Origin of the sequence: Methylobacterium sp. Leaf102 (genome assembly GCF_001422425.1) — a bacterium.
GTDB lineage: Bacteria > Pseudomonadota > Alphaproteobacteria > Rhizobiales > Beijerinckiaceae > Methylobacterium.
The window spans coordinates 447,641-500,817 of record NZ_LMMX01000001.1; the positions used below are offsets into that span (position 1 = coordinate 447,641).

Below are 53,177 nucleotides of genomic sequence, written 5' to 3' on the forward strand. Positions count from 1 at the left end.
CGCCCATCGTTCGAGGAAACGGAACCGTGATGGATCGAGTGCGCTGCATGGTCAGGGAACAGGTCCGGAATGCGGTTCGGGCGGCCTGTCTCGGCACCGCCATCCTGGCCGGCTGGACGGGTTACGCGGTGGCACAGGAAGCCAAGAGCACGGACACCAAGCCCGCTTCGCTCAAGCTCGAACTGAACCGCCTGGAGCCCGCAGGCGAATCCTGCCGGACCTACCTTCTCGTCGACAACAGCCGGGGCGCGGCCCTGAAATCCCTGAAGGTCGATCTGTTCGCCTTCGACACGGACGGTGTCGCGCAGAAGCGCCTCGCCGTCGAGCTCGGCCCCGTGCAGGAGCGCAAGACCATGGTCCGCCTGTTCGACTTCCCGGCCCTGGCCTGCCCGAAGATCGGCCGGGTGCTCCTCAACGATGTCCTGGCCTGCGAGGGCGGCGACGCCAGCCGCGAGACCTGCCTCGAACGCATCGAAACCGACAGCAAGACTGCCGCGCCCTTCGTCCGCTGATCCGAAACCGAACCGAGAGACATCCCCATGGATCCGACCGCCGCGCCCGCAGGCGTCTCCCACGACATGTCGTTCCTCGGCCTGTTTCTCCAGGCCGACCCGATCGTCAAATCGGTGATGATCCTGCTCGTGGTCGCCTCCATCGCCTGCTGGACGGTGGTGTTCGAGAAGATCGTCCGCATCGCCGCGGCCAAGCGCCAGGCGAAGGCCTTCGACACCCTGGTGCGCTCGGGCGGCGCCCTGGAAGCATCCGGCAAGGGGATGGACGCGCAGATCACGGCGGCCGCCATCGAGGCGTGGCGCGATCAGGATAGCAGCGAGACGCGCGCCGAGCGCCGTGACCGCATCGAGCGCGCCATGCGCGCGACCCTCACCACCCGGTTGAAGGCGATGCAGACGGGCCTGCCGCTCCTCGCGACCTCCGGTTCCACCGCGCCCTTCATCGGGCTGTTCGGCACGGTGTGGGGCATCATGAACTCGTTCTCGTCCATCGCGAAGAGCCAGGATACGTCGCTCGCCGTGGTGGCGCCCGGCATCGCCGAGGCGCTGTTCGCCACCGCCATCGGCCTCGTCGTCGCGATCCCGGCGGTGATGGCCTACAACAAGCTCATCAACGACATCGGACGGGTCCAGGCGAGCTTCGTCTCCTCCATCGGCACCCTCGGCAACCGTCTGGCCCGCGACCGGACGGTTCACAGCCGCGCCGCCGCCGCCGAATAGCCGACCCGTATCACCGACCAATGTCCGCCTCGCGCGGGCGGGCCGGCCTTGAACCCCGGAAGACCGGCGGCCCCCGATCCATGGGGCCATCCCGGTTCCGGACGAATTTCGATTTCGCGGGAACGCGGCGCCGGGCTGCCGGCCGCCCGCCCGAAGCCCCGGAGGGCGACGCATGGCCATGGGATCGATCCGCTCCGGCGGCGGTGACGACGACGACGGCATCGACGGCGCGCCGATGTCCGAGATGAACGTCACGCCCCTCGTCGATGTGATGCTGGTGCTGCTGATCATCTTCATGGTCGCCGCCCCGCTCATGACCACGGGTGTGCCGGTACAGCTCCCCAAGACCACGGCGCAGAAGGTGGCTCAGGCCAAGAAGCCCCTGGAGATCTCCATCGACAAGGAGGGCAAGCCCTACCTCGCGAAGGAGGAGCTGACCCCCGAGGGCATCCTGCCCCGCCTGCGGGCCCTGGCCGCCGAGGACCCCTCCCAGGTGATGCTGGTGCGTGGCGATCGCGAGGTACCCTACGGCAAGATCATGGAAGTGATGGGCCTCGTCGGCCAGGCGGGCTTCACCAAGGTGTCGCTCATCGCCCAATCGCCCGGTGGCGCCCTGCCGTCTGCACCGGCCGCCGCAGTACCCGCGACCGGAACGGCCCGATAGCCCCATGAGCGTCCTCGCATCGACCGGAGATCCGGATCGGCGCGGCCCGTCAGGTCTCGCCGCAGCCTTCCTCGTCGCCCTCGGCCTGCACGCGGCCGGGCTGATCGCCCTCACCCTGTTCCAGCCGGAGCCCAAGGCGCCCCCGGGCGAGAATATCGTCACCATCGACCTCGCGCCGCAGATGACGGAGGCCGACACCCAAGCTCCGGCCGAGCAGGCCGCCTCCGTGTCGGCGCCGCCCGAAGCCAATCCGGTGCAGACGCCCGAGACGGTCCAGCAGGAGAAGCCGCTGGAGACCACGGAAGTGACACCGCCCGAGGCGACGGCACCGCCGCCGCCCGATACGGCGATGATCGCGCCCGAGGCGACGACCATGGCCGAGCCGCCGGAAGCGACTCCGACGCCGCCCGTCGAGGTGGCGAACGAGCCGCCGCCGGAGGATCAGGTGATCGCGTCCACGGCCGAGACCGCGCCAGCCCTGGCACCCCCTCCACCCACCGTGGCCCAGGAGCTGCCGAAGCCCGTCGAGGTGGTGAAACCGAAGCCGGATCAAGCCAAGATCCTCGAGGCGCGGCGTGAGGCCAAGCGCAAGGCCGACCGCGAGGCACGGCTCAAGGCCGAACAGGAGGCGCGCCGCGAAGCGCTGCAGGAGGCCCGGGCCGAGGCGAAGGCCAAGGCGGCCCGTGAGGCCGCACGCCGCGCCGCCGCCGCTGCGAGCGAGGGCAGCGCACGCCAGAACTCGGCCTCGGCCTCGCGTCAGAGCAGCGCGGGTGCGGCCGCCGGCGGCAACGATGCGAACGCGCTCCGCGCTTGGCAGGGCGCCCTCAGCTCGGCGATCCGCGGTCGCATGAACGCCAGTGCGGCGGCAGGCACCAGCGGCGGCGTTGCCGTGGTCCGGTTCACCGTGTCGCGTTCCGGGCAGGTGCTGAGTTCGGGACTGTCGAGCAGCAGTGGTGTCGGCGCCATCGACAGTGCGGCGCTCGCGACCGTACGCGGGTCCCTGCCGGCGGCCCCGGCAGGCGTCACGATCAGCAGCCTCGCGGTCACCGTGCCCCTGCGGTTCAGCCCCGGTCGCTGAGGCCGGGGTTGGACGGCGTGATCCCGCCTCGCTTCCGAAGACCGCCCTGCCTTTCTCGGAGCGACGTTCCGGCATGACCGTCTGGTTCACCAGCGACACGCACTTCTCCGATCCGCGCGTGCTGCGGATCGACCGGCGCCCCTACCCCGACCTTGCGGTCCACGACGCGGCGCTCATCGCCAATTGGAACGCCGTCGTCGCGCCCGGCGACACGGTCTGGCATCTCGGCGATGTCGCCCTGCGACCCGCGCCGGGCCGAATCTCCGAAATCCTCACCTCACTCAAGGGTACGAAGCACCTCATCGTCGGCAACAACGACGGGCCGGAAACGCTGCATGCGCCGGGCTGGGCCAGTGTCGGCCATTATGCCGAGATCGTCGTGGACGAACGGCCCCTGGTGCTGTGCCATTATGCGTTCCGAACCTGGAACGGCATGGGCCGGGGCGCCCTCGACCTCCACGGGCATTCGCACGCCAAGCTGACACCGATCCCGAAGCAGTACGACGTGGGCGTCGATGCGCAGGGCTTCACGCCGGTAGATCTTCCAACAATCCTCGCCTCGCGCCGCGCCCGGAAAGTGAGCAGCCGAAAAGCGGAACCTTCGCCGTAGATCGGGGGTTCTTGGGGCATGAACGCAGGATGACCGGCGGGCCGGATCCAAGACTTCGGATCAGCCTGAGCGTCACCTTGCACACGTCCTGTTCCTCGAGACGTCTGCCGCCGAGGTATCCCATGCGTCACGCTCTGTTTTCACCGCTTCTCGCCATCGGACTCACCATCGTGGCCGTCGTGCCGGCTCTGGCCGCGCCAGCCTGCTTCGAGGGCCAGCGAAAGGTCGAGGAAGCCAACGCCCTGCGGTTCCAGGCCCGGCAGGAAGCCCGCATCGGCAGCCACGACCGCGTCTGCGATACCCTCGACGAAATAGGCGATCGCTACGCCGATGCCCGGGATGCGTTCGAGGATTGCGGTGCGGCCGTCACCGCCATCGATCTGCGCACTGAGGCGCGGAACCTTCGCATCGCCAAGAAGGTCAATCGCTGCGACTGAGCGCGTGCGCCCACGCACACACGCCCGGAACCATTAGTTTCACAAGTCTGAACAAGCGGCGCGCGATTCGCTGCCCTGAAGGTCCACGCCCATGAACGTCTCGGCCACCCAGTCCAACGCCAATTCCGTCCTCGGCTCCAATGCCATGATCGATGCCACGGGCCCGTCCTTCGCGGCAGCCCTGTGCGGCTTCCTCAGCACCACCGTCGCGACCACCATGGTGATGTTTCTGCTAAGCAGCGTGTAAGAGAACGCTTCTCCAAGGCAGGCCTGTCCGGCGTCGGCCAGGATCAAGGCGCCACGAGCCAGAAGCGCTTGCGGTTGAACAGCATGTCGGCCTTGCCGACTTCGGCCGGCCCGTTGCGGCAGGCCGCTTCGTCCCTGGCGCGGGCATCCGGTGATGGTCCGGGTGGCCGGGCAGCCGGCAGCATCGGGGCCGTGGACACCGGAAACAGCCCGAGCCTGCTCTGAACGCCGGGCTGGCGCACGGCGACGACGGTGAGGATGCCGGCCAGCAGCGCCCCCGCCACCGTACCGAAAACAAAATTCATCATGGGTCGGAAATCCCGCGATCGCCGCGCGGACAGAGGCCGGCCCGCGATCACCGGCCCTTCCTGGTCAAGCTTCTCGGCATGATTGCGGCGAAGACCGGATTACAGTCTCTTAAGAATGAACCCCATACGGTCTCGTCGGTCGCGGACGGCTCGAATCGCGGCAGTCGGGGAGAACGCAGGATGTCGTACGGGGCCAGTGCCTACGCGAAGGTGTCACAGACGGCCCTATCGCCGCGCGAGGCGGAAGCCGCCGTCCTGATCAAGGCCGCATCGCGCCTCCAGGCCGTTCAAGCCGACTGGGAGAACCAGAAGGGCGGCCTCCCCGAAGCGCTCAACTTCAATCAAAAGGTCTGGACGATCATCGCGGGCGCGGCGACGGCACCCGAGAGCCCGCTGCCCGAGCCGATCAAGACCAGCATCGCGCAATTGTCGGTGTTCGTGTTCCGCCGCATGATCGACACGCTGATCGAGCCGAACGCCGAGAAGCTTTCCGCGCTCATCAGCATCAATCACAACATCGCCGCCGGCCTGCGGACCTGAACGGAGCCGTCCCCCGAAGAGGGGTATCGGCGAGGGGCGTGCCCGTTCGCGTCGGGCGAGCCTGACGGCCAGGACCCATGAGCCGTGCCCTGAATCGGGCACGGCCACGTTGGAGATGTTGCCGAAACCCTCAGGAGTCGAGACCCGCATCCTCGTCGATATCCACGAGGAAGACGATGTCGGCGTCGTCCTCACCGTCCTCGTCATCCTCTTCCGCGTCGTCGTTCGAAGCGGCCTCGGCGTGGCGGGCATCCGGCTCGAAGGGCTCGTCCTCTTCCGAGTCATCCTCGGCCAGGGCGTCCTCGAAGATCTCCGTCTCCTCCTCGGTGGCGGCGCGGATCTTGAGCGGAGAGGTGCCATTCCACAGCACCTTGCCGTCGCTCTTCATGGCCTGGATGTCGTCCTTGAAGCCGTCGCAGGTGAAGAGATCGCGGGCGACCTCCTCGGAACCGTTGATGACCGCGATGGCCACGCCATCGATCTCGAGTGTGAACATCGCGAATTCCTCTCGAACGTCGTTGCGCGGGGCGCGCCGGCCGCACGGCGTCGGAGGACGCCGCCCTGGGATCGATTCAGCCTTACGGGGCCGCCGACCGTGTAGGGGGCAACGGCCTGCGCGCCAAGCCCCACGCCGACCGCCATCCCGCGCCGAACGAGCCCCTGGGCTCAGCTGCCTCCGCCAGCACCTCGACTGATGGCACGCTTGACCACGCCCTGAACCTCCGGGTTCGACAGGAACAGGTCGTGGTTGATCAGGCCGCCGCCGTAATCGGAGGCGTCGGCGACGCGCACGCCGAGCGCCTCCAGGCGCTCGCGGTCGGCCGCGCCGGCGCGGACGATACCACCCGCGATGGCGCCGGAGAGCTCCAGCGCCCTGTCGTTGGTGGAGGAGATCACCGTGACCTTCTTCACGTCCGGTCCCATGCGCTGGATGGCGGAGGTGAACAGGTCGATGTCGATGTCGGGGGCAGCCAGCACCACGGCGCCGATGCGGGCCATGGCCGCCTCGCCGGCCTCGGCCCGCAGCATCCGCAGGGTCTCGAGGGTCAGGAGCGTGCCCATGGAATGGGCGACGATGTTGATTCGGCCGCCCGACGGCGAGTTCGCCAGGGCCTTGAGCAGATCCTCGAAGGCGTCGCGCGACCACAGGGCGCTCTCGCGATCGTAGCCGTAATCGAAGGTCGCGGCGGCGGAGGGCCAGGTGAACAGCGCGGAGGCGCCGCGGAAGCGGATACCGTCGGAGAGCTTGGCTGCGCTGAGGGCGGCGGACTGGAAGCTCTCGCGGTAGCCGTGGACGTAAATGAGCACGTCGCGCCCGAACGCGGCCTGGGCGAAGGCACCGGCCGCGCCCGGCCCGGTCTCGATCTGCGGCACCGCCGCGACCCCCCAATCCCCGGTGACCACGGAGGAGACCTTGCCGATGAGCGAGCGGTCGGGTGCGGACAGACGCACCTCGGCGAAGCTCAGGCCCCGGCCGCGCTCGGAGCTGAAATACGGGCTCTTCGGGGGACTGCCCACCGGCTTGCGGGTGGTGGCGACGAGGAGCACGGGGCTGACATCGATGTTCGACTGCCGCTCGGGGGCGGACGAGCTGGTGGCGAGGTCCTCGGTGACGCAGCCGGACAGGCCCGGCGCCAAGCTGGCGAGCCCCAGGAGGGTAGCGAGGCGGACGAGGCTGCGTCGGGTCGGCCGAATGGTTCGGTTCATGCGGTCTGACAACCCTGGGCGGTGGAGGGCCGGGAAACCCGGCCGTCGTGCGGTGCTAACCTGTCGCGGACGATCGTGACCATGGCGCGGCGCGAACGTGGCCGTGGGCCGTGTGGATTGCGGGCATAGGCGCGCCTGTGGCCCCAGTCCCACACCGAACATCGGCGCGGACAAAGGCGGGCGCGTCGCGCAATAGGCGGCACGCCCCCTCGACGAATGCCGGTCGGCCCGGCAAGAAGTGGGCATGGCCCTCTCCTCATCCCCGCCGCCCGCCCTCGACATCGACGCCCTGCGCAACCGGTTGCTGGCCGGCGACCGGGCTGCCCTCGCCCGCGCCATCACCCTGGCGGAATCGAAGCGCGCCGACCATCGCGCCGTGGCGCGGGACCTCATCGCTGCGGTGCTGCCCCAGACCGGCCGCGCGATCCGGGTCGGGATCACGGGAGTGCCGGGGGTGGGCAAGTCGACGACCATCGACGCGCTGGGCGCCAATCTCACGGCCGCCGGCCACAAGGTGGCGGTGCTGGCCGTCGATCCGTCCTCGACGCGCACGGGCGGCTCGATCCTCGGCGACAAGACCCGCATGGCGCGCCTGGCACTGGATCCCAACGCCTTCATCCGCCCCTCCCCCTCGTCGGGAACCCTCGGGGGCGTCGCGGCCAAGACCCGCGAGACCATGCTGCTCTGCGAGGCGGCGGGGTTCGACGTGATCCTGGTCGAGACCGTGGGCGTCGGCCAGTCGGAGACGGCGGTGGCCGATCTCACCGACTTCTTCCTCGTCCTCATGCTGCCGGGCGCCGGCGACGAGTTGCAGGGAATCAAGAAGGGCATCATCGAACTCGCCGACATGATCGCCGTCAACAAGGCCGACGACGGCGAGGGCGAGCGCCGGGCCAGTGCGGCCGCCTCGGAATATCGCGCCGCCCTCCACATCCTCAGCGCCCCGAGTTCAACCTGGACGCCCCCCGTGGTCACCGTCTCGGGCCTCAACAACAAGGGGCTCGACGGGATGTGGGACCGCGTCGTCGACCACCGCAACAAGCTCACGGCCACGGGCGAGATCGCCAAGAAGCGCCGCGCCCAGGACGTGAAGTGGATGTGGGCGCTGGTCCACGAGCGCCTGCATCAGCGCCTCGTCGGGTCCGCCGAAGTCCGCCGTCAGACGGCCGAGGCCGAGGCCGGGGTGTCGCGCGGCGAATCCTCCCCCGCCGCCGGGGCCGAGGCCATCGCCACCCTCATCGGCCTTTGAGCCGGGGCCACCTCCTCGTCACCGGGTTCGGGCCGTTCCCCGGCGTGCCCGTGAACCCGAGCGCCGTGGTGGCGCGCCGCCTCGTCGCCCTCGCCCGCCGCCACGGCCTCGCGGGCGGCGATGTCCGCCTCCTCGTCCTACCCACCACCTATGGGGCCATTCCGACCCATCTGGTTCCCGCCCTCACGGAGCCACCGGCCGCCGTGCTGATGCTGGGCGTGGCGCGCCGCGCCACGCGGGTCCGGGTCGAGTTTCGGGCGCGAAACCGGGCGAGCCGGCTATTCCCGGACGCATCGGGGGCCCTTGCGCGATGCCTCGCCCTGTCGGCGGACGGACCGTCAGAGCGCCGCGCGCACGTCGCCGCGCAGGCCCTCGTGGCCCTGCGCCGCAACGGCATCCGGGCGATCCCGTCCCATGATGCCGGCCGCTACCTCTGCAACGCCGCGTATTACCGGGCGCTGGCCGAGGACATCCCGGTGCTGTTCGTCCACGTTCCGCCCCTACCGCCGACCGGGCGTCTCGGGTTGCGGGGCGCACCGGCCGTCGAGACCCTGGCGGCCGCCCTGGTGACGGTGGCCCGCGGACTCCTCGCGGGACGGTCGGTTCACCCTGTCGGCGGGAAGCACCGAGAAAATCCGATCGATGCGGTGCCCAATCGGATCTCGGGCGTTCTGTGAACGTCGGATGCGGGCGTGCCACGCCCCGGCGGCATCGAACCCGCATCGAAGCTCAACGAGGAGACGCATCATGGTGGACACGGATCGCATCGTCGGAACCGCCAAGGATCTCGGCGGCCGCGTGCAGGGGGCCGTGGGCGACGCCCTCGGGTCACAGCGCGACTCCGTCGAGGGGCGCTACCGCGAGGCGCAGGGGCGCGCCCAGGACGCCTACGGCCAGGCCAAGGACACCGTGCGCGACGTCGCCGACAACGTCAGCGACTACGCCGGCGACGCCTACGAGCGCATTCAGGATCGTGGTGGCGCCTATTTCCGCGATGGCACCCGGGCCGTCGAGACGCGGGTGGAGGAGAATCCCTTCATCGCGCTCCTGCTCGCGGGCGCCGTCGGCTACGGCCTCGCCCTGCTGCTCCACCGCCGCTGAAGAGTTCAACGCGCCGCCCCACCGGGGCGGCGCGACCCGGAGCGTCCTACTGCGCCGTCCAGCCGCCATCCATGGCGAGGTTGGCGCCCGTCATCTGGCTCGCCGCGTCCGAGCACAGGAACACCGCGAGCGCCGCGACCTGATCGACGGTGACGAATTCCTTGGTCGGCTGGGCCTTGAGCAGCACGTCGTTGATGACCTGCTCCTCGGTCAGCCCGCGCGCCTTCATGGTGTCGGGGATCTGGCTCTCCACCAGGGGGGTCCAGACGTAGCCCGGCGAGATGCAGTTCACCGTGATGCCGTGGGTGGCGAGTTCCAGGCCCGCGCTCTTGGTGAGGCCGGCGATGCCGTGCTTGGCCGCCACGTAGGCCGACTTGAACGGCGAGGCCACGAGGGAATGGGCCGAGGCGGTGTTGATGATCCGCCCCCAGCCCCGCTTCTTCATGCCCGGAATGGCGGCCCGCATGGTGTAGAACGCCGAGGAGAGATTGAGCGCGATGATGAGCTCCCACTTTTCCGGCGGAAAGTCCTCGATGGGCGAGACGTACTGAACGCCGGCGTTGTTGACGAGGATGTCGACGGCCCCGAAGGTCTCCTCCGCGAGGGTGATCAGGCCGGCGATCTCGTCGGGCTTGGTCATGTCGGCGGCCGAGTGGATCGCCCGCACGCCGAACTCGGATTCGATCCCGGCCCGGGCCGTCTCGATGGCCTCCGGCGACCCGAACCCGTTCAGCACCACGTCGGCGCCTTCCCGGGCGAAGCCCCGCGCGATGGCGAGGCCGATGCCGCTCGTGGAGCCGGTCACGATTGCGGTCTTGCTCTTGAGGCTCATGGAGATCTCCCGGATCGCGCAGCGACGCGCGACATTCATCACTGGCAGAATCCTGCCCGATGGGGCGCGGCAAGTCGATGCGCTCGGCCCCGGGCGCGGCGTGCTATAGCGACGGGCGACGCCCCATCGTCACGGGCGACGCACAGGGACGTCATGATCCGGTTCCTCGCCTTGCTGGCGCTCAGCCTGTCCGGCCTCGCCGGCGCGTCCGCCCAGGGGCTCAAGCTCCCGTCCGACCTCGTCACCGCGAGCCTCGTGGCCGAACCCGCCGCGATCCGCCCCGGCGAGCCCTTCACCGTCGGCATCCGCATGGTGATGCGGCCGAACTGGCACGTCTACTGGCGCAACCCCGGGGATTCGGGCCTGCCGCCCGAGGTCGGCTGGTCATTGCCCGCGGGTTTCGCGGCCGGGGCCCTCGACTGGCCGGCACCCCACCGCATCCCCGTCGCCCACCTGATGAACTTCGGCTACGAGGGCGAGACCGTCCTGCTGGCGCAGGTGACGCCGCCCGAGGCCCTGGCGCCGGGCAAGCCCGTCACCCTCAAGGCCCACCTGAGCTACCTCGTCTGCGAACGGGAATGCGTGCCGGGCACGGCGGACCTGCGCCTCGCCCTTCCGGTGGCGCAGGCCGGAACCAGCACCGGCACCAATCCGCAGACCCGCGCGCTGTTCGCGCAGGCCCGCGCCGCCCTGCCAGTGCCGTCGCCCTGGCCGGTGCGGACCGCCGCCACGAAGGATCGCCTGACCCTGACGGTGGAGGCGCCGGGCCTCGCGCCCGATGCCGTTTCGGGGGTGGCGTTCTTTCCCTATGCGGAAACCGCCATCGAGAACGCCGCCGCGCAGGACGTGCAGATCGATTCCGCCGGCCTTCGGCTCTCGCTGGTTCGGGGCAACCCCGACGACGCGGCGCCGCCGGCGACGCTTCCCGGCGTGCTCACCTTCGACGAGGCGACGCCCGGAGGAACCGTCCGGCGCGCCTATGCCGTCGGCGAGGCCCCGGCTCTCGCCGCACCGGCCGCCGACACCATGGCCGCCCCCGTGATGCCGCCGGAGGAGGACGGCCTGACCCTGTGGAGCGCCGTCGGCCTCGCATTCCTGGGCGGACTCGTGCTCAACCTGATGCCGTGCGTGTTCCCAGTCCTGTCCATCAAGATCCTGAGCCTCGTGCGGCATTCGGGGGAATCCCCCGCCCGGGTCCGCCTCCACGGCGTCGCCTACACGGCCGGCGTGCTCGCGGCGTTTCTTGGTCTAGCCGGTCTGCTCATCGGCTTGAAGGGCGCGGGCGCCGGCCTCGGCTGGGGCTTCCAGCTACAATCGCCCGTGGTGGTGGCGGCCCTCGCCTATCTCCTGTTCGGCATGGGTCTGAGCCTGTCCGGGGTCGTTCATCTCGGCGGCGGCATCGCCGGGCTCGGCGACGGCCTGACCCGCCGCGCCGGGCTGCAGGGCTCGTTCTTCACCGGCGTACTGGCCACAGTGGTGGCGACCCCCTGCACGGCGCCCTTCATGGGGTCGGCCGTGGGGTTCGCCCTGACGCAGGCCCCGGCCGTGGGTCTGGCGGTGTTCGCGAGCCTCGGCTTCGGCCTCGCCTTGCCCTTCCTCGTCCTGACCGCATGGCCCGCCGCCCTGCGCGCCCTGCCGCGCCCCGGTGCCTGGATGGATGTTCTGAAGGGTGTCCTGGCTTTCCCGATCTACGCCACGGCGGCGTGGCTGATCTGGGTGCTGGCGCAGCAGGTCGGACCGTCCGGGCTGCTCGCCGCCCTGTTCGGCCTCGTCCTCGTGGGCTTCGCCGCGTGGGTTTGGGAGCGCGGGCACGGCGCCCGCCCGGCCTGGAGCTGGATCGCGCGGGGCACGGCGTTGGCCGCCCTCGCGGGCCTCGCTCTCCTCACCGTGAGCCTGTCGCACGACCGCGACGGTGCGGTGGCACGGGCGGACGGCACGGAGGCGTTCACCCAGGCGCGGCTCGACGCGCTGCTGGCGGAGGGCCGGCCCGTCTTCGTCAACATGACGGCGGCGTGGTGCATCTCGTGCCAGGTCAACGAGCGCACGGCCCTGGGGACGCAAGCGGTGCGCGACGCGCTGTCGACGCGCGGCGTGGTCTACCTCAAAGGCGACTGGACCAACCAGAACCCCGAGATCACCGCGTTCCTCGCCCGTCACGGCCGGAGCGGCGTGCCGCTCTACCTCCTCTATGCGGGCAAGTATGCGGGCAAGACCGCCCCCGTGGTGCTGCCGCAGATCCTGACGGCCGGGACGGTCCTCGACGCCCTCGCGACCCTGCCCGCCCTGCCCCGCAGCGCCGCCCTGGCCCCACAGGAGCGCTGATCGACCCGACGGCGACCCGACGGACCCGATGACCGAACCCTCCGCGCCGCGCTGGAGCGTCTTTCGCAACGGCGACTTCCGCTTCTACGGCACCGCCCGCTTCCTCACCGGCCTCGCCTTCCAGATGCAGGCCGTCGCGGTGGGCTGGTTTGTCTATGACCTGACCCATTCGGCCCTGGCGCTCGGCCTCGTGGGGCTGGCGAGCTTTCTGCCCGCCATGCTGTCGGCCCTGGTCACGGGGCATGTCGCCGACACCTACGACCGCCGCCTCGTGGCGTCCCTGGCCTACGCCACCCTCGCGGCGGCCGAGCTCGGCCTGCTCGTCTTCGCCCATTACGGCACGGGCGCGATCTGGCCGATCTACGCCCTCGTGGTGGTCATCGGCACCGGCCGCGCCTTCGCCAACCCGGCCCTCCAGGCCCTGCTGCCGACCCTGGTGCCGCGCCCCCTGTTCGGTTCGGCCATCGCCTGGAACGCCTCGCTGTGGCAGAGTGCGTCGATCCTCGGGCCGGCACTGGGTGGCCTCCTCTACGTCCTCGGCCCGGCCGTGGTGTTCGGCACGGCCGCGTTCAGCTTCGCCTTCGCGAGCGCTCTGATCGCGGTCATCCGCTTCCGCCCCGCGCCCGTCACCGAACGTCCGCCGGTGACCTGGGCGACCCTGTCGGCCGGCCTCACCTACATCCGCGACCACCCGGTGGTGCTCGGCGCCATCAGCCTCGATCTCGTGGCGGTGCTGCTCGGCGGCGCCACCGCCCTCCTGCCGATCTTCGCCGCCGAGGTGCTGCATGTCGGCCCCCTCGGCCTCGGGGCGCTCCGCAGCATGCCGGCGGCCGGGGCCGTGCTGGTGGCCGTCTATCTCGCCTACCGGCCGCTCCAGCGCCATGCCGGGCTCCGCATGCTCCAGGCCGTCGGGGTGTTCGGCCTCGCCACGATCGGCTTCGGTCTCTCGACTTCTCTTCCCCTGTCCATGGCCTGCCTGTTCGTGACGGGGGCCGCCGACATGATCAGCGTCTATGTCCGCCAGACCTTCGTCCAGGGCGAGACGCCCGACGCCATGCGCGGCCGAGTCTCGGCGGTGAACACCGTCTTCATCGGCGCCTCCAACGAACTCGGCGAGTTCGAATCGGGAACCCTGGCCGCCCTCATCGGTGCCGTCCCGGCGGTGGTGCTCGGCGGCCTCGCGACGCTGCTGGTGGCCGCCGCTTGGGGGCGGATCTTCCCGGCGCTCAAGGCGCGGGACCGGCTGCTGCCGGTGGGGTGAAGCGCCGATTATCCCTCCCGCGTACCATTCTCGTCGGAATATGGATAATCGCTGCAAAATCAGTCGCTTCTCGGCTTGGGTTGCGTCATTATCCCTCTGGCGGCAGTAAACGCCTGCTTTAGGGATAATCCGATGTCCCTCAGTGACTTGAATGGCGATCAGGCACGGCAGACCATCGATGTCGACCAAGTGTTCTCCAGCTTCGCGATGGCGCGGGGCGAGTGGGCGCGACGGTACAGGGGCTCGATGTCGTGGAAGACCGTGGGTGGGCGCGACTACCTTTACCGGAAGCGGTACGAGGCCTGGAAATCCCTCGGGCCGCGCACACCCGAGACGGAGGCGATGGCCACCGGGTTCCATGAGGGACGGGCGCAGCTACAGGAGCGGATTGCGGGCCTCACCGCACGTCTCGACGCCATGGCGCCGGTCAATCGCGCCCTGAACCTCGGGCGCCTGCCCGTGATCGCGGCGCGTATCCTTCGCGCCCTGAACCAAGCCGGGCTCATCGGGGCCGGTATCGAGGTCGTGGGGACGAATGCCCTGTTCGCCTAGGAACGGCTGGCGGGCGTGCAGATCGCCGGTGCGCACCTCGCGACGGCGGATGTCGATCTCCTGTTCGACGCGCGGCGTTCCCTCCGGCTCCTCGCGCCCGAGGTCTCGGCCACGGGTGTGGTGGGCCTCCTGCGAAAGGTCGATCGCTCGTTCGAGGTCCTGGGGCGGAGCGGGGTCCGGGCGGTCAACCGGGACGGCTACCTCGTCGATCTCATCATGCCGGCGATGAAGGATCGGATGGCCAAGCCACTGCGAAGCCGGATCGGGACCGAGGCGACGGACCTCGAAGCGGCGGAGATCGAGGGGTTGGGCTGGCTTGTGAGCTGTCCAAAGGCCACGGCAACGGTCATCGACGCACGCGGCTACCCCCTGACCATGGTGGTTCCCGACCCACGGGCGTTCGCCCTCCACAAGCTCTGGCTCGCGGGCCGCGAGGACCGCGAGCCACTCAAGCGGCAGCGCGATCAGGCACAGGCGAAACTCATCGCGGGTCTCGTGACCAGCCGCCTCCCGCACCTGCGCTTCGACGATCCGGCCCTGGCCGCCCTGCTGCGCGCCCTGCGCGAGCAGGCCACGCTGCTGACCGCCGCCACGAGACGGGATACGGCCTTGGCGCCGCCCCGCCTCGAGCCGGACTGGTAGCCCTGATTTGCCCGGTCCTACTTGCCCGCCAGCAGCGGCGACCACGTCGGATCGGACGCGTAGGACGGCGTCGGCACCGGTTGCTCCACCTTGCCGGTGATGTCGACCATGTAGAGCTTGCCGCCGCCCTGGCCGCCGGGATCGCGGAAGAACAGCACGTACTGGCCGTTGGGCGCGAAGGTCGGGCCTTCGTTGTGGAAGCCTTCCGTGAGCACGCGCTCGCCCGAGCCGTCCGGCTTCATCACGCAGATGGCGAAGCCGCCCTTGCGCTGGCGGGTGAAGGCGATGAGGTCGCCCCGTGGCGACCAGGCCGGCTGCGACGCCGAACCTTCGCCGAACGAGATCCGGGTCGGGTTTCCGCCCGTGGCGCTCATGACGTAGACCTGCTGCGAGCCGCCGCGATCGGATTCGAAGACGATCTGGCTGCCGTCCGGCGAGAAGGTCGGCGAGGTATCGATGGCGTTGCCGTTGGTGATCGGCGTCTGTGCCTTTGAGCCGAGATCCATCACCACGATGTCGGCGTTGCCACCCTCCTGAACGCTCATGACCAAGCGTCGGCCGTCGGGCGAGAAGCGCGGGCTCGTGCTCATGGAGCCAGCCTTGCCCACCGCCTGGCGGCTGCCGGTTTCGAGGTTGATCACCTGGATGCGCGGCGGCTGGCCCGTCGCCTGGGTCATGAAGGCGATGTCCTGAGTCGCGGGCGAGTAGCGCGGGGCCACCACGGCCGTGTCGCCGTTGGTCAGCGCACGCACATTGGCGCCGTCCTGATCCATGACCATCAGGCGCTTGCGGCGGTTCTCCTTCGAGCCGGACTCGTCCACGAAGGCGATGCGGCTGTCGAACCAGGGGCCGAGGCCGGTGATCTTGGTGTAGACCGCGTCCGAGATCAGGTGCCCCGTGCGCCGGGCATTGGCGGTGTCGGCGCCGTATTGCTGGCCCGTCATCTGCTGGCCCGAAGTCACGTCCCACAGGCGGAACTCGACCTTGAGCTTGCCCGAGGGATCGCGCGAGACCCGGCCCGTCACCAGGGCCTGCACGCCGGCTGTGCGCCACTTGTCGAAGCCCGGCACCGCATCGAAGCCGGGGCTCTCGGGAAACTTCGCTTTTTCGACGGGCACGAAATACCCGGAGCGGCGCAGATTGTTCGTCACAACGCTGGAGACGAGGAGTCCGAGGCTCGGATCGCCGGAGAAGTCGGTCACCGCGATGGGCATCGGCTGGAACGCGCCGCCGCCGATGCGCAGGTTGAGCTGCGCGCGCGCCGGCCCGGTCAAGCCGAACAGCACGAACGCCAGGGCGGCGAGGAGGGGCGCCAGGCGCGGAAGCGGGATTGAGAGCATGGGGATGTCCGAAGTTCTGGGAGTGTCTGTCCGGGGCGGCGCCGGGACCGCCATGCGCGAGGGCGATGTCGCGCGGGCGGGCTCACGGCACCGAGGAACGGCCCGGATCGGCGGATGGAGGCCGGCGCATCAGACCCGCGAAAACTCGAATTCCGCGTTGATCGCCTTCCAGTCGTTGTAATACGGCGCGTACTGGGCGGGGATCTTGTAGGGCGCACAGCGGCGCACGGCACGCTGGGCCGCTTCCGCGATGGAGCGATCGACGGCGTTGGCACCGCCGCGCATGATCTTGGGTTCCGTCGTCAGGCCGCCGTCCGGGTTCAGGCGGATGTCGAGCATCGGCAGGATCACGCCCTGCGCCGCACCGGGGGGGGCGACGTAGCAACGCTCGATCTGCTGCTGGAGCATGCCGACGAGGGCCTCGCGCAGAGACGGCGACAGGCGCTGCGAATTGCCCGAGGCCGCCCCGAGGGAGGCCGTGCGCTGCACGTCGCGGCCGGTGGCGCCGGTGGATTGCGACGGCGCCTTCGAGGCCAGCAGTTGGCGAATATCACCGGCGCTGAACTTTTCGGCGAGCTCGGCCTGCTTCTTCGCCTTGGCCTCGGCATCGGCCTTGCCCTTCGCATCCGCCAAGGCTTTGGCTTTCGCCTTGGCGGCGGCCTCCGCTTTGGCCTTCGCGGCCGCGTCCGCCTTGGCCGCTGCCTCGGCTTCAGCCTTCGCCTCGGCGACTTCCTTCTGGTGCTCGGCTTCGGCCTTCTTCGCTTCGGCCTTCGCCTTGGCTTCGGCTTCCGCCTTCTCGGCCTTGGCCTCCGCTTCGGCGCGGGCCTTGGCCTCGGCCTTCCTGGCTTTGGCGGCTTCGGCCTTGGCTGCCTCCGCCTTGGCGGCGGCAGCGGCCTCGGCCTCTTCCTTCTCGATGAGCTGAGCGAGTTGCTCGCGCTTCACGGCGGCCGCCTTCGCCTCCGCCTTGGCGGTCGCGGCGGCTTTCGCTTCGGCGGCGGCTTTTGCCTCCGCCGCAGCCTCGGCCTTGGCGGCGCGGGCGGCTTCGGCCTTGGCCGCTTCCGCCTTCGCGGCCTTCGCCTCCGCAGCCTTGGCTTCGGCAGCCTTGGCTTCGGCAGCCTTGGCTTCTGCCGCCTTGGCCTCTTTGTCGGGGTCCGGCTCGTTGACGCGCAGCGGCATCTCCTCGGCGCTCGCGACCTTCATGTCGGCGGGGCGCTTCGGGGGGGCCGGGGCATCGACCTTGGCGTTCTCGGGCTCGCGTTCCTCGGCCTTGTCCGCCTTGCGGTCGGCCCGCGGCTTGGCGTCCGGCTGGGGCTTGTCGGCGTTGATCTCGCCCTTGGTGAGCTCGGAATATTGCTGCTCGGTCATCACCTCGACGGGCACGCCCTCCTGCGCATCGGGCAAGGCCGGGGCCGCGACGGTGAGCATCGCCGCCGTCAGCACGGCGACGTGAACCCCCGCCGAGATCCACATGCCCGGTTCGTTGCGCTTGAAGGGAAGCTTCACGACTGCGCGCCCGCTACTTCTGATCGGGCTCGGTGACGAGGGCGACCTTCTTGAAGCCGCCGCCGGTCACGATCGCCATCACCTGGGCGACCCGGCCGTAATCGACCCGCTTGTCGCCGCGCACGAAGACGCGCTCCTCGAAGCCGGACTTCGAGGCCTCGGTGAGCTTGGGGACGATGCTGTCGTCGCCGAGTTCGTCCTCGCCGAGGAACACCTGTCCGGTCTGGCGGATGGAGAGCGTCACCGGCTTGGTGTCGGAGTTGAGCGGGCTCGCCTTGGATTGCGGCAGGTCCAGGGGCACGCCGACCGTCATCATCGGCGCCGCCACCATGAACACGATGAGCAGCACGAGGACGACGTCGATGAACGGCGTCATGTTGATCTCGTTGATGGCGCCCTGGCGCCGGCCGCGCCGCCGCCGTCCGCCCCCGCCCTGTGCCGCGCCGTGGGCCATGCCCATGATCGTCCCTCGGTTCTGCTGGGGTCAGGCGACGAGCGACAGGCGCTCGTCGATCTGGCGGGAAAGGATGGCCGAGAACTCGTCGGCGAAGCCCTCGAGCCGCGACTGCTGCTTCGACACCGTCGATTGCAGCTTGTTGTAGGCGAGCACGGCGGGGATGGCCGCGAACAGACCGATGGCGGTGGCGAACAGGGCCTCGGCGATGCCGGGCGCCACCACGGCGAGCGAGGTGTTCTTCGACGCAGCGATGGAGGTGAACGCCGTCATGATGCCCCAGACCGTGCCGAACAGGCCGATATACGGGCCGGCCGAGCCGATGGAGGCGAGGAACAGCAGGCGCGATTCGAGACGCTCGACCTCGCGCTGGATGGTGACGTCGAGGACCTTGTCGATGCGCTGGGACAGGCTCTGGATCTGGCGGCCGGAGCCCTCGAACGAGCGCTTCCACTCGCGCATGGCGGCCACGAACAGGGCACCCTGCCCGACGGCCGGCTTGTCGTTGAACGAGCGGTAGAGCTCCTCGAGGGAACGCCCGGACCAGAACGCCTCCTCGAAGGCATCCATCTCGGCCTTGGTCCGGCGGAACAGCAGGGTCTTGTCGACGATGATCGACCAGCACCAGACTGAGGCGCCCAGCAGACCCACCATCACGACCTTGACCACGAAATGGGCCTGCAGGAACAGGCCCAGCAGGGTCATGTCGGGGGCCGGCATGGCCTGCATGGCATCGGCTGGGTTCATGACACGATCCTTGAAAAACCCCAGGGCGGGACTGCCGCCGGACCGGTGGCCGGTCGTCGCGCGTCAACCGGAACCTTGAGGTATTTCAACGCTCAATGGTCCGCGAATCTGTCGAAAGTAAGGGCCGTGCCGCGCCGTGGTTGCGGTGCGACCGTGCCCTTGCGTCAGACAGTTTAAGCGCCCGTCAGGGTTAAGGATTGGTTGAGGAAGCAGGTCCGGCTGCACGACCGAATGCCGCGCGCAGTCCGTCCGGCAGCCGGATCGCGCGGGCGTCCCGCACGCAGGCCACCACCACTTCGGCCGTGACCAGGAGATCGTCCCCGCGTCGGACCTCTTGGGCCAGATGCATGGAGGCGCCCTTCATGGCGGCGGTCCAGGTCCGCACGTCGAGGAGGTCGTCCATCCGCGCGGGCCGCGCGAAGTCGAGAACCATCCGGCGCACGACGAAGTGCAGGCCGGCGGCATCCCGGTGCAGGTCCGACTGATCGCCCGCCAGAATCCGCAACAGTTCCGTGCGCCCGCGCTCCATGAAGCGCAGATAACTCGCGTGATAGACGAAGCCGGAGAAATCGGTGTCCTCGTAATAGACCCGCACGGGCAGGCGATGGACGCCGGAGAGATCGATTTCGCTCAAGGGGCGGGTCTCCTGTGACGACGCGCGAAGCGGCTCTTTCACGCCTCCGGATCTGCGGGAAACAAGCCGAACTGCGAGCCCGGATCGCGGCGGGGCTCGGGGAAGCCCATGTGGCGGAACGCGTGCGGCGTCAGCATGCGCCCGCGCGGGGTTCGCTGCACGAAACCCTTCTGGATCAGGTAGGGCTCGATGATGTCCTCGATGGCGTCGCGCGGCTCGGACAGGGCCGCCGCGATGGTCTCGATGCCCACGGGGCCGCCGTTGAAGGATTTGGCGATCATCGTCAGGTATTTGCGGTCCATGACGTCGAGGCCGGCGGGGTCGACGTCGAGGAGCTGCAGCGCCCTGTCGGCGATGGCCCGCGTCACGGTGGGCGCGTCGGCCACGATGGCGAAGTCGCGCACGCGCCGCAGCAGGCGTCCGGCGATGCGGGGCGTGCCGCGTGCGCGCTTGGCGATCTCGTTGGCGCCCTCCTCCGACATGCCGAGGCCGAGCACGCGGGCCCCGCGCCGGACGATGAGTTCGAGTTCGTCGACGTCGTAGAATTCGAGGCGGATCGGGATGCCGAAGCGGTCGCGCAAGGGGGTGGTCAGCAGGCCGGCGCGGGTCGTCGCCCCCACGAGGGTGAACTTCGGCAGTTCGATCTTCACCGAGCGCGCCGCCGGCCCCTCGCCGATGATGAGATCGAGCTGGTAATCCTCCATGGCGGGATAGAGGATCTCCTCCACCGCCGGGTTGAGGCGGTGGATCTCGTCGATGAAGAGCACGTCGCGCTCTTCCAGATTCGTCAGCTGGGCCGCGAGATCCCCCGCCTTGGCGATGACCGGCCCGGAGGTGGAGCGGAAATTCACCCCGAGCTCGCGCGCGACGATCTGCGCCAGGGTGGTCTTGCCCAGGCCCGGCGGGCCGACGAACAGCACGTGATCGAGGGCCGAACCGGTCTTCTTCGCCGATTCGATGAAGACGCTCATGTTGGCGCGCGCCGCGCGCTGGCCGATAAACTCGGCCAGACTCAAGGGGCGGATGGACGATTCGAGATCGTCCTCGCGGCGCTCGGGTGTGAGGAGCGAGTCCGGCAGCGGGTGGAGGGTCGGCGATTTCGGAGATTTGGGAAGCTTGCTCACACGGGCTCTCGGTGGGGCCCGGCGGGGCCTGGCGTCCGGCATCTGTTCTCCCGGCCGATGTCGCACACCGGCGCGGATCGCGCTACATTCGTGGCGTCGGCGGGTGGCCGCCAGGGAAGCGCACGATGGGCAACGCCTTCGCGAACTTCGAGATGATGGGTTTCGACGACTTCGAGGAGTTGCTGGCCGACAAGCCGCGCAACGAGCGCTGGGAGCTGATCGGCGGGCGCGTGGTCCGCATGATGGTCGGCGCACGCTGGGAGCACGGTCGGATCGTGCAGAACATCGCAAGCCACCTTCACCAGGGCTTTCGTGCGAAAGGCTCATCCTGCCAGACGTTTGCCGAGACGTTCTATCTAAAGAGCCGCCCCCTCGACGCCGCGTTGTTGCCTGACGTTCTCGTGGTCTGCGGCGGAATCCAAGCAGGCGCCACTTCGGTCGACAATCCCACGGTGCTGATCGAAGTGCTCTCCCCCGGCACCGAGGCACGCGACCGCCTTGAGAAGTGGCGAATCCACCAGCAGCTTCCGGCTCTGCAGCATTACGTCCTCGTGGCACGCGACCGACCGCACATCGAAGTTTACGACCGGGTCGGCGGGGCCTGGAACGGCTTTCGGGTCATCGATGGACTTCACGCGACGCTCGAACTCTTCGCGATCCAAGCGTCCCTGCCCTTGAGCGAAGCCTATTGGGGTGTTTTTGAGGCTTGAACAGGACCGCGGCGCCCTGGGCGCCGCGGCGTGTCGTCAGATCACTCGACTTCCGGCGCGATGGCTTCCAGGCCGCCGATGTGCTTCTGCGCGTAGAGCGGCAGGCCGACCTGGGAGATCAGCTCGAGCTGGGTCTCCAAAAAGTCGATATGGCCTTCCTCGTCCTCGGCCAGATCCTCGAACAGGCGCTTCGACACCCGGTCGTTGATCGAATCGCAGTACTTGGCGGCCTCGAGATAGAGGGCGCGCGCCTCGGTCTCGGCGGCGAGATCACACTCGATGATCTCCTGCACGTTCTGGCCGATCCGCAGGGGATCGAGTTCCTGCAGGTTGGGAAAGCCGTCGAGGAACAGGATACGATCGACGAAGCGATCGGCATGCTGCATCTCTTCGATGGATTCCTTGCGCCAGAACTTGGCCAGGTCGATGTAGCCCCAGTCGTTGAGCATGCGGAAATGGAGCCAGTACTGACTCACCGCCGTCAGTTCGCTGCGCAGCCCCCGATTGAGGTACTCGACGACCTTCGCATCACCCTTCATCCGCCCATTCTCCCTTGAGGCATATCAGTGCCGGAAGGGAACGTGGCGCCTCGCACAGGCGCTCAGGCGGCGATCCCTTCCTCCGCAGTTTGGAGCTTGACCAAACTACAGCCCGTTGCGCAAGTCGTCGAACACGCATGGCCGGCCTCCTCGAGGGCGGCTTGCAGGGCGTTCTGCATGATCGAGCGGATGGTGCGGGCGCAGCGCCCGCATTTCGGACTGCAGCCGAGGCAGGCCTGGACCTGGGCCGGCGTGCGGGGGCAATCCGGGCCGCGATGGAGGCAGGCACGGACCGCGTTGTCGGACAGGACGTTGCAGGAACAGACGATCATGCGGGACCGAAACTCGCGCTGGGCATCGTGCCGTTGGGGAGGGCGGCGGGAAAATCTCAACCCGGCCACCATGTTGGACGCTACATTAGAATTATTAGAAACTGCTTTGTTTTCAACACCTTAGTACTTGAAGGAAGATCTGGCAATTCCGGCGGCCATCGTCAAGCGGACAATTACGTTGCGCGCCAGCCATCTTTTCAAGAGGTTTCGATCCGGCCTCGGGCCTTCGCCACTCCGTCTCAGCGGGCAAGTTCGCGAAGGCCCAATCGAATCAAGGTCTTGGCCTCGGCGTCCTCGCCGGCGCCCGCCAGCACGGCCGCGATGGCAGCCGAGGCCTGAACCGGCGCGTAGCCGAGGTTGACCAGGGCCGAGACGGCATCGGCCACGGGCTGGGGTGCGGAGCGGTCCTGAACGGCACCGTTGAGGGCGATGACGGATGGATCGATGGGGGCGAAGGCCGGGGCCTTGTCCTTGAGTTCGGCCACCAGCCGGGCGGCGAGGCGCGGGCCGACGCCGGGTGCGCGGGCCACCGCCGTCTTGTCCCCGAGCGCAATGGCGGAGGCCAGGGCCTCCGGCTCCAGCACGGAGAGCAGGCCCAGCGCCACCTTAGAGCCGACGCCCTGCACGGTCTGGAGCAGGCGGAACCACTCGCGTTCCGGGTCCGAGCGGAATCCGTAGAGGCGGATCATGTCCTCGCGAACATGGGTGTCGATGGCGAGTTGCGCGGCCTCGCCGATGGCGGGCATCCGCTGCAGCGTGCGCGCCGAGCAATGCACCACGTAGCCGACGCCCTGGACATCGAGGATCACGAAATCCTCTCCGTAGGAATCCACGAGGCCCTTCAGCTTGCCGATCATGCGAAGTCTCTTATCAGAGGGGTCGGCGCGATGCCCGGGACAGGGCCGGGCGGCCGGGGAATTGGAGGGGCGACATGAAGCACGGATCCGTCATCATCGCTGTGCGAACGGGCCTGCGCGCCGTCGTGCTGCGCAGTACCACCGTTCTCGTCCTGGCGCTGCCGGGGCTCGCCCATGCGCAGGACCCGGCGCCCCCTTCGCCGACCACCGACCCGACGCAGGTGCGACCGGGGGGCTACAAGCTCGATCCGGCCCACGGCAAGATCACGTGGTCCCTGAGCCATCTCGGCTTCTCGACCTATTACGGCCAGATCACCGACGTGGCGGCCGACGCGAGCCTCGACGCGAAGGCGCCGGAGAAGAGCCGCCTCAGCGTCACGGTGGGAACGCCCAGCATCACCGGCCTCAACGACCGGCTCGACACGCATCTGAAGAGCGCGGACTTCTTCGACACGCAGAAATTTCCGACCGCGACCTTCGTGAGCACGTCCGTGGAGCCCACGAGCCCGACCACGGCGCGGGTCAACGGCACCCTGACCCTGAAGGGCGTCGCCAAGCCGGTCTCGTTCGACGCTACGTTCAACCAGGCCGGGCTTCACCCCGTCGACAAGCTCTACACCGTCGGCTTCGACGGAAGGGCGGTGATCAAGCGCTCGGAGTTCGGCATCACCGCCTACCTGCCGATGGTGGGCGACGAGGTGACCCTGCGCCTGGAAGGCGAGTTCAAGGCCGTGCCCTGAATTTCGGCCGAACCGGGTACCGGACGAGGCCGGCGGGGCTCACAGGGTGATGTGCCGGTCGACGGCCTGGGGCGCGAACGCCCGGTCGAACACCGCACCGATGCCGTGGTCGAAATGGCGGGCGACGCGGGCCGCCGTCCGGCCGATGGTGATGGATGCGCCGATGTCGATCTGCGCATCGAGGGTGAAGGCGACGCCGGATGCCGAGACGTTGAGGAGCTTGGCCGGCAGGACCCGGCCATCGGTGAGCTCGATGGTCACGTCCGTTTCCAGGGGCGTGACGCGGGGATGGACGCGCACGGGGACGGGCGCCTCCTGTTGCTCGGACAGCTGGCGTAATTCGCGCGCGACGCTCGCCATAGCCTGCATTCGCGCGAGAACGCGCACGATGAAGGCCCGATCACCGATACTCACCACGCGGGTTTCGACGGTGCCGATATGGCGGATGTTGCAGGTCAGTTCTTCGTCGACGAGGGGCTTTGTGGCGGAACGAAAACGAATGCCGTCCGGGGAGACGATATCCGTCACCGCATAGAACTCGGAGCGTCCCCGCCCCCAGCACAGGGCCGGAACGACCACCTTGTGATGATGGGGTTTTGCGTGCTGTTGGCTCATCGATCTCACTTGTGCCGCCCTCGGGCATCGTGGGATCGCGAGTCTTTCGATCGCTCTCGTGGGATAGGAAGAATTGTAGCAACTCTTCCCCAAGCCGGTCTTTTCTCCCCGGAATCACGATTCCCAACGCGATACGAACCGGACGGCGAACGGCGATCAACCCGCCTTGGCCAAGGCCGCGGCGATGCGGGAGGCCGCAAGCGCGCTCATGCCGGGCACGGGGGCATGCCGGCTCTTCAGGGCGTGCGAGGCGCGATGGTTGGCGTGGGTGACGGCGATGGCGAGGGCGTCGGCGGCATCCGCGGTCTTGAACTCGGCCTTCGGCATCAGGAACTTCACCATCGCCTGGATCTGGACCTTGTCGGCATGGCCGGCGCCGCAGACCGTCTTCTTCACGAGGTTGGCGGCGTATTCGGACACGGGCAGGCCGGCGAGCGCCGGCACCAGCAGGGCGACGGCGCGGGCATGGCCGAGCTTCAGCGTCGCCTGGGCGTCCTTGTTGACGAAGGTCTCCTCCACGGCGACCTCGTCGGGCGCGAAGCCCCGCACCACACGGGTGATGCCTTCGTGCAGTTCGCGCAAGCGCAGGGCCAGTGGAAGCTCACCGTCCGAGGTCACCACGCCGCAATCGACATAGGCGAGCTTCGTGCCCGTGACGGTGATCACGCCCCAGCCGGTGCGGCGCAGTCCGGGATCGATGCCGAGGATGCGGACGGGAGCGGTCATTGCGTCGGAGCCCTGGGGCGCGGAGGGCGCCAGCGTCGAGCGTTAGGCACATACCGTGAACGAGGGGTTTCTCCAAACCCGGTCCGGCCGATCCATCGGCGCACGGCCGGCGCCCCTTCGAACATGGAAACGGCGCGACCCCGGTGAGGGCCGCGCCGTTCTCGGCATGAGGGACGGGAAAGGCGTCCCGGATCGGGCAGGCGTCAGGCGGCGGCGGAAACCCCGGCGGCCGTGGGCACGGAGGCCACGGTCTTCAGGATCTGCGACGCGATCTGGTAGGGGTCCCCCTGGCTGTTGGGACGGCGGTCCTCCAGGTAGCCCTTGTACGCGTTGTTGACGAAGCTGTGCGGCACGCGGATCGACGCGCCGCGGTCGGCGACGCCGTAGCTGAACTCGTTGATGGCCGCGGTTTCGTGCTTGCCCGTCAGGCGCATGTGGTTGTCGGGGCCGTAGACGGCGATGTGGTCGTCGAGGTTGTGCTTGAAGGCGGCCATGAGCGCCTCGAAGTAGGCCTTGCCGCCCACGGTCCGCAGGTGCTCCGTCGAGAAGTTGGCATGCATGCCCGAGCCGTTCCAGTCGGTCGCACCCAGCGGCTTACAATGGTACTCGACGTCGATCTCGTAGCTCTCGCACAGGCGCTGGAGGATGTAGCGGGCGACCCACATCTCGTCGGCGGCCTTCTTCGAGCCTTTGCCGAAGATCTGGAACTCCCACTGGCCCTTGGCCACCTCGGCGTTGATGCCCTCGTGGTTGATGCCGGCGTCGAGGCAGAGGTCGAGGTGTTCCTCGACGATCTTGCGGGCGATGGAGCCGACTTCCTTGTAGCCGACGCCGCAATAGTACGGGCCCTGGGGCGCGGGGTAGCCGGCGGTGGGGAAGCCGAGCGGACGGCCGTCCTTGTAGAAGAAGTACTCCTGCTCGAAGCCGAACCAGGCGCCGTCGTCGTCCAGGATGGTGGCGCGCTTGTTGGAGGCGTGCGGGGTGACGCCGTCGGGCATCATCACTTCGCACATCACCAGGACGCCGTTCTTGCGGGTCGTGTCGGGGAAGTGGCGCACGGGCTTCAGCATGCAGTCGGAGGATCCGCCCTCGGCCTGCATGGTCGAGCTGCCGTCGAAGCCCCACATGGGAAGCTGCTCGAGCGTCGGGAAGCCGTCGAATTCCTTGATCTGCGTTTTGCCGCGCAGGTTGGGGACGGGCGTATAGCCGTCCAGCCAGATGTACTCGAGCTTGTACTTCGTCATCGTGAAGTCTCTCTTCCGTTCGCGGTGCGGACCACCGGCAAGCGCGGACCGTCGGCCGCCCCAGGGAACTGCCGCCCTCGCAAAAGCATTTGCTATGCCAATTCACGTTCGCAGCAACACGAGCGACGTGAAGCCCGCCCCGCCTTTGCTTCTCTCAGGGACGGGCAGCTTCTGCACAAATTTTATTCAGATTGCTGATTTATTCATCATACCGTGTCCATGCCATGTTCTTGGGCAATCATTCGCCAGTAACGCGAGCCGACAGGCCCGCGAAAATCTAGCCCGGACCCGCCGTGAACTTTGGGCGAACAATATTGCTCGCTGTTTTTGCAATCCTGCCGTTGCGCATATTTCCGGCAAACAATGCTTTTATTCGCGACAGGCCGCGCAATTCCGCGGCGAAGGAGCTATATTGCGGACAGTGATCGAGCGGCGCCACCAGCCTCGCTCCGAAGGAGATCCCATTCCATGACGCCCTCCGCCACCCGTGAAACCGCGAAGATCTATGCCTTCCCCGTCGGGGGACGCCTCGGAACGGAGCGCCGGGATTCTGGCCGCTCGCCTGTCGATGCCAAGCCGATGCAGTCGCCTGCCACGTACGTCGATTGCGGTTATCACGAAGCCGCGCTGCTGGATTCGGACCGTTCCCGCAAGGCCTGACCGGACACGGACCAGACCCGGACACCGTAGTGCCCGATCAGACGCCGAAGATCGACCAGCCGAGGCGCTTGGTGAGCGCTTCGAGGGCGATCCGGCCGAGGTGGGAATTGCCCGAGGCGTCGAGGCCGGGCGACCACACGGCGATGGAGGCACGCCCCGGCGCCACGGCCAGGATACCGCCGCCGACCCCGCTCTTGCCGGGCAGGCCGACGCGGTAGGCGAACTCGCCCGAACCGTCGTAATGCCCGCAGGTGAGCATCACCGCATTGATGCGGCGCGCCCGTTCGGCCGAAACGACGGAATGACCCGTCGAGGGTGTCCGCCCCGAATGCACGAGGAAGCGCCCCGCCGTGGCGAGCTGTCGGCAGGTCATGCTGATGGCGCAGTGATGGAAGTAGACGCCGAGGGTGAAATCCACTGGGTTGTCGAGGACGCCGAAGGATTTCATGTAATTGGCGAGCGCTACGTTGCGGAAACCCGTGCGTAGCTCGGAAGCCGCCACGGCCTCGTCGATGGCGATGCTCGGATCTTCGGCCAGGAACTGCATGAAACGCAGGATCTCGCCCAAGGCCTCCCGCGGCTGATGTCCCGACAGGATCACGTCGGTGACCGCGATGGCGCCCGCATTGATGAAGGGATTGCGCGGAATGCCACGCTCGCGCTCCAACTGGACGATGGAGTTGAACGGGCTGCCCGAAGGCTCGCGCCCGACCCGGCGCCACAGGCGGTCCCCAACCATGCCGAGGGCCAGGGTCAGGGTGAACACCTTCGAGATGCTCTGGATCGAGAACGCCACGTCGGCATCGCCGCCGGACGCGACGGTGCCGTCGGCATCGATGACGACGAGGCCGAAGGCGCCGGCGTCGACGCGGGCGAGTTCGGGAATGTAGGTCGCCACCTCGCCCCGGTCGGGCCGGACCCGCATCTCCTCGGCGATCTCCCGCACGACAGCGTGCAGGTCGGGGCTGGGCGTTTGCGGCACGGAGCGTCTCACGCGGGCTCAAGGGGCAGTCTCACCGCGACGCAATGAAACTGCCAATCCGGAAACTGCCAATCCGGAAACCGCCCCTGCGACGAGACGGGACCGTTCAGCCCGCCAGCTTCTCCATCAGGGCTTCCGACAGGGCGAAGTTCACGAACACGTTCTGGACGTCGTCCTGATCCTCGATCACCTCCACGAGACGCAGGAGCTTCTCGCCGGTCTCGTCGTCGACCTCGATGGTGTTCTGGGCCTTCCAGACCAGCGCCGTGCGGCGGGGCTCGCCGAAGCGCGCCTCGAGGGCCTTGGAGACCTCGCCGTAGGCGTCCTGGGCGCAGGTGACCTCGTGACCGTCTGCATCCGATCGCACGTCGTCGGCGCCGGCCTCGATGGCGGCCTCCAGCATGGTGTCGGCATCCGCCACCCCGGCGTCGAATTCCACCACGCCGACATGATCGAACATGAACGAGACGGCGCCGGTCTCGGCGAGGCTGCCGCCGGACTTGGTGAAGGCCGAGCGCACGTCGGAGGCGGTGCGGTTGCGGTTGTCCGTCTGCGCCTCGACGATGAGGGCGGCGCCGCCGGGGCCGTAGCCCTCGTAGCGGATCTCGTCGTAGTTCTCGGAATCGGCGCTCTGCGCCTTCTTGATGGCGCGCTCGATGTTGTCCTTCGGCACGTTCTCGGCGCGGGCCGCGATGATGGCGGCGCGCAGGCGCGCATTCATGGCGGGGTCCGGCAGGCCGAGCTTAGCTGCCACCGTGATCTCGCGGGCGAGCTTGCCGAAGATCTTGGACCGGACCGCATCGACGCGGCCCTTGCGGTGCATGATGTTCTTGAACTGGGAATGGCCGGCCATGGGGTGATCGACTCTCGCGAAAGGGAGCGGCGCCGGAGGAGGCCGGGCCTCCTCGACGGCGCGCGGCATCGGGAATGGGCGGCGTTTATAGGCCGGCCCCATGCGGCGTGGCAACGCGGCCGCCGCCAAGGCGTTGATCTCCATGAGCAGCCTCGACGAAGCCCACGACCGGCAACGCCCCCACACCGCCTCGCCCGGCGCGCGAGCACGGGCGAAGCCGCGCGGAGGGAAACCCGCGGGCTGGGGCCGGCTCGGGCTCGCCGCACTCCTCGGGCTCGTGGCCGGGACGGTGCTGTTCCCGACGACGGCCAAGGGTCGGGAACGCGTGCCGCCCGCGCGTTGAGGGGTCCCAGCCCCGCACAAGCCTGCCGCCGTACCTCCGCCGCTCAGGACGTGACACGCGTTCACACCGGCGGAGGCCAGAGACCTTGGGCATTGTCATCGGCCTCGTCATCGGAATCGGCTGCATGCTCGGCGGGTTCGTCGCCATGGGCGGGCACCTCGAAGTGCTCTGGCAGCCTTGGGAGTTCGTGATCATCGGCGGCATGGGGGCCGGCGCCTTCGTCATGGCCAACCCGATGAAGACGGTGGTGGATTCCGGCAAGGCGAGCATGGACGCCCTCACCGGCAAGGTGCCCAAGCGCAAGGACTACCTCGAGCTTCTCGGCCTCCTCCACGCCCTCATGCGCGAGCTGAAGGCCAAGCCCCGCAACGAGGTCGAGCCCCACCTCGACGACCCGGCGAATTCCGACCTGTTCAAGGCCTATCCGGCCATCGCCAAGAACGCCGACCTCGTCCTGTTCATCTGCGACTACGCTCGCCTGATCCTCATCGGCAATGCCCGCGCCCACGAGATCGAGGCCCTGATGGACGAAGAGATCAACGGCTACCGCAAGGACCGGCTCAAGCCCTACGGCGCCGTCACCATGGTGGCGGAGGCGATGCCGGCGCTGGGCATCGTCGCGGCGGTGCTCGGCATCGTGAAGGCGATGGGGGCGCTGGACCAGTCGCCCCAGATCCTAGGCGGCCTCATCGGCGCCGCGCTCGTCGGCACCTTCTTCGGCGTGTTCATGTCCTACGGCGTGCTCGCGCCGTTCGCGACGAAGATCAAGGTGATCCGCGAGAAGCAGGCCCACGTCTACATCATCGTCAAACAGAGCCTGCTCGCGTACATGAGCGGGGCCGTGCCGCAGATCGCCGTCGAGCACGGCCGCAAGGGCATCTCGCTCAGCGACCGCCCCACCATCGACGAGGTCGAGAACGCCACCGTGAACGGCGGTGCCCAGCGCGAGGCTGCCTGACCATGGATACGCCCCCGGTCCCCCCAGCGGAGGACCCCTCCGGCCAGAAACCGCCGAACACCGACATCCGCGCACGCCTCATCGAGGCGGGCGGCCTGTCCCTCGACCGCCTGCCGATGCTCAGCGTGGTGTTCGACCGCCTGACCACGGGCTGCTCGGACAACCTCAAGCACCTCGTCGCCTCGCCGGTGCACTTTTCCCTCGGCGGCATCCAGAGCGGCCGCATCGGCGAATTGCTCGATGCCTACGACAACAACGCCATCGCGGGCCTCTTCCACGCGCCCGACTGGGACAGCCACATCCTCGTCGGCCTCGACCGCGACTTCGTCTTCACCATGGTGGAGGTGCTGCTGGGGTCCGATGGCGGCGAGCCGCCGGTGGAGGACGAGCGCCCGTTCTCCGGCATCGAGACCCGCATCGCCCAGATCGTACTGGAGCAGGTCGGCAAGGCGCTCGAATCCTCGTTCTCCCTCGTGGCCGCCACACCGTTCCGCCTGGAACGGACCGAGACCCGTATGGAGTTCGCCGTCATCGGCGGGCGCGGCAACAAGGCGGTGGAAGCGAAGTTCCTGCTCCAGGCGCTCAACCGCAGCGGCGAGATGTTCCTCATCATCCCGCAATCGGTGATCAACCCCATGCGCCCGAGCCTGTCCAAGGTGCTCACCGGGGAATCGGTGGCCCGCGATCCCATCTGGAGCCAGCAGATCGCGGCCGAGGTGCAGAAGGCGGAAGTGACGCTCCGCGCCGTGCTGGAGGAGCGCACCCTGACCCTCGGCGAGATCTCCGCACTTAAGGTCGGCCAGGTCATCGGGCTCGACGCCACCCCGACCACGCGGGTGAAGCTCGAGGGCAACGACAGGCCGCTGTTCTGGTGCCATATGGGGCAGGCGCAAGGCTCCTACGTCCTGCGCATCGACGAAGCCATCGCCCCCGAGAAGGAAGGCCTCGTGCCATGACGCCTCTGGTTGACACCATCCTGCTCCTCGCGCTCATCGCGACGAGCGCCTGCGTGGTGCCGATGTATCTCAAGCTCAAGCGCCTCGACCGGACCCAGGCCGAGTACGGCCGTATCCTCACCCAGTCGGGCCACGCCCTGAGCCAGGCGGGCGAAGCCGTGCGCGGCTTCAGCACGGAGGGGCGGGCGATCCTCGAGGCCCTCGACGGCAAGATCGAGGAGGCGCGCACGACCCTCGCCGCCCTCGAGAACGGCCGCCGGGCCCTTGCGAACGACCTCGCCCGGCAGGCGCGGGTCCCGGGCGGTTGACCATCTCGCGCCTTCGACCGACTCTGATCCCCGACGCCTCCGATCCTGACGCACGACGTCACCCCTCCACGAGCGGACGATGAGCAACAGCCCCTTCGACGATGCGGAGACCGCCCCGGCGGGCGCCGCCCCCGTATTTCCCACCGTGACGGCGGCGTCTCCCGCCCCGGCCGCCGAGGCGCGCATCGGCGACAACCGCAACATCGACTCGATCCTGCGCATCCCGGTGCTGATCCAGGTGGTCCTCGGCTCGGCGACCATGCCGGTGGCCGACCTGATGAAGCTCGGGCGCGGCGCCATCGTCTCCCTCGACCACCGGGTCGGCGAGCCCGTCGACGTCACCGTGAACGGCCGCGTGGTCGCGCGTGGCGAGATCGTCGTGGTCGAGGAGGACAATTCCCGTTTCGGCGTCTCCCTGACGGAGATCGTCGGCCCGGCGGATTCCGGACAGAATGGCTGAGCCGATGAGCGTGGGCAGCGTGCCGATTCCGCAAGCGCCGCCGGGCCTTCCGCGCCAGCTCGCCCCCGTGGACGAGGTCGCGGCCCTGCTGCTCGCCATGGGCAAGCCGGCGGCCGGCCGCCTGCTGAAATATTTCGAGGCCGACGAGATCAAGCGCATCACCCGCTCGGCGATGCAGCTCGGCTCCGTCAGCGCCGGTCAGCTCGACACCATCGTGGATGCGTTCTCGGGCGAGTTCTCCAACGGCGGCAGCCTCGTCGGCACCGTGCAGGAGGTGGAGAAGCTCCTCACCGGTCTGATTCCCGCGGCCCAGCTTGCCGAGATCCTCGCCGATGTGCGCGGTGATTCCACCCGGTCCGTCTGGGAGCGGATGTCGGAGGTCTCCGAGACCGTGCTCGCGAGCACCCTCGTCAAGGAGCATCCGCAGACGGCGGCCCTGATCCTGTCCCGGATCAAGCCCGCCACCGCCGCCAAGGTGATGGCCCACCTGCCCCAGCCCCTGCGCAACACGGTGATGCGCCGGATGCTGACGTTCAAGCCCGTGGTCGACGAGATCATGCAAGCGGTCCAGCGCGCGCTGCACGACGACTTCCTCATCAACGGCTCGCGTAATTCGGGGGCCGACACCCACGCCAAGATGGCCGACATCATCAACAAGATGGAGCGCACGCAGATCGACGAGGTGCTGACGAGTCTCGGAGAATCCAGGCCGAAATCCGTGGAGATCCTCAAGGGCCTGCTCTTCACCTTCGACGACATCGTCAAGCTGGCGCCGCGCGCGCGCACCACCCTGTTCGACGCCGTGCCGAACGACCGCCTCGTCATGGCCCTCAAGGGCACGGACGCCGAGTTCCGCACCGTGGTTCTGAGCGCCCTGTCGGCGCGCGTGAAGCGCATGGTCGAGCACGAACTCAACGGCGGCGAGCCGGCCGCGCAGAAGGACGTGCTGGAAGCCCGGCGCTCGATCACGGATCTCGCCATGGAGATGGCCGGGCGCGGCGACATCGAGATCAATGCCGGAGGCGAGGTTGAGCCCCTCGTCCGCTGAGGCGCCGCACCGCATGACGGGTCTGGGCATCGCCGACCGGACCGCGCCCGCGTTGCGCGGCCCCGTGCATGTCTGACGATCAGGAGAGCAAGACCGAGGACGCCACCGAGAAACGGGTGCGCGACGCCGTCGAGAAGGGCGACGTCCCGTTCTCCCGCGAAGCGCCCGTGTTCGCCTCGATCCTCGGGATGCTCATCGCCTTGAGCCTCGTGGTGCGCGACGGGACCGCCCCCCTGGTGCGCGATCTCATGACGTTCATCGACCACCCGCGCGATTTCGCCCTGGAGAACAGCCAGGACGCCGCGCGCATCCTCGAAGGCACCGCCCTGTCGGCGGCCAAATTCCTGCTCCCGATCCTGGCGATCATCGGCGGGTGCAGCCTCGTCGCCTCCCTGGTGCAGAACGTGCCGAGCGTGGTCGGCGAGCGCATCCGGCCGCAATGGTCCAGGATCTCGCTGGCCAAGGGCTGGGGACGGATCTTCGGAAAGGCCGGTCAGGTCGAGTTCCTGAAATCGCTCTTTAAATTCTTGAGCGTCACCATCGTCGCCCTGCTGCTCCTGCGCTCGGAGGGCAACAAAGCCGTGAATGCCATGTTCTCCGACCCGAGCCAGATCCCCGAACTGATCCTCACCGTGGCGATCCGCCTCGTGTCGGTGGTCAGCATCGCCACCATCGTCATCGTGGCGGCCGACCTCGTGTGGTCGCGCCTGCGCTGGCAGCGCTCGATCCGGATGTCGAAGCAGGATCTCAAGGACGAGCACAAGCAGGCCGAGGGCGATCCCCTGGTCAAGGGGCGCCTGCGCTCCATGGCCCAGGACCGTTCGCGCAAGCGCATGCTCGCCAACGTCAAGAACGCCACCCTGGTGATCGCGAATCCGACCCACTACGCCATTGCGCTCCGCTACAATCGCGACGAGCAGCCGGCCCCCCTGGTTCTCGCCAAAGGCAAGGACCTCCTCGCCCTGCGCATCCGCGAAATCGCCGAGGCGAACGGCGTTCCGGTGGTGGAAGACAAGCCTCTCGCAAGGTCCCTGTACGACAGTGTCGAAATCGATCGGATGATCCCGGCGGAGTTCTATAGCGCCGTGGCCCAGGTCCTGTTCTTCCTGTTCTCGAAAGCCCGCTGATGAGCGTTTTGCCCATGCTGGACCCCCTGCCGGACACCGTGCCCAGCCCCCACCAGGGCGACACCGCGGACGTGCTCGCGGCGGCCGAGCGCGTGTTCGCCACGGCGATCCGGGACTTCATCGCGGAACTGTGCCTCCTCGACGGCGGCATCCTGATCGGATGGGTGCAGGGCGAGCGACACGGCAACATCGCCGACCTCGTCGCTTCCTCGGCCGAGCCGTTCTTCAAGGAAGCGACCATCGCCTATGCCGACGGAGCCGACGTGCGCTTCGACTGGGGACGCTCCCTCACCGTCGTCCTCGACATGGAGTTCGTGACCGCCCCCGTGACGGTGTTCTTCAAGCTCGTCCTCGACGGCGTCTACGTTGGTGTGGCGATCCAGCGCATTCTGGCCGACGAGGGACCGGGCTTCTGCCTCGACGGCTTCGCGAGCGCCCTGGCCGAGGCTCGGCTCGCCCCGCTGGCGGGCTGATCGCGCTCGGCGACGGGGCACGCGGTCTCCGAGATCGTCGTTTTTTAGGATTCCACCAAGACTTGATCGGAGCCCACGCCCATGGATGCCGGGTGATGGAACTCTGACCTATGGGGATCGGGCATTGACCTGTCCTGGCGCGCCAGACATGGATGATCCGGCAGACGCGAATCGGTGAATGACGCAAAGCTTTGGACGACATCGTACCGAACAACCACAGATCGTACGCAGACCTGGATAAAGCGGCTTGTGCCGGGCAATATTGAAAATACTCTATCTCCATCGAGCTTTTAGCGCGAAGATCGCCGATAACTTCGCAACTACAGAAGCGGAAACTCGGCAAGGATTTATAGGCGCCGCGATCTTTCTTCGATCGCAAGCCAGCCAAGGCAGAACGATCACAAGTCGCTCCGGTCAACGACGTCACCGGAGCACTGGGGGAGAATGGCAGCCCGGCGGGCTGACCATCACGACGTCGGAGGCGATGGATGTATATCTTGGTCGACACCCGGCAATCGGTGAACGCCGGGTACAAGGCCAGTTTCGACCGGGAGGGCATCTCGTCCCTCGGTCTGGCACCGGACGAGTTCGCCAATTGGTTCCAGGCGTCCTCGCGCCTGGACCGTGAAGCGATTCAGGGTTTCCTGCTGGGTGATTTCGAGGACAGGGCCAAGTGTGCCGGCACCATCCGCCGGCTCTCGCGCGCACCGATCATCGCGCTAAGCGACGTGCGGTCCCTCGACCAGACGCTGCTGCTGTTCGAGGCGGGCATCGACGACGTGCTGCCCAAACCCGTCCATGTCCGCGAGATCCTGGCCCGGTCGGAGGCGATCTGGCGCCGGGTCAACGGCGGCGCTCCCCTTCCGCCTCGCGACGTGCCCGCCCCCACGGAACGCCTCAAGGTGTTCTTCGACGGCCGCGATCCGGAGGTGGACGGCGAAGTCCTGGCCCTGCCGCGTCGCGAGCGGCACATCCTCGAATGCCTCGTGCGCAATCGGGGCAAGCGGATGACGAAGACGCAGATCTACAACGTGGTCTACGGCGTCTACAGCAACGGCGTCGAGGAGAGCGTCATCGAGGGGCACGTGAGCAAGCTGCGCAAGAAGCTCTCCGCCCGGCTCGGCTTCGACCCCATCGAGGCCAAGCGCTTCATGGGCTACACCTTCGTCGGGTAGCCCGCCGACGCCGCCACGTGCTGCTCACTGACAGAAGGTCTTGGCCCCCGGCGTCCAACCGCCGAAGCCCGACGCCACCATGTTGGCGATCACCCGGCAGACATAGGTCTTCTGGGCGGGATTGTTGTTGGGCCCGGCATGGTAGCGGGCCACCGCCAGGGTCCAGCTGCCTTCGCGCGCCTTCAGCTCCTTCAGGAAGCGCGTGGCGTATTCGACGTTCTGCGCCGGGTCGATCATCCCCTCCAGGGACGTGAACTTCGCCCGGTGGTAATGATGGTTGATCTGCATGCAGCCGAGATCGACGAGTTTCACGCCGTTGCGTTGAGCCTCGCCGAGGCGCGCCACCACATCGGCCGCGTTGGTGCCGAAATACGCCTTGCCGGCGATGTTCATGGCATAGGGCTGGAGCGAGCCGCGGTTGCCGCTCTCCGTCAGGCCCACGGCATAGAGCACGCCGAGGGGCACGCCGTGCTTCGCCGCCGCGCCCGCCATCTCACGCTCGCAGATCGTGCTCGCCACCGGGGGAACACCCGCCTGGGCGGTCCCGACCGCAGCCGAGATCCCCCTAAAGGTACAGGCCGCTGCGGTCAGGGCCGGAAGAAATCGTCTCATGGGTCCGCTCATGGGTCAGGTCTGCTCGCTCATCCGCATGCGTGTCGCCCCCGCGCCGGGGGGCCTGGTCGGGGTTGGCGCCCCCCTGCGCCTGGCCGCCCTGGCCACCCGGCTGGAACGACGTCCCCGCACCGGGACGACCGCCCTCGCCCTGGGACGGAGCGCCGGCACCGTTCGACGCGATGGTGATGGTGTCCGGCTGGTAGCCGGAGCTGCGCAGCAGGTCGGTGAGGAGGGCGCCGTCCTGGCGCAGGAGGGCGGCCGTCTCCTCGCGGCTGGCATGGAGACTCATCTCGAGCTGGCCGTCGCGCAGGCGCATCCGCACGAGGACGGTGCCGAGATCCATCGGCCGGAGCTGGATGGTGAGGAGCCGCAGGGGTCCCTCGGTGCCGGACGTCGCGGCGGCGGTTGTGGCCGTGGCCGCCGGACGGGCCAGTTCGGCGGCCACGACCTCGGCGACCTGACGGACCGGCTCGCCGAGGGCGGCGGACGGCAGGGTGCCCCCCGGCGCCGTGGCGACGGGCGCGATGGTCTCGCGCGGACCGGCCTCGGCGGTGAGAACGTCTCCCGCCGTCGATTGGGCGGCCTCGACGGGAAGCGCTTGGCCGGCGAGGCGCTGGGCCGTCGGCGAGGCCACCGTCGCGGTCTCCGTCGTGGCCGGTGCGGCCTCGGCCCGGCGCGGCTTGCCGGATGGCTCGGCCGACGGCGCGGGCAGCGATCCGGCCGGTGGCACCGGAGCGCCGGCTTGGGGCACCGGGGCAACGGCTTGGGGCACCGTAGGGTCGATGGCGGACGGTGCGGCAGCCGGGGCGCTTGTCGGTGCGGAAACGGCGGCCGCACCAGCGCCGACGGCGGCGCCGAGGGGCAATGCCGCCTCGCGCGCGGGCACGGCGTCCGCCACGGCGGCGGCGAGGGTCGGGAGGATCGGCGCGGGGGCGACGGGCGCCGGGGTGGCGCCGGCCTGGCCCGCCGACGCGGGGAGCGCGGCGGCCTGCCCGGCGACGAGCCTCGGCCTCACCGGCGCGAAATGCGTCTCCTGCTGGAGGATCGTCACCTGGGGACGGGATTCGGCAACGGTCCGCGACACGGCCTCGACCTCGACCGAAACCGCCCGGGTGGGATCATCCTGCGTCGGGGCGGTCTGGACCGGGCCGCTCCGGACCTGCCCACTCCCCCCGGCCGCCAGAGCGATCCCGGCGGCCAGGTCCGCCACGCCCACCGGGACGGCCGCGCCTTGCGCGGACACGGCTTGGTCGGACCCAGCGGTCGCGCGGGGCGCCACGGCGGGGGCGAGGACGGGAGCAGGGACGGCGCCCGGTACCGCCCGCGCGAGGAGCGCCTGGAGGGCCGCCGGGTCCATGGTGGTCGCCGGCGGTTGCGGGACGGTGCCCGTATCGACGGCGACGACGAGGCCGAGGAGGGGGTTGGCCGGTTCAGCCGGAGCCGGGCCCGCGCCGGACGCCGCCTCGTCGCCGGCCCTATCCGCGCGACCGGCCGTCTCCTTGGCGGGACGGCCCTCCTGGAGCGCGCCGAGGACGGCACCGAACGCTTCGGCGACGCCGTCCGCCGACGCCTCGACGGCTTCCGCCCCGCTTCGGATTGCGACGGCCTCGGCCGGACGAGGCGCCGGCTTCATCGCAGCGAACGTGTTCATCGGCCGCTCTTCCTCATCAGGTCGTCGATCTGGCCGATCGCCCCCTGGGCACGGGCGATGGCGGGCGTGGTCGGAAGTTCGCGGGCAGCGAGCCGGGACGGCTCAGGCGCAGGCGGCAGCGCGTCCGGGACGCCCGGCACGTCGCGAATCTCCCGCGCGGTGGCGAGCGCCGCGTCGAGGAGGTCGCGGTCGGCCGCCGCGAGGACGCTGCGGTCGGTCATCCGCAGGGTCTCGACGCTCTCCTCGAACCGGCCGTCCACCACCACGAGGGCGGCGGCCCGGTAGAGGCGTGCCCGGATCGCCGCGACGGAGCCCGGCTCGGTCAGGGTCACGGTGCGCTCGGCAGCGAAGATCGCGGTGGCGTTCTTGCCCTGGTCGAGGGCGGCGCGGGCCACGAGGAGGTAGAGGTCGCGTCGCCCCTCGGGCTCGATCTCGTCGAGCATCGCCTGCAGGCGGGCGAAACGGCCGGTTTCGGCCCCGAAATCGAGGCGGGTCAGGGCGGCGGCGAAGCGCTGGCGGAAGTTGCCGGCATAGACCGAGTGGCGGAACCGGCGGAGATACTGGATCGCCAGGGCCTCGAATTTCACGAGGTCGTTGCCCTGCGCCAGGACGAAGATCTCGCGGCGGAGCGCCCCCTCCTCCACCAGGGTGCCGGGTGCCAGCAGCCGCGCGAGGTCGAGGAGGCGGATCGACTGGGCGGGGTCGTCGCGCACCACCAGGGCCGACTGGGTCAGGGCGAGCTGCGCCCCGAGGCCCACGGGCACGGAGGCGGCGTCGATCTTCGTCAGGAGCGTGCGGGCTTCCTTCTCGCGCCCTTCGAGGAAGGCGAGGGAGCCGAGCACCAGGGGCGTGCTGTCCGCCGGAACCTTGGACGAGGCGAGGATGTGGCGCAGGAGCGCCGGGCCGCCGCCGCCGAGGGCGAAGGTGACGGCCGCGCGGATGTTGACCGGATCGGCCCAGGCCTCCGGTTCGAGGGCGCGCATCCGCTCCTCGGCATGGGCCAGGAGGGCGCGCTGGCCCGTATGCGCCGGCCCCGACCCTTGGGCGATCCGATCCTGCAGCAATTGCAGGGTCCGCACCATCTCGACGGGCACGGTGTAGGGCTTGACCGGCAGGGGATCGATGGGGGCGGCCGGCGCCGCGCCGTGTCCGCCACCGCCGTGGGAATCGGCGGCGTACGCAGGGGGCTGCGCGAACAGGCCCATGGCCAAGGCAACGATGGCGAGGCGCGACCGCAGCTTCGCGTTCGCCCACCAGGTCGATCCGGGCGCGGGTCCCCACACCTTCCAGGAGAGGGACAGGGTGAGGTGTGCGATCTTTCCGGAGAAGCCACGCACCTCACCCCAACCCTCTCCTTCCAGGAGAGGGAGCCCGTCGCGACTATGAGAGCCCCGGCGATCCTTCGGCACCGATGTCACTCGGGTCGCCCGCGCAGAAGAATCTCGATGCGGCGGTTCTCGGCCGCCTTCGGGTCGGCGGGGTTGCGCGGCTGGCGGTCGGCGTAGCCCTCGATCCGCTCCAGGCGCGCATCGGCGAGGCCGCCGCGCACGAGCATGTAGGAGGCCATCTGGGCCCGAGCCGAGGACAGGCGCCAGTTGTCGTAGGTCTCGGAGCGGAACGGGCGCCCGTCGGTGTGGCCGCGCACGATCACCTGGCCGGGCCGGTCCTTGAGGATGCGGGCCACCTGTTCGAGGGCGCGCACCACCTTGGCCTGGGGCTCGGCCGAGCCGACGCCGAACATGCTGAAACTCACATCGTCCGTGAGGCTGATGAGGATGCCCTCGCCTGTACGCCGGACCTCGACACGGGGCGCCGGGGCGTTGCCCTGGGTCTGCACCGCCTTGGCGATCTCGGCCTTGAGGGCGGCGACGGCTGCCGTCTCGGCGGCGTCCGCCGCGGCCTTGACCGCGTTCGCCTCCCGGTTTTCCTTCTCCCGGTTCTCCTTGGTGGGCTTCGGCGCGGCGGCCTCGGCGGGCTTCGACGCGGCGGCCTCGGCGGGCTTCGGGGTCATCGGCAGGGGGGCGGGCAAACGGATCTCGCCGTCCTCGGGTAGGGCCGAGGCGAGCTGGATCGGCGCGGGCTTCGGCGCGCCGGTCGATGCGGTGCCCTTGGCCGGCGCAGTCGCGGCACGCGCGTCGAGGCGGCCCTCCTGCGGCAGGGGGCTGACCGTGGCGGCGGAGCCCGGCTGCTCCGTCCGTGCCTTCGCCACGGGGGCGACCTGCCAGTAGAGCGGATCGAACGGATCGCGCGCGGCCTCGCCGCCCCGGATGCCGGGCTCGCCGGTCTCGGAGGCGACGGTGTCGGCGCTGGAGAATTCGGCTTCGGCGTCCGCCGCGAGCTTGGCCAGGACCGCGTAGGGGTCCTGGAACAGGGCGGCCTCGCGGGCACGGCTGCCCGGGGCCGCATCGGCGCCCTTGCCGTCGCCCTTGCCCTCTGCCTTGCCATCCCCCTTGCCACCCGCCTCCTCGGCCTTGCCGTCCTCGGGGGACGGCTCGCCGGGGGTGTTCGTGGGATCGCGCACGCCCTTGCGATCGAAGGTGACGTCGGCGAGCTTCACGGGATTGAAGTACTGGGCGATGGCGGTCTTCGTCTCCTTGGTGGTGGAGCCGATGAGCCACAGCACCAGGAACAGGGCCATCATGGCCGTCATGAAGTCGGCGAGCGCGATCTTCCAGGCGCCGCCGTGGTGACCCTCGTCGTGGTCGGCGTGGCGCTTGATGATGATGATCTCGTGGTGATCGTCAGCCATCGCGCTAGGCTCCTTCGACGGCGGCAGTGAGCAGTCCGGCCCAGGCGCCGAGCTGCGTTTCGATCAAAGTCTGGTCCGACTGGATCGTGACCTCGACGGTCTCGGAAGGGCTGAAGGCCACGGTCGATTCCACCGCGCCGAGCTTGCCCGCGAGGGCGTCGAGGAGGTCGGCCGGCCCACCGATCCGCACGGGGGCGTGGCGCGGATCGCCGAGCAGCTGGGCGAGGGTCAGGGCGAGTTCGTCCACGGCCTGGCGCCGGAGGCCGGCCGTCAGCACCGGCACCAGCAGATTTCCGACGCGGTCGGTGAGCTGGCCCCCGAGGGCATGGATCGCGGCGGAGAATCCGGCAGCGAGGCGATCGCTCTCGGCCGCGCACCAATCCGCGCGGGCCGCCGCGAGGCGGGCGTCGAAATCGGCCTGCGCGAAGGCCAGGGCGGCGGCGGACTCGGCCTGCGCCTGGGTGCGCCCCTCGGCCCGGCCACGGGCTTCGGCGTCCTTGAGAAGCGCGGCCCGGTCCTCCGGCGGGGGAGCGGGGACGGCCGGCGAGGGCACACGCAGAAGAACGGCAAGACCTTCGGACGCGTCGGAATTCGCCGACGCAGGGAATGCGGCCGGAGGGCGGGACGCGGTCGCGGGGACGGAGAAGTCGGGGAGCAGGCGGGCGATCGCGGGGGCCATCACGCGGCCTCACGCAGGAGCCAGCGCTTCAGGATCTCGGCGGCCTGGGCTTCGTCGGTCTCGATCATCTGCTCCAGTCGCTTCTGCGGCGAGCGGGCGAGCTTGTCGGCGAGGTCCTCGATCATGCCGGCGACACCACCGGCGGGCGCGGCGAGGCTCGGCACATCGCCGGCGCCGACGGCGCTGTTCCCGAGGGCCAGCCCCGGCGCGGTTCCGTCGGCAAGGGCCGCGTTGCCGTTGGCGGCGGCCGTCGCGGCGGCCAACGCCAGAACCTCTTCCTGCTGGGCGGCGGGGATTTCGAGGATGGCGCGCATGGCCGGGCGCAGGCCGAACCAGATCAGCAGGCCGGCCACCAGCAGGATGGTGCCGGCGTTGATGAGGGTGGCCGACTGGCGCATCAGCACGTCCATGATCCCCAGCGGCGGCACGGCCTCCAGGGGCTGGCCGTCGTTGACGAAGCCGACGGCCGCGACCTTGACGTTGTCGCCGCGCTCCTTGTTGAAGCCGGCGGCCGAGCCGACGAGCTGCTCGATCTCGGCGACCTGGGCGTCGATCTGGGCCTTGGTGGCGTCTGGGCCGGCGAGGGAAGCGAGGCGCGCGCGGTTGACGAGGACCGCGACGGAGATCTGGCGGATGGCGTAGCCGTCGCTCACCGTCTGAATCGTCTGCGAGGAAATCTCGTAGTTGGTGAGATCCTCGCGCTTCTGGGTCTCGTTGCTGGAGGAGTCGTTGCCGTCCGATCGGGTGCGGGCGTCGGGCAGGTTCTGGGCCGCCGAGGTGGTCTTGGCGGCGTTGCGGTTCTGGGCGTTCTCGGTCTCGCGCACGGCCCGGGTCGAGCGCTCGACGCGCTGGTCCGGGTTGAAGATCGTCTCGTTCTTGACGGTCTTGTCGGTGTTGAGGCGGGCGGCGACGCTCACCTCGAAATTGCCGACGCCGAGGTAGGGGGTCAGGGTCCGGCGGATGTTGTCCTGAACCTCGTGCCCGATGGTCTTCTCGAGGGTCGCCATCTTGCCGGTCGGCTGGGCGTTGGTGTCGTCGCCCGACAGGAGCAGCGAGCCGCCGGAGCCGATCACGGTGACGCGGTCGGGCTTCATGCCGGGCACCGCCGAGGCGACGAGGTGGCGGATGGACTGGGCGCCGCTGACGTCGTCGGCGGGCTCGGTCCGGACCACGACGGAGGCCGAGGGCGGCTGCTGGTCGCGGCGGAACGAACCGCGGTCGGGGAGCACAATGTGGACGCGGGCGGCTTTCACGCCCTTCATGCCCTGGATGGTGCGGGCGATCTCGCCCTCCAGGGCGCGGACGCGGGTGACCTCCTGCATGAACGAGGTCATGCCGAGGGAGCCGAGATCGTTGAACAGCTCGTAACCGGACTTCGCGCTCTGCGGCAGGCCCTTCTCGGCCAGCAGCATGCGGGCCGTGGCGGTGTTGCCGTAGGAGACGAGGACGGCGGCGCCGTCGGCGCTCACGTCGAACGGGATGTTGGCGTCCTTCAGGACGCTGCCGATGCGCCCGACATCCTCACGGCTGAGGCCGGTGTAGAGCGTCTCCTGGGCCGGGCGGCTGAGATAGTACGCCCCGAGACCGACGGCGAGGAAGACCACCACGCCGATGAGCGAGAGGGCGGCGATCCGCCGTCCCCCGAGGGCGAGGATGTTGTTCCAGAGGCGTTCGGCGTGTTGGAGACCGGACATTCGGTGGGCTGCTCCGCTTCAGACCCGCGATCTGATGAAGCCCTTTTCACGATGCTGCCTTGCGCGGAGATTGCGCCGCATCATCGAAATGCGATGCCGGACGGGAACCTTTCGGGGGAACGCCTAAAAGAATGATCGTACCAGCCCGCTCACCAGCATGTTCCAGCCGTCGATGAGGATGAAGAACAGCACCTTGAACGGCAGGGAAATCACCGTCGGCGGCAGCATCATCATGCCCATGGACATCACCACCGTGGACACGATCATGTCGATGACGAGGAACGGCAGGGCGATGAGGAAGCCGATCTCGAAGCCGCGCCGCAACTCGGAGATCATGAAGGCCGGGATCAGGATGCGCAGGTCGACGGTCTCGCCGCCCTCGGCCTTCGGGATGGTGCGGCTGGCGAGATCCGTAAAGGTCTGGAGGTCCTTGGGGCGGACATGCGCCACCATGAACTCGCGGAACGGCTCGACGATCTTCGGAATCGCCTCGAGTTCGGTGATCTTGTTCTCGGTCAGCGGCCGCAGCCCCTCGTTCCAGGCCCGGTCGAAGGTCGGCGACATGACGTAGAACGTCATGAACAGGGACAGCGACACGAGGAAGATGTTGGCCGGGGTGCTTTGCAGGCCGAGCCCCGAGCGCAGGAACGAGAACGCGATGGCGAACCGGGTGAAGCTCGTCACCATCACGAGGAGGCCCGGCGCCAGAGACAGCACCGTGAGGAGCGCCACGAGCTGCAGGATGCGCCCGCTCGCGGCGCCGTTGCCGGCCGGCAGCATGGCATCGAGGGCCGGCAGGCCGGTGGCCGACTGCGCGCCGGCCACGCCCGTGAAGGCGAGGGTCGCTGCGGCCGCGAAGGCCAGGGTGGTGATGCGTCTCATGGGGTTTTCCGTTGGTCGCGCCCGCGTCGATCCTGGCGGCTCTCCTCCTCGCAAGGGGGAGGGAAGGTGCCCGCTATTGCACCACCAGCATCTCGACGATCAGTTCACGCACTTGACCCTTGGTGCGCAGGGCGACGCGCTCGTTGAGGTCCTCGCGCAGGTGCTGGAGGCCGCTGGCTCCCTCGATCTGGCGCATGGAGACCGTGCGCAGATACGCGACGATGTCGGCGCGGATCTCGGCCAGCGCGATATCGGGATTGGGGACGGCGCCGGTCTTGAACACCACGGAGGATTCGAGGCGCACCCAGGCATCACCCGAATCGGCGAGGTTGGTCACCACGGAGCCGACGGGGCGCAGGGCCAGATCACCGGTGTATTTCAGCACCTTCACCGCCTTGCTCTCGGCCTCCTTCGTCTTGCTGTCGACGGCCTTCTCGACCTTGGAGAGGAGATACATCCCCAAGCCTCCGCCGGTGCCGATGGCGACGAGGCTCACCAGCGCCAGGGCGGCGATCCAGCCCTTGCCGCCGCCCTTCTTCGTGTCGTCCTTGGCCGCCATCGCGTGCGTCTCCGCTTCAGGGGGGCGTCAGAACGGGGCCAGGGTTTCGAAGACCTGCTGGCCGACGCTCGGGCCCTGCACGTCGGTGATGCGCCCCCGCCCACCGTAGGAGATGCGCGCCTCGGCGATCTTGTCGTAGTCGATGGTGTTCTTGCGTGAGATGTCGCGCGGGCGGACGATGCCGGCGACGTTGAGCACGCGCACCTCGTTGTTGACCCGGACCTCCTGCGAACCCGAGATCACCATGTTGCCGTTGGGCATCTGCTCGGTGACGATGGCGGCGACCGACAGGCGCAGCACCTCGGACCGGTCGATGTTGCCCGCCCCCTTGGTCTCGGTGCCGGAGCGGATGCCCGCATCGGCCGTCGCCTTGTCGCTGAGCGCCGAGACGCCGTAGCCGAAATCGAAACCGAGGCTCGACTTCTGGCTGCGCGAGCGGTCGCTCGAATTGCCGAACTGGGCCTTGTCGTCGATGAGGATCGACACCGTGATCACGTCGCCGATGTTGCGCGCACGCGGGTCCTGGAACAGGTCGACGCTCGAAGGCGACCAAGTCGAGTGGTAGGTCCGGCGCGAGAGCGAACCGAAGGTGGTGGGCAGGGCCTCGCGCGGCGGGGACAGGCCCGTGCCGATCGGAGTGAGGAGGGGCGGCTGGCCGAGTTGGGCCATGGGCGTGTTGCAGGCCCCGAGCCCAGGCGCGAGGAGCGCCAGGACGAAGCCGGCGCGCAGACGGGTGGCAGGCATCAGGATTTCTCGCTTTCACGGGCTTTCTTGCCCGCATCGGTCATCATCCGGGCGAGCTGGGCGGCGCGGGCCGCCTCCATCTCGCTCAGGATCGCGCTCGCGGTGCGGGCGTTGAGCTTCGTCAGGATCGCGGCCGCGCCCTCGTCGGGCATGTTCGCGAGCTGGAGGGCGGCGGCGTCGGGGCGCATCTTCTGGTAGATCGCCACCACGCCGGTATCGGCCTTGGCGAGGAACTCGTTACGGCGCGCGAGCCAGGATTCGTACTCGGCGCGTTTCTCCTCGAGGCGCCGGATGCGCTCGTCGACCTGCTTTTCCAGGATCGCGAGCTGCTCCTTCTGCCAGGCGAAGCGGGCATCGGCCGCCGCGTCCGCGATGCTGGCGCAGTAGGGCGACGGCTTGGCGGGGGTGGCATTGGCGGACGCGGATCTGGCCGGCTCCGGCGCGGCCGGGGCTTCGGGCAACCGGACCTCGGCCACCTGAGCGACCTCGGGAAGCCGCACGGCGTCGGGCGCCACCTCGGCCGGCTTCGACTCGACCAGCTTGGTGTCGATCGGTTTGGTGTCGGCGAGTTTGGACTTGCCCGGAGCCGACTTCGGAAACGGGCCGGGATTGAGGCCGGACACCGCAGGCTTGCCACCTTCAGGCTTGCTGCCCTGGGCGCGCACGGGACCGAGAGCGAGGGAGGCCACGGCAAGCAGCCCCAGGCAAACCAGCATCCGCACGGCCATCGGGGCAAGCCCCCGGGACGGAACCGTCCGCGCGTGGCCCGGGACGACCATCCGGGCCGCCTCGCCGGCGATTCGCAGAGCCTTCGTCGAACTCATTGAACCACGAGCTCCGCCTGCAGGGCCCCGGAGGTCTTCACCGCCTGGAGGATCGAGATGATGTCGCTGGGCTTCAGGCCGACGTTGTTGAGGCCCCGCACCAGGGTCTGGAGATCGGACCCGCCGATGATCGCCATGCGGCCGGACTGCTCGTTGACGGCGACCTCCGTGCGCGGAACCACGGCCGTGACGCCGTTGGAGAACGGGGCCGGCTGGGCCACCTCGGGGGTTTCCGTCACCCGTACGGTCAGGTTGCCGTGCGTCACGGCCACGGTGGAGATCTGCACGTTGCGTCCGATCACCACGGTGCCGGTGCGCTGATCCACCACGACGCGGGCCGGCGCATCGGGCTGGACGGTGACATCGCCGATCTCGGCGATGAACCGGGTCTGCGTCACCTGCGGCGGGCGGATGAGCGCGATGGCGCGCTGGTCGCGGGCGGTGGCCACCCGGCGGCGGAAACGCTGCAGGGCGTAGGCGTTGATGGCGTCGGCCACCATCGTGGCGGTCTTGAAGTCGGGGTTCTTCAGTTCGAACACGAGTTCGGGCAGGTCGCGGAAGGTGCCCGGCACCTCGCGCTCGATCATCGCACCGTTGGGGATGCGCCCGGCGGTGGGCACGCCCTGCGTGATGGTTTCTGCCGCGCCGCCCACGGCGAAGCCCGACACGGCGAGCGGTCCCTGCGCGGCGGCGTAGGTCAGGCTGTCGCCGCCCATGAGGGGCGTCATCAAGAGGGTGCCGCCCTTGAGGGAGGTGGCGTCGCCGAGGGAGGTCACGGTGACGTCGATGCGCGAGCCGGTGCCGGTGTAGGGCGGCAGGTCGGCCGTCACCATCACGGCGGCGACGTTGCGGGTGCGCAGGCGCGCATCGCGGACGTTGATGCCCATGCGGTCGAGCATGGATTGCAGGGATTGCTCGGTGAACTGGGCGTTGCGCAGGGTGTCGCCCGTGCCCTGCAGGCCGGTGACGAGGCCGTAGCCCACGAGCTGGTTGTCGCGCACGCCCTTGAGGTTGGCGATGTCCTTGATGCGCGTGCCCATGGCCTGCGCCGGCAGCGCGGCCAGGACAAGCGCCAGGGCGAGGAACCAGAGGCGCATCACTGGCCGGAGCCGGTGCGGATGCGTCCGTCGGCCATCACCGTGCCGAGGACGATGCGTCCCGTATCGGCGTTGCGCACCCGGATGGTCTCGCCGAGTCCCCCGTTCTGGAGGGGCGAACCGACGGCGGTGATGAGCAGGCCCTGCTCCTCGAACACGATCTGCGTCGCCACGTTGCGGCTCACGAGGCGGGGATCCTCGACGGCGTTGACGGGCACGGGCTCGCCCGGCAGCAGCATCCGCCGCGCCGTACGACCGGCGATGGCCATGGGCGCGTCGATGACGGCGGTACGCGCCTTGAAGCTCTCGGGGTAGGCCTGGAGGCGCAGCATGCCCGGCTTGATCACGTCGCCGGCGTAGATCGTCACGGTGGGCACCGGCAGGAGCAGTTCGGTGGCCCGGGACGAGACGGGGCCGAACGGGACGGCGCAGGCGAGCGCCAGGGCCAGGCCCATGAGGCCACCCGCGAATCCGCCGCCGAAAGTCGTATGGCCCATGGTGGTCGTGCCTCGCTGTGAAGGGCCGGGCGGCGGGCGCGCGGGGCGCGGGCGGTCCGCCGGCGCCGGCCGGGTTCGATGGCGTCGGAATCGGGGTGGGTTCGGGATGGGCGGCGCCCGCTGACTCAGCGGATGCCCTTCGAGACCGTGCCGGCCATTTCGTCGGCGGCTTGGATCACCTTGGAATTCATCTCGAACGCGCGCTGGGCGGTGATCATGTTGGTGATCTCCTTCACCGGATCGACGTTGGAGCTCTCGAGGTATCCCTGCTGGATCTTGCCGAAGCTCAGGTCGCCCGCGACCCCCACCACGGCGGCACCCGAAGCGGCGGTCTCGCGATAGAGGCCGTTTCCGAGGGGTTCGAGGCCGGATTCGTTGGCGAAGTTGGCGAGCGAGAGCTGGCCGATGTTCTGGGCCTGGACCTGGCCGTCGATCTTGGCGAAGACCTGACCGGACCCGTTGATCACCACGTCGACGGCGTTGGCCGGGATCGTGATGGCGGGCTCGACGGTGTAGCCCTCGAGGGTCACGAGCTGCCCGGTGTTGTTGCGGTTGAACGAGCCCGCCCGGGTGTAGTTGATCTCGCCGTTGGGGTTGGTGATCTGGAAGTAGCCGCGCCCGTTGATGGCCATGTCGAGCTGATTGGCGGTGTTGGCGAGCGGCCCCTGCCGGTGCAGGTTGCGGATGGCGGCCGTGCGCACGCCGAGGCCGAGCATCGCGCCCTCGGGCACCGGCTCCTGGCCGGCCTGGTTCGGGACGCCCTGCTGGCGCTCGGCCTGATAGAGCAGATCGGTGAACTCGGCCCGCGCGCCCTTGAACCCGGTGGTGTTCAGGTTGGCGATGTTGTTCGCGATGACTTCGAGGTTCATCTGCTGGGCGTTCATGCCCGTCGCGGCGATGGCGAGTGCTCTCATGGTTTTGGGAGTCCTTCGAGCCTCAGCCCGAACAAGGGGAACCGGTTCTTGTCGTGAAGCGCTGCGCCGACCTCAGATCGCCATGCGGCTGAGTTCGAGATAGGCGGCGACGACCTTGTCGCGTACGGCGATGGCGGTCTGCAGGCTCTGCTCGGCGGACATCACCGCCTCCACGACCTGCTGCGTCGAGGCCTTGCCCTGGATCCCCGAGATGGCCGTGGCCTCGCCGGTGCGCAGCGAGGTGCGGACCCCGGCGGCGAGCTGGGCCATGACGTCGCCGAAATCGGCCCCCGGCAGGGCGCCGCCCGTGGACGCTGCCGGCATGGTGGCGAAGCTCGCCGGCCGCAACGGGGCGGCGGCGCTGGGGCCGGAAAGGCCGGCGGCCCTGTCGAAGGCCGAAAGCGAGGCGAGGGCTTCGATCATCGGCGCAAACTCACGTTCTCAGGAGGTCGATGATGCTGGAGACCATGGCGCGAGCCTGCTTGATCACCTGCACGTTGGCTTCGTAGGAGCGGTTGGCCTCGCGGATGTCGGCCATCTCGATCAGGGCGTTGACGTTGGGCAGCTTGACGTTGCCCTCGGCATCCGCCGCCGGGCTCCCCGGATCGCGCTCGATGCGGAACGGGCTGGTGTCGGTACCGATGCTGCGCAGCTTGACGCTGGACCCGCCGGCGGCGCGGTCCATGGCGGCGGAGAAGCTGACGGTCTTGCGCGAATAGGGGTCGGCGCCGGGGGAATCGCCCACCGACTGGGCGTTGGCGACGTTCTCGGCGGCGATGCGAAGGCGCAGGGACTGCGCCTCCATGCCGGCACTGGCGAAACGGGTCGAGGCGGCGAGGGGATCGATCATCAGCTGCGCACCGCCGCCTTCAGCATCCGGTCGAATGCCTTGACGATCCCCATGTTGAGCCCGTGGTCGCGGCTGACCTCGCCGGCCTTGAGCATCTCCTGCTCGAGGCTCACGGAACTGCCGGTGCTCAGGGCATCCCAGGCGTCCGCCGCCGTGACGGGCTTCGTGGGGATGCGTCCCTCTTCCGAGGCGACGTGGGTGCTCGCCGTCATCGCGAGACCGGCGGCGCCGGTGCGGGCCATCACGTCGGCGAAGGGCACGACATCGCGGGCCTTGTATTCGGGTGTGTTGGCGTTCGCCACGTTGCTGGCGATGGTCGCCTGCCGCACGCCGAGATACCGGGCCTGCTGCGAGGCGAGGTCGAAAAGATAGACGCCTGTCACCGCGCGCTCCGAATGCATTCGATATCCGCTTCCTAGGGAACCAATCTTGTCCCAGGCTGACGCGCGACGTGGCCCGGCCGGCGGCTTGACAGGGTCATCGGCTGCGCCTCAGTGCCACCCTCCCCTCGATCGTGCTGCGCCCACGCGCCGAGCCCTCTCATCAGGCGTCCCATGCCGGTCCCGTTTCCGCCCCGCGTCCCCGGTCGATCCGCTTGAGCGGTCCCGACGCCCGACGCCCGCAGGCGTCCCGCCATGCCGGGGGCGCGACCGTCGGCCCCGGCGAGGACGAGCATTGGATTCCGGCCAAGAACCGGTTTTCGCGGGTGGTGTTCGGTTTCCCCGACCTCACCGGCGACGCGTGGTGCAGCCTGCGTTTCCGGCTCGGCTGGGACGCGGAGGAAGCCGCCGCGGGCGCCCTGGATTTCGCCCTCGTGGGGATCGATTGCCTGGCCCCCGACGGATCGAGCCTCGATTTCGACCACGTGCCGGGCCTCGACCGGACCCTCCTCGACCCGCACGGCACCTGGATTCCCGGACCGGCCTACCTGCCGGCGGAGGCCCAGGCCCTGCGCGCCGGCATCTGCCGGCTGGCCTTCCTGCTGCCGGCCCCCGCCGCCGCGATCACCGTCACCATCCGCTCTTGGCGCAACACACGCCCATTCACGGTGGCGGAGGCCACCCTGGCCCAGGGCGGCCCCTCCCCTTCCCCGCGCGTGCGTCGCCGCCTCGCGCCGGAGCCGGACTGGATCGTCCATGCCCTGGTGCCGGGCTGCGGTCTCGTCCTGCGGGGACAGATCTTCACGGCCGTCCCGCGGAGCCACGCGGCCCTGGCGCGCGTGGTCTACCGGGACGCCGCCGGCGCCGCGCTGGAACCGCCCTATCCGAGCACGATCTCGGTGCCGTCCCTCGGGGCCCTCGTCGATCTCTCCGCGCACCAGCAGGCCCGGCGCTTCACCCTGGAACTCGCCCCCGTGCCGGGTGCGGAGCGGGTCGAAGTGGGGTTTGCCACCTGGGACGCCGGGAGCCCGGACGCGGAACTGCTCGCCGCTCCCGAGATCGCCCTTGAGGATCGCCTGCGCCTGGAGAACCTGTGCGGCGACGATGCCCTCGACGCGCCGGACTTCCTCGCCCGCCTCGCCGAGCGCCTCGACCTGCCCGTCTCCTCCATCGCCGGCTGGTGCCCGGGCCCGGAGGCGGCCGCGATCCCGCAGGTGCTCGCCCTGGCGCGAGATCTCCAGCGCGGTGAAGGCGCCCCGCGCACGGGCCTCGACCGGGTCCTGCGCCTCGGTCCGCAGACGGCGTGGACGGTGCCCGAGCGACCCGACTGGAGCGAAGACCCCTTCCGGTCGGTGGCATGGCGGATCGAATACCAGGGTCTCGGCTGGCTCGTCGCCCTGGCGGGGACGCCCGGGGGAGCGGCCACGGCCCTCGGCCTCGCCGTGTCGTGGTCGCGGGCCAACCCGTGGGGGTCGCCCGCCGACGGCCTCGCCCTGCACCCCTCGGCCCTTGCGACCCGAACCGAAACCCTCGTCCATCTCCTCGGGCGTGCGGGCATGCCGGGCAGTGCCGCCGCCCTGGTGCTGACGGGCGAGGTGGTGCGCCATGGCTTCGCCCTTGCCGAGATCGTCGGCCAGAACACCTTCGGGCGCTCGCTGCACCAGATTCAGGCGGCGGCGGTGCTGCACGGCGTCGCCCGCGCCCTGCCGCGCCTGCCCCTGGCCGCCCATTGGCTCGGCCTCGCCGAGGCGGGCCTGCGCGCCGGCGTGGAGAGCCAGCTCGACGCCGAGGGGCGTTTCGCGGCGCCGTCCCTCCACCAGCGCCTCGAACTCGCGACCCTCCTGCGGGTCCTCGCCCGGAGCGTGGGCGACGACGGCCTCGCGGGGTTTCTCTCAGGCCGGGTCGCCAAGGTCCTGCCGGGCCTCGCGGGCCTCCTCGATCCGGGGGGACGCCTGCCGCCCTTCGGCGATACGCCCGCCAACGGCGATGCGGCGGGCTGGATCGGGCGCCTCGTGGCACGCTCCGGAAGCACCTTGGTGGCCGAGCGCCGCGACCCGCGCGGTCGCCCCGCCGCGAGTGTCCCACGCCTGCCGTCGGACGCCGGGACGGACATGATCGCGGCCCGCTCGGATGCCCCCGGACGGGGCTGGTCCCACTTCGCCTGCACGTTCACGGGCCAGACCTCCACCGGTCAGGGGCACCGCGACTGCACCTCCTTCGTCCATGCCAGCGAGGGCGTGCGCTGGGTCGTCGAGGCCGGGAGCTCGGCACAGATCGAGACCGGGCCGGCACGCCACCACATCCTGTCGGCCCATGGCCACAACGTCGCCTGGCCGGACGGGTGCGAACCCGGGGCCGGCGCGGCCCGGCTCGCCGGGGCCATCCGCCTCGACGGCGCCCAGGCCTGCGCCATCGCCACCACCGTGCACGGGCCGGCCTACGATCACCGCCGCGTCTTCGTCCTCCTCGACGACCTTTCGGGCCTCGCCGTGCTCGACCGGTTCACGGCCGGTGACGGGCCGGTGACGTTCGAGGGCCTCGTCCATTTCGGCCCCGACATCGTCGCGGCCCTGGCCGGCCCGCGCCGGGCCATGGCGCAGTCCGGCCGCGCCCGACTCTCCGTCGTGCCCGTGGCGCTGACGGGCCGGACGGCGGGCTTGTCCCTCGCCATCGGCTGCAACGAACACCCGGGCGGTCTGCGCGGCTTCGTCTCGGACGGCGGCGGGCCGCTCCGACCGGCGAGCGTCCTGCGCTACGCCATTGCGGGCCGGACCGGGGCCTGCGGCGGCGTCATCCTCGGGTCCGATGCATCCGGGGAAGCGCGCCTCGCCCGCCTCGTGACCGAGGCGGCGGTGTCGGGTCTGCTCGCGGGACGCTGATCCCGAGCGAACGGCGCAAGGCAGATCCGCGCGACACGGCGCGGTCAAGGCGTTGCATATCCGCGCCATAACCATCATCACACGACCCAGATTTTCGGGCCGTTCGGATCGCCATCGTCAGGATGCCGCGAGCCGAAGAGTCGGCAGTTCGGCGCCGCCCGTGATCGCCAAGCACAAGAGAAGCATCCGTATGAAGACGCGCGCAGCGGTGGCGTGGGAGGCCAAGAAGCCCCTCACCATCGAGACGATCGATATCGAAGGACCCAAGGCCGGCGAGGTTCTCGTCGAACTCATGGCCACGGGCATCTGCCACACCGACGCCTACACCCTGTCGGGCCTCGATTCCGAGGGCAAATTCCCGGCGATCCTCGGCCACGAGGGCGCGGGTATCGTCCGCGAAGTCGGCGCCGGCGTCACGGACCTCAAGGTCGGCGACCACGTCATCCCGCTCTACACGCCCGAATGCCGCAGCTG

Annotated in this window: 63 protein-coding genes and 1 pseudogene (1 of these 64 cut by a window edge); 29 read left to right on the forward strand and 35 right to left on the reverse strand. The window is 69.3% G+C overall.

Features of this window, described 5'->3' with window-relative positions; genetic code table 11:
* The first annotated feature begins 47 nt into the window (after positions 1 to 47).
* The 7 genes from ASF27_RS02100 (at position 48) to ASF27_RS22005 (ending at position 4,268) form a co-directional block, all read left to right on the forward strand.
* On the forward strand, positions 48 to 512 hold the full coding sequence (locus tag ASF27_RS02100; RefSeq protein ID WP_244473658.1) for a Tat pathway signal protein: 465 nt from the start codon (positions 48 to 50) through the stop codon (positions 510 to 512).
* Positions 513 to 539: 27 nt separating this feature from the next.
* Positions 540 to 1,232 carry a MotA/TolQ/ExbB proton channel family protein gene (locus ASF27_RS02105; protein WP_056166530.1) on the forward strand — a complete coding sequence of 231 codons (693 nt, stop codon included), beginning with the start codon at positions 540 to 542 and terminating at the stop codon, positions 1,230 to 1,232.
* 172 nt (positions 1,233 to 1,404) lie between these two features.
* Positions 1,405 to 1,896: a protein TolR gene (tolR, locus tag ASF27_RS02110; RefSeq protein ID WP_056166527.1), complete on the forward strand. Its 492-nt coding sequence runs from the start codon at positions 1,405 to 1,407 to the stop codon at positions 1,894 to 1,896.
* A 4-nt stretch (positions 1,897 to 1,900) separates the two neighbouring features.
* On the forward strand, positions 1,901 to 2,974 hold the full coding sequence (locus ASF27_RS02115; RefSeq protein WP_056357404.1) for an energy transducer TonB: 1,074 nt from the start codon (positions 1,901 to 1,903) through the stop codon (positions 2,972 to 2,974).
* Between the two features lie 73 nt (positions 2,975 to 3,047).
* Positions 3,048 to 3,584 carry a metallophosphoesterase gene (locus ASF27_RS02120; RefSeq protein WP_056166522.1) on the forward strand — a complete coding sequence of 179 codons (537 nt, stop codon included), beginning with the start codon at positions 3,048 to 3,050 and terminating at the stop codon, positions 3,582 to 3,584.
* A 122-nt stretch (positions 3,585 to 3,706) separates the two neighbouring features.
* Positions 3,707 to 4,021, forward strand: a complete 315-nt coding sequence (locus ASF27_RS02125) for a hypothetical protein (RefSeq protein ID WP_056357409.1) — start codon at positions 3,707 to 3,709, stop codon at positions 4,019 to 4,021.
* A gap of 91 nt (positions 4,022 to 4,112) precedes the next feature.
* A complete protein-coding gene (locus ASF27_RS22005) occupies positions 4,113 to 4,268 on the forward strand; it encodes a hypothetical protein (protein ID WP_156368826.1) in 156 nt (51 codons plus the stop codon).
* A gap of 43 nt (positions 4,269 to 4,311) precedes the next feature.
* Here the strand turns inward: ASF27_RS22005 and ASF27_RS02130 are convergent, their stop codons facing one another.
* Entirely contained in the window at positions 4,312 to 4,575 is a 264-nt protein-coding gene (locus ASF27_RS02130) for a hypothetical protein (RefSeq protein ID WP_056302981.1), read from the reverse strand.
* A 78-nt stretch (positions 4,576 to 4,653) separates the two neighbouring features.
* Here ASF27_RS02130 and flaF point away from each other — a divergent pair, with 78 nt between their 5' ends.
* Positions 4,654 to 5,115 carry a flagellar biosynthesis regulator FlaF gene (flaF, locus tag ASF27_RS02135; protein ID WP_244480899.1) on the forward strand — a complete coding sequence of 154 codons (462 nt, stop codon included), beginning with the start codon at positions 4,654 to 4,656 and terminating at the stop codon, positions 5,113 to 5,115.
* A 130-nt stretch (positions 5,116 to 5,245) separates the two neighbouring features.
* Here the strand turns inward: flaF and ASF27_RS02140 are convergent, their stop codons facing one another.
* Both ASF27_RS02140 and ASF27_RS02145 read right to left on the reverse strand, forming a co-directional pair.
* A complete protein-coding gene (locus ASF27_RS02140) occupies positions 5,246 to 5,611 on the reverse strand; it encodes a hypothetical protein (RefSeq protein WP_056166514.1) in 366 nt (121 codons plus the stop codon).
* Positions 5,612 to 5,781: 170 nt separating this feature from the next.
* The gene (locus tag ASF27_RS02145) at positions 5,782 to 6,822 is read right to left on the reverse strand and encodes an alpha/beta hydrolase (RefSeq protein ID WP_244480900.1); all 1,041 of its coding nucleotides are present in this window, start codon (positions 6,820 to 6,822) and stop codon (positions 5,782 to 5,784) included.
* Between the two features lie 244 nt (positions 6,823 to 7,066).
* Between ASF27_RS02145 and meaB the strand changes: the two genes are divergently transcribed.
* The 3 genes from meaB to ASF27_RS02160 all read left to right on the forward strand — a co-directional run bounded on the left by meaB (position 7,067) and on the right by ASF27_RS02160 (position 9,172).
* Positions 7,067 to 8,071, forward strand: coding sequence for a methylmalonyl Co-A mutase-associated GTPase MeaB (meaB, locus tag ASF27_RS02150; RefSeq protein ID WP_056166512.1), 1,005 nt, complete (start codon positions 7,067 to 7,069; stop codon positions 8,069 to 8,071).
* On the forward strand, positions 8,068 to 8,748 hold the full coding sequence (locus ASF27_RS02155; RefSeq protein WP_082478745.1) for a hypothetical protein: 681 nt from the start codon (positions 8,068 to 8,070) through the stop codon (positions 8,746 to 8,748). The genes meaB and ASF27_RS02155 overlap by 4 nt, the downstream gene beginning before the upstream one ends.
* A 70-nt stretch (positions 8,749 to 8,818) precedes the next feature.
* Positions 8,819 to 9,172: a CsbD family protein gene (locus ASF27_RS02160; RefSeq protein WP_056166510.1), complete on the forward strand. Its 354-nt coding sequence runs from the start codon at positions 8,819 to 8,821 to the stop codon at positions 9,170 to 9,172.
* Between the two features lie 46 nt (positions 9,173 to 9,218).
* On the opposite strand, the gene ASF27_RS02165 is transcribed toward ASF27_RS02160, so the two are convergent.
* Entirely contained in the window at positions 9,219 to 10,004 is a 786-nt protein-coding gene (locus tag ASF27_RS02165) for a 3-hydroxybutyrate dehydrogenase (RefSeq protein ID WP_056263723.1), read from the reverse strand.
* Positions 10,005 to 10,157: 153 nt separating this feature from the next.
* Between ASF27_RS02165 and ASF27_RS02170 the strand changes: the two genes are divergently transcribed.
* The 4 genes from ASF27_RS02170 (at position 10,158) to ASF27_RS21370 (ending at position 14,781) form a co-directional block, all read left to right on the forward strand.
* Entirely contained in the window at positions 10,158 to 12,326 is a 2,169-nt protein-coding gene (locus ASF27_RS02170; RefSeq protein ID WP_056357415.1) for a protein-disulfide reductase DsbD domain-containing protein, read from the forward strand.
* A gap of 28 nt (positions 12,327 to 12,354) precedes the next feature.
* On the forward strand, positions 12,355 to 13,587 hold the full coding sequence (locus ASF27_RS02175) for an MFS transporter (RefSeq protein WP_056357419.1): 1,233 nt from the start codon (positions 12,355 to 12,357) through the stop codon (positions 13,585 to 13,587).
* Between the two features lie 132 nt (positions 13,588 to 13,719).
* A complete protein-coding gene (locus tag ASF27_RS22960) occupies positions 13,720 to 14,139 on the forward strand; it encodes a hypothetical protein (RefSeq protein WP_082478746.1) in 420 nt (139 codons plus the stop codon).
* Between the two features lie 6 nt (positions 14,140 to 14,145).
* Positions 14,146 to 14,781, forward strand: a complete 636-nt coding sequence (locus ASF27_RS21370; RefSeq protein WP_347379629.1) for a GSU2403 family nucleotidyltransferase fold protein — start codon at positions 14,146 to 14,148, stop codon at positions 14,779 to 14,781.
* 17 nt (positions 14,782 to 14,798) lie between these two features.
* Here ASF27_RS21370 and tolB read toward each other — a convergent pair whose 3' ends face one another.
* The 6 genes from tolB to ruvB all read right to left on the reverse strand — a co-directional run bounded on the left by tolB (position 14,799) and on the right by ruvB (position 20,583).
* Positions 14,799 to 16,121 carry a Tol-Pal system beta propeller repeat protein TolB gene (tolB, locus tag ASF27_RS02185; protein ID WP_082478747.1) on the reverse strand — a complete coding sequence of 441 codons (1,323 nt, stop codon included), beginning with the start codon at positions 16,119 to 16,121 and terminating at the stop codon, positions 14,799 to 14,801.
* A gap of 129 nt (positions 16,122 to 16,250) precedes the next feature.
* Entirely contained in the window at positions 16,251 to 17,624 is a 1,374-nt protein-coding gene (gene tolA, locus ASF27_RS02190; protein WP_244480902.1) for a cell envelope integrity protein TolA, read from the reverse strand.
* A gap of 13 nt (positions 17,625 to 17,637) precedes the next feature.
* Positions 17,638 to 18,084 (reverse strand): biopolymer transporter ExbD, encoded by a 447-nt coding sequence (locus tag ASF27_RS02195; RefSeq protein ID WP_056263490.1) that lies wholly within the window; start codon positions 18,082 to 18,084, stop codon positions 17,638 to 17,640.
* Positions 18,085 to 18,108: 24 nt separating this feature from the next.
* Entirely contained in the window at positions 18,109 to 18,825 is a 717-nt protein-coding gene (tolQ, locus tag ASF27_RS02200; RefSeq protein ID WP_056089202.1) for a protein TolQ, read from the reverse strand.
* A 190-nt stretch (positions 18,826 to 19,015) separates the two neighbouring features.
* The gene (gene ybgC, locus ASF27_RS02205; protein ID WP_056166494.1) at positions 19,016 to 19,459 is read right to left on the reverse strand and encodes a tol-pal system-associated acyl-CoA thioesterase; all 444 of its coding nucleotides are present in this window, start codon (positions 19,457 to 19,459) and stop codon (positions 19,016 to 19,018) included.
* A 38-nt stretch (positions 19,460 to 19,497) separates the two neighbouring features.
* On the reverse strand, positions 19,498 to 20,583 hold the full coding sequence (gene ruvB, locus ASF27_RS02210) for a Holliday junction branch migration DNA helicase RuvB (RefSeq protein WP_200918674.1): 1,086 nt from the start codon (positions 20,581 to 20,583) through the stop codon (positions 19,498 to 19,500).
* A gap of 125 nt (positions 20,584 to 20,708) precedes the next feature.
* Here ruvB and ASF27_RS02215 point away from each other — a divergent pair, with 125 nt between their 5' ends.
* Positions 20,709 to 21,293: a Uma2 family endonuclease gene (locus ASF27_RS02215; protein WP_056357421.1), complete on the forward strand. Its 585-nt coding sequence runs from the start codon at positions 20,709 to 20,711 to the stop codon at positions 21,291 to 21,293.
* 41 nt (positions 21,294 to 21,334) lie between these two features.
* Here ASF27_RS02215 and bfr read toward each other — a convergent pair whose 3' ends face one another.
* The 3 genes from bfr to ruvA all read right to left on the reverse strand — a co-directional run bounded on the left by bfr (position 21,335) and on the right by ruvA (position 23,021).
* Entirely contained in the window at positions 21,335 to 21,832 is a 498-nt protein-coding gene (gene bfr, locus ASF27_RS02220) for a bacterioferritin (protein WP_056357424.1), read from the reverse strand.
* A gap of 62 nt (positions 21,833 to 21,894) precedes the next feature.
* On the reverse strand, positions 21,895 to 22,164 hold the full coding sequence (locus tag ASF27_RS02225) for a (2Fe-2S)-binding protein (protein WP_056089217.1): 270 nt from the start codon (positions 22,162 to 22,164) through the stop codon (positions 21,895 to 21,897).
* A 239-nt stretch (positions 22,165 to 22,403) separates the two neighbouring features.
* Positions 22,404 to 23,021, reverse strand: coding sequence for a Holliday junction branch migration protein RuvA (gene ruvA, locus ASF27_RS02230; protein WP_056357427.1), 618 nt, complete (start codon positions 23,019 to 23,021; stop codon positions 22,404 to 22,406).
* Positions 23,022 to 23,095: 74 nt separating this feature from the next.
* On the opposite strand from ruvA, the gene ASF27_RS02235 reads away from it, so the two are divergent.
* On the forward strand, positions 23,096 to 23,761 hold the full coding sequence (locus ASF27_RS02235) for a YceI family protein (RefSeq protein ID WP_082478748.1): 666 nt from the start codon (positions 23,096 to 23,098) through the stop codon (positions 23,759 to 23,761).
* A 39-nt stretch (positions 23,762 to 23,800) separates the two neighbouring features.
* Here ASF27_RS02235 and ASF27_RS02240 read toward each other — a convergent pair whose 3' ends face one another.
* From ASF27_RS02240 to ASF27_RS22010, 4 genes are all read right to left on the reverse strand, one after another.
* Positions 23,801 to 24,376, reverse strand: a complete 576-nt coding sequence (locus ASF27_RS02240; protein ID WP_056263484.1) for a PilZ domain-containing protein — start codon at positions 24,374 to 24,376, stop codon at positions 23,801 to 23,803.
* 156 nt (positions 24,377 to 24,532) lie between these two features.
* Positions 24,533 to 25,102, reverse strand: coding sequence for a crossover junction endodeoxyribonuclease RuvC (ruvC, locus tag ASF27_RS02245; RefSeq protein WP_056263481.1), 570 nt, complete (start codon positions 25,100 to 25,102; stop codon positions 24,533 to 24,535).
* Between the two features lie 203 nt (positions 25,103 to 25,305).
* Positions 25,306 to 26,346 (reverse strand): glutamine synthetase beta-grasp domain-containing protein, encoded by a 1,041-nt coding sequence (locus ASF27_RS02250; RefSeq protein WP_056357430.1) that lies wholly within the window; start codon positions 26,344 to 26,346, stop codon positions 25,306 to 25,308.
* Positions 26,347 to 26,623: 277 nt separating this feature from the next.
* Complete coding sequence (locus tag ASF27_RS22010) at positions 26,624 to 26,785, reverse strand: hypothetical protein (protein ID WP_156368827.1); 162 nt, start codon at positions 26,783 to 26,785, stop codon at positions 26,624 to 26,626.
* A gap of 29 nt (positions 26,786 to 26,814) precedes the next feature.
* Here ASF27_RS22010 and ASF27_RS22015 point away from each other — a divergent pair, with 29 nt between their 5' ends.
* Positions 26,815 to 27,006: a DUF2735 domain-containing protein gene (locus ASF27_RS22015; RefSeq protein WP_056166471.1), complete on the forward strand. Its 192-nt coding sequence runs from the start codon at positions 26,815 to 26,817 to the stop codon at positions 27,004 to 27,006.
* A 37-nt stretch (positions 27,007 to 27,043) separates the two neighbouring features.
* On the opposite strand, the gene ASF27_RS02260 is transcribed toward ASF27_RS22015, so the two are convergent.
* Positions 27,044 to 27,988 (reverse strand): glutaminase, encoded by a 945-nt coding sequence (locus ASF27_RS02260; protein WP_274533774.1) that lies wholly within the window; start codon positions 27,986 to 27,988, stop codon positions 27,044 to 27,046.
* Positions 27,989 to 28,094: 106 nt separating this feature from the next.
* Positions 28,095 to 28,841 carry a YebC/PmpR family DNA-binding transcriptional regulator gene (locus ASF27_RS02265; RefSeq protein ID WP_056166467.1) on the reverse strand — a complete coding sequence of 249 codons (747 nt, stop codon included), beginning with the start codon at positions 28,839 to 28,841 and terminating at the stop codon, positions 28,095 to 28,097.
* A gap of 100 nt (positions 28,842 to 28,941) precedes the next feature.
* Here ASF27_RS02265 and ASF27_RS02270 point away from each other — a divergent pair, with 100 nt between their 5' ends.
* The 9 genes from ASF27_RS02270 (at position 28,942) to ASF27_RS02310 (ending at position 35,689) form a co-directional block, all read left to right on the forward strand.
* Complete coding sequence (locus ASF27_RS02270; protein WP_056357434.1) at positions 28,942 to 29,184, forward strand: hypothetical protein; 243 nt, start codon at positions 28,942 to 28,944, stop codon at positions 29,182 to 29,184.
* Between the two features lie 85 nt (positions 29,185 to 29,269).
* Complete coding sequence (motA, locus tag ASF27_RS02275) at positions 29,270 to 30,142, forward strand: flagellar motor stator protein MotA (protein WP_056166462.1); 873 nt, start codon at positions 29,270 to 29,272, stop codon at positions 30,140 to 30,142.
* A gap of 2 nt (positions 30,143 to 30,144) precedes the next feature.
* Entirely contained in the window at positions 30,145 to 31,098 is a 954-nt protein-coding gene (locus ASF27_RS02280) for a FliM/FliN family flagellar motor switch protein (protein ID WP_056166459.1), read from the forward strand.
* Positions 31,095 to 31,406, forward strand: a complete 312-nt coding sequence (locus ASF27_RS02285; RefSeq protein ID WP_056263474.1) for a hypothetical protein — start codon at positions 31,095 to 31,097, stop codon at positions 31,404 to 31,406. The genes ASF27_RS02280 and ASF27_RS02285 overlap by 4 nt, the downstream gene beginning before the upstream one ends.
* A gap of 79 nt (positions 31,407 to 31,485) precedes the next feature.
* Positions 31,486 to 31,866 (forward strand): flagellar motor switch protein FliN, encoded by a 381-nt coding sequence (gene fliN, locus ASF27_RS02290; protein WP_056166453.1) that lies wholly within the window; start codon positions 31,486 to 31,488, stop codon positions 31,864 to 31,866.
* A gap of 4 nt (positions 31,867 to 31,870) precedes the next feature.
* Positions 31,871 to 32,914 (forward strand): flagellar motor switch protein FliG, encoded by a 1,044-nt coding sequence (locus ASF27_RS02295; RefSeq protein ID WP_056166952.1) that lies wholly within the window; start codon positions 31,871 to 31,873, stop codon positions 32,912 to 32,914.
* Positions 32,915 to 32,982: 68 nt separating this feature from the next.
* The gene (gene flhB, locus ASF27_RS02300; RefSeq protein ID WP_056166451.1) at positions 32,983 to 34,041 is read left to right on the forward strand and encodes a flagellar biosynthesis protein FlhB; all 1,059 of its coding nucleotides are present in this window, start codon (positions 32,983 to 32,985) and stop codon (positions 34,039 to 34,041) included.
* Between the two features lie 14 nt (positions 34,042 to 34,055).
* Entirely contained in the window at positions 34,056 to 34,514 is a 459-nt protein-coding gene (locus ASF27_RS02305; protein ID WP_244480903.1) for a hypothetical protein, read from the forward strand.
* 488 nt (positions 34,515 to 35,002) lie between these two features.
* The gene (locus ASF27_RS02310) at positions 35,003 to 35,689 is read left to right on the forward strand and encodes a response regulator transcription factor (RefSeq protein WP_056166448.1); all 687 of its coding nucleotides are present in this window, start codon (positions 35,003 to 35,005) and stop codon (positions 35,687 to 35,689) included.
* 24 nt (positions 35,690 to 35,713) lie between these two features.
* Here ASF27_RS02310 and ASF27_RS02315 read toward each other — a convergent pair whose 3' ends face one another.
* From ASF27_RS02315 to flgB, 16 genes and pseudogenes are all read right to left on the reverse strand, one after another.
* Positions 35,714 to 36,301 (reverse strand): lytic transglycosylase domain-containing protein, encoded by a 588-nt coding sequence (locus ASF27_RS02315; protein WP_082478751.1) that lies wholly within the window; start codon positions 36,299 to 36,301, stop codon positions 35,714 to 35,716.
* Complete coding sequence (locus tag ASF27_RS02320) at positions 36,255 to 37,955, reverse strand: flagellar hook-length control protein FliK (RefSeq protein ID WP_056357437.1); 1,701 nt, start codon at positions 37,953 to 37,955, stop codon at positions 36,255 to 36,257. Before ASF27_RS02320 ends, ASF27_RS02315 begins: the two co-directional genes overlap by 47 nt.
* Positions 37,952 to 39,292, reverse strand: a complete 1,341-nt coding sequence (locus tag ASF27_RS02325; protein WP_277996063.1) for a chemotaxis protein MotC — start codon at positions 39,290 to 39,292, stop codon at positions 37,952 to 37,954. Before ASF27_RS02325 ends, ASF27_RS02320 begins: the two co-directional genes overlap by 4 nt.
* A gap of 77 nt (positions 39,293 to 39,369) precedes the next feature.
* A complete protein-coding gene (locus tag ASF27_RS02330) occupies positions 39,370 to 40,704 on the reverse strand; it encodes a MotB family protein (protein WP_056357440.1) in 1,335 nt (444 codons plus the stop codon).
* 4 nt (positions 40,705 to 40,708) lie between these two features.
* Positions 40,709 to 41,383: a hypothetical protein gene (locus tag ASF27_RS02335; protein ID WP_056303001.1), complete on the reverse strand. Its 675-nt coding sequence runs from the start codon at positions 41,381 to 41,383 to the stop codon at positions 40,709 to 40,711.
* Entirely contained in the window at positions 41,383 to 43,077 is a 1,695-nt protein-coding gene (gene fliF, locus ASF27_RS02340) for a flagellar basal-body MS-ring/collar protein FliF (protein ID WP_056166431.1), read from the reverse strand. The genes ASF27_RS02335 and fliF overlap by 1 nt, the downstream gene beginning before the upstream one ends.
* A 123-nt stretch (positions 43,078 to 43,200) precedes the next feature.
* Positions 43,201 to 43,959 (reverse strand): flagellar type III secretion system pore protein FliP, encoded by a 759-nt coding sequence (fliP, locus tag ASF27_RS02345; RefSeq protein WP_056357443.1) that lies wholly within the window; start codon positions 43,957 to 43,959, stop codon positions 43,201 to 43,203.
* A gap of 73 nt (positions 43,960 to 44,032) precedes the next feature.
* Entirely contained in the window at positions 44,033 to 44,518 is a 486-nt protein-coding gene (locus ASF27_RS02350; protein ID WP_056166427.1) for a flagellar basal body-associated FliL family protein, read from the reverse strand.
* 27 nt (positions 44,519 to 44,545) lie between these two features.
* Positions 44,546 to 45,262 (reverse strand): flagellar basal body L-ring protein FlgH, encoded by a 717-nt coding sequence (gene flgH, locus ASF27_RS02355; protein ID WP_056166424.1) that lies wholly within the window; start codon positions 45,260 to 45,262, stop codon positions 44,546 to 44,548.
* Positions 45,262 to 45,648 (reverse strand): annotated as a pseudogene (locus tag ASF27_RS23470) (MotE family protein); the annotation flags it as partial. The pseudogene ASF27_RS23470 and the gene flgH, both read right to left, overlap by 1 nt.
* A gap of 434 nt (positions 45,649 to 46,082) precedes the next feature.
* Positions 46,083 to 47,183, reverse strand: coding sequence for a flagellar basal body P-ring protein FlgI (gene flgI, locus ASF27_RS02365; RefSeq protein ID WP_056166419.1), 1,101 nt, complete (start codon positions 47,181 to 47,183; stop codon positions 46,083 to 46,085).
* The gene (flgA, locus tag ASF27_RS02370) at positions 47,183 to 47,680 is read right to left on the reverse strand and encodes a flagellar basal body P-ring formation chaperone FlgA (RefSeq protein WP_082478752.1); all 498 of its coding nucleotides are present in this window, start codon (positions 47,678 to 47,680) and stop codon (positions 47,183 to 47,185) included. Before flgA ends, flgI begins: the two co-directional genes overlap by 1 nt.
* 125 nt (positions 47,681 to 47,805) lie before the next feature.
* Positions 47,806 to 48,594 carry a flagellar basal-body rod protein FlgG gene (gene flgG, locus ASF27_RS02375; protein ID WP_056166416.1) on the reverse strand — a complete coding sequence of 263 codons (789 nt, stop codon included), beginning with the start codon at positions 48,592 to 48,594 and terminating at the stop codon, positions 47,806 to 47,808.
* Between the two features lie 72 nt (positions 48,595 to 48,666).
* Positions 48,667 to 49,017, reverse strand: coding sequence for a flagellar hook-basal body complex protein FliE (locus tag ASF27_RS02380; protein ID WP_056166413.1), 351 nt, complete (start codon positions 49,015 to 49,017; stop codon positions 48,667 to 48,669).
* A gap of 10 nt (positions 49,018 to 49,027) precedes the next feature.
* Positions 49,028 to 49,444 carry a flagellar basal body rod protein FlgC gene (gene flgC / locus ASF27_RS02385; RefSeq protein WP_056166410.1) on the reverse strand — a complete coding sequence of 139 codons (417 nt, stop codon included), beginning with the start codon at positions 49,442 to 49,444 and terminating at the stop codon, positions 49,028 to 49,030.
* Entirely contained in the window at positions 49,444 to 49,827 is a 384-nt protein-coding gene (gene flgB / locus ASF27_RS02390) for a flagellar basal body rod protein FlgB (protein ID WP_056166935.1), read from the reverse strand. Before flgB ends, flgC begins: the two co-directional genes overlap by 1 nt.
* A gap of 212 nt (positions 49,828 to 50,039) precedes the next feature.
* Between flgB and ASF27_RS02395 the strand changes: the two genes are divergently transcribed.
* Positions 50,040 to 52,703, forward strand: a complete 2,664-nt coding sequence (locus tag ASF27_RS02395) for a heparinase II/III family protein (RefSeq protein WP_056357446.1) — start codon at positions 50,040 to 50,042, stop codon at positions 52,701 to 52,703.
* A 190-nt stretch (positions 52,704 to 52,893) separates the two neighbouring features.
* Positions 52,894 to 53,177, forward strand: the beginning of a protein-coding gene (locus tag ASF27_RS02400; RefSeq protein WP_056166932.1) for an S-(hydroxymethyl)glutathione dehydrogenase/class III alcohol dehydrogenase. 853 nt of this gene lie beyond the right edge of the window; the window shows 284 of its 1,137 coding nt (coding positions 1–284); it begins with the start codon at positions 52,894 to 52,896; its stop codon lies off the right edge, out of view.

Excerpts from the sequence above, each read along its gene's own strand:
- ASF27_RS22015 (WP_056166471.1), top strand. The coding sequence starts at position 26,815 with ATGACGCCCTCCGCCACCCGTGAAACCGCGAAGATCTATGCCTTCCCC.
- flgI (WP_056166419.1), bottom strand. The coding sequence starts at position 47,183 with ATGCGCCTCTGGTTCCTCGCCCTGGCGCTTGTCCTGGCCGCGCTGCCG.
- fliN (WP_056166453.1), top strand. The coding sequence starts at position 31,486 with ATGAGCAACAGCCCCTTCGACGATGCGGAGACCGCCCCGGCGGGCGCC.
- flgH (WP_056166424.1), bottom strand. The coding sequence starts at position 45,262 with ATGCCTGCCACCCGTCTGCGCGCCGGCTTCGTCCTGGCGCTCCTCGCG.
- ASF27_RS02295 (WP_056166952.1), top strand. The coding sequence starts at position 31,871 with ATGAGCGTGGGCAGCGTGCCGATTCCGCAAGCGCCGCCGGGCCTTCCG.
- ASF27_RS02270 (WP_056357434.1), top strand. The coding sequence starts at position 28,942 with ATGCGGCGTGGCAACGCGGCCGCCGCCAAGGCGTTGATCTCCATGAGC.
- ASF27_RS22960 (WP_082478746.1), top strand. The coding sequence starts at position 13,720 with ATGTCCCTCAGTGACTTGAATGGCGATCAGGCACGGCAGACCATCGAT.
- ASF27_RS02160 (WP_056166510.1), top strand. The coding sequence starts at position 8,819 with ATGGTGGACACGGATCGCATCGTCGGAACCGCCAAGGATCTCGGCGGC.
- flhB (WP_056166451.1), top strand. The coding sequence starts at position 32,983 with ATGTCTGACGATCAGGAGAGCAAGACCGAGGACGCCACCGAGAAACGG.
- ASF27_RS02120 (WP_056166522.1), top strand. The coding sequence starts at position 3,048 with ATGACCGTCTGGTTCACCAGCGACACGCACTTCTCCGATCCGCGCGTG.
- ASF27_RS02195 (WP_056263490.1), bottom strand. The coding sequence starts at position 18,084 with ATGGGCATGGCCCACGGCGCGGCACAGGGCGGGGGCGGACGGCGGCGG.
- ASF27_RS02310 (WP_056166448.1), top strand. The coding sequence starts at position 35,003 with ATGTATATCTTGGTCGACACCCGGCAATCGGTGAACGCCGGGTACAAG.
- ASF27_RS02175 (WP_056357419.1), top strand. The coding sequence starts at position 12,355 with ATGACCGAACCCTCCGCGCCGCGCTGGAGCGTCTTTCGCAACGGCGAC.
- bfr (WP_056357424.1), bottom strand. The coding sequence starts at position 21,832 with ATGAAGGGTGATGCGAAGGTCGTCGAGTACCTCAATCGGGGGCTGCGC.
- ASF27_RS02115 (WP_056357404.1), top strand. The coding sequence starts at position 1,901 with ATGAGCGTCCTCGCATCGACCGGAGATCCGGATCGGCGCGGCCCGTCA.
- ASF27_RS02335 (WP_056303001.1), bottom strand. The coding sequence starts at position 41,383 with ATGGCCCCCGCGATCGCCCGCCTGCTCCCCGACTTCTCCGTCCCCGCG.
- ASF27_RS02350 (WP_056166427.1), bottom strand. The coding sequence starts at position 44,518 with ATGGCGGCCAAGGACGACACGAAGAAGGGCGGCGGCAAGGGCTGGATC.
- ASF27_RS02240 (WP_056263484.1), bottom strand. The coding sequence starts at position 24,376 with ATGAGCCAACAGCACGCAAAACCCCATCATCACAAGGTGGTCGTTCCG.
- flgC (WP_056166410.1), bottom strand. The coding sequence starts at position 49,444 with ATGATCGATCCCCTCGCCGCCTCGACCCGTTTCGCCAGTGCCGGCATG.
- flaF (WP_244480899.1), top strand. The coding sequence starts at position 4,654 with ATGATTGCGGCGAAGACCGGATTACAGTCTCTTAAGAATGAACCCCAT.
- ASF27_RS02130 (WP_056302981.1), bottom strand. The coding sequence starts at position 4,575 with ATGATGAATTTTGTTTTCGGTACGGTGGCGGGGGCGCTGCTGGCCGGC.
- tolB (WP_082478747.1), bottom strand. The coding sequence starts at position 16,121 with ATGCTCTCAATCCCGCTTCCGCGCCTGGCGCCCCTCCTCGCCGCCCTG.
- ASF27_RS02265 (WP_056166467.1), bottom strand. The coding sequence starts at position 28,841 with ATGGCCGGCCATTCCCAGTTCAAGAACATCATGCACCGCAAGGGCCGC.
- ASF27_RS22005 (WP_156368826.1), top strand. The coding sequence starts at position 4,113 with ATGAACGTCTCGGCCACCCAGTCCAACGCCAATTCCGTCCTCGGCTCC.
- ASF27_RS02380 (WP_056166413.1), bottom strand. The coding sequence starts at position 49,017 with ATGATCGAAGCCCTCGCCTCGCTTTCGGCCTTCGACAGGGCCGCCGGC.
- ASF27_RS02330 (WP_056357440.1), bottom strand. The coding sequence starts at position 40,704 with ATGGCTGACGATCACCACGAGATCATCATCATCAAGCGCCACGCCGAC.
- ASF27_RS02100 (WP_244473658.1), top strand. The coding sequence starts at position 48 with ATGGTCAGGGAACAGGTCCGGAATGCGGTTCGGGCGGCCTGTCTCGGC.
- ASF27_RS02165 (WP_056263723.1), bottom strand. The coding sequence starts at position 10,004 with ATGAGCCTCAAGAGCAAGACCGCAATCGTGACCGGCTCCACGAGCGGC.
- ASF27_RS02170 (WP_056357415.1), top strand. The coding sequence starts at position 10,158 with ATGATCCGGTTCCTCGCCTTGCTGGCGCTCAGCCTGTCCGGCCTCGCC.
- ASF27_RS02285 (WP_056263474.1), top strand. The coding sequence starts at position 31,095 with ATGACGCCTCTGGTTGACACCATCCTGCTCCTCGCGCTCATCGCGACG.
- fliP (WP_056357443.1), bottom strand. The coding sequence starts at position 43,959 with ATGAGACGCATCACCACCCTGGCCTTCGCGGCCGCAGCGACCCTCGCC.
- ASF27_RS02305 (WP_244480903.1), top strand. The coding sequence starts at position 34,056 with ATGCTGGACCCCCTGCCGGACACCGTGCCCAGCCCCCACCAGGGCGAC.
- ASF27_RS02235 (WP_082478748.1), top strand. The coding sequence starts at position 23,096 with ATGAAGCACGGATCCGTCATCATCGCTGTGCGAACGGGCCTGCGCGCC.
- ASF27_RS02145 (WP_244480900.1), bottom strand. The coding sequence starts at position 6,822 with ATGAACCGAACCATTCGGCCGACCCGACGCAGCCTCGTCCGCCTCGCT.
- ruvA (WP_056357427.1), bottom strand. The coding sequence starts at position 23,021 with ATGATCGGCAAGCTGAAGGGCCTCGTGGATTCCTACGGAGAGGATTTC.
- meaB (WP_056166512.1), top strand. The coding sequence starts at position 7,067 with ATGGCCCTCTCCTCATCCCCGCCGCCCGCCCTCGACATCGACGCCCTG.
- ASF27_RS02250 (WP_056357430.1), bottom strand. The coding sequence starts at position 26,346 with ATGACGAAGTACAAGCTCGAGTACATCTGGCTGGACGGCTATACGCCC.
- fliF (WP_056166431.1), bottom strand. The coding sequence starts at position 43,077 with ATGTCCGGTCTCCAACACGCCGAACGCCTCTGGAACAACATCCTCGCC.
- ASF27_RS02280 (WP_056166459.1), top strand. The coding sequence starts at position 30,145 with ATGGATACGCCCCCGGTCCCCCCAGCGGAGGACCCCTCCGGCCAGAAA.
- ruvC (WP_056263481.1), bottom strand. The coding sequence starts at position 25,102 with ATGACCGCTCCCGTCCGCATCCTCGGCATCGATCCCGGACTGCGCCGC.
- tolR (WP_056166527.1), top strand. The coding sequence starts at position 1,405 with ATGGCCATGGGATCGATCCGCTCCGGCGGCGGTGACGACGACGACGGC.
- ASF27_RS02320 (WP_056357437.1), bottom strand. The coding sequence starts at position 37,955 with ATGAACACGTTCGCTGCGATGAAGCCGGCGCCTCGTCCGGCCGAGGCC.
- ASF27_RS02315 (WP_082478751.1), bottom strand. The coding sequence starts at position 36,301 with ATGAGACGATTTCTTCCGGCCCTGACCGCAGCGGCCTGTACCTTTAGG.
- ASF27_RS02125 (WP_056357409.1), top strand. The coding sequence starts at position 3,707 with ATGCGTCACGCTCTGTTTTCACCGCTTCTCGCCATCGGACTCACCATC.
- tolQ (WP_056089202.1), bottom strand. The coding sequence starts at position 18,825 with ATGAACCCAGCCGATGCCATGCAGGCCATGCCGGCCCCCGACATGACC.
- flgG (WP_056166416.1), bottom strand. The coding sequence starts at position 48,594 with ATGAGAGCACTCGCCATCGCCGCGACGGGCATGAACGCCCAGCAGATG.
- ASF27_RS02215 (WP_056357421.1), top strand. The coding sequence starts at position 20,709 with ATGGGCAACGCCTTCGCGAACTTCGAGATGATGGGTTTCGACGACTTC.
- ASF27_RS02105 (WP_056166530.1), top strand. The coding sequence starts at position 540 with ATGGATCCGACCGCCGCGCCCGCAGGCGTCTCCCACGACATGTCGTTC.
- ASF27_RS02225 (WP_056089217.1), bottom strand. The coding sequence starts at position 22,164 with ATGATCGTCTGTTCCTGCAACGTCCTGTCCGACAACGCGGTCCGTGCC.
- ASF27_RS02140 (WP_056166514.1), bottom strand. The coding sequence starts at position 5,611 with ATGTTCACACTCGAGATCGATGGCGTGGCCATCGCGGTCATCAACGGT.
- flgA (WP_082478752.1), bottom strand. The coding sequence starts at position 47,680 with ATGGGCCATACGACTTTCGGCGGCGGATTCGCGGGTGGCCTCATGGGC.